Source organism: Streptomyces sp. NPDC036822, from assembly GCF_055609145.1.
The window spans coordinates 505,550-561,569 of the sequence record NZ_JBVJPY010000001.1; the positions used below are offsets into that span (position 1 = coordinate 505,550).

General features: G+C 73.6%; 49 protein-coding genes, 1 other RNA gene and 2 pseudogenes (2 of these 52 cut by a window edge). 23 read left to right on the plus strand and 29 right to left on the minus strand.

The window, feature by feature from the left end; genetic code table 11:
• Nucleotides 1–391: the 3' portion of a DUF305 domain-containing protein gene (locus ACZ68P_RS02340; RefSeq protein ID WP_471001311.1), read on the plus strand. Its footprint begins 266 nt before the window's first position; only the last 391 of its 657 coding nucleotides appear in the window; its start codon lies off the left edge, out of view; the stop codon is at nt 389–391.
• Between the two features lie 127 nt (nt 392–518).
• Nucleotides 519–938 carry a CBS domain-containing protein gene (locus ACZ68P_RS02345; protein WP_471001315.1) on the plus strand — a complete coding sequence of 140 codons (420 nt, stop codon included), beginning with the start codon at nt 519–521 and terminating at the stop codon, nt 936–938.
• Here the strand turns inward: ACZ68P_RS02345 and ACZ68P_RS02350 are convergent.
• Nucleotides 923–1,744 (minus strand): alpha/beta fold hydrolase, encoded by an 822-nt coding sequence (locus ACZ68P_RS02350; RefSeq protein WP_471002397.1) that lies wholly within the window; start codon nt 1,742–1,744, stop codon nt 923–925. The genes ACZ68P_RS02345 and ACZ68P_RS02350 overlap by 16 nt on opposite strands.
• A 180-nt stretch (nt 1,745–1,924) precedes the next feature.
• Here ACZ68P_RS02350 and ACZ68P_RS02355 point away from each other — a divergent pair, with 180 nt between their 5' ends.
• Nucleotides 1,925–3,685 carry an NAD+ synthase gene (locus ACZ68P_RS02355; RefSeq protein WP_471001319.1) on the plus strand — a complete coding sequence of 587 codons (1,761 nt, stop codon included), beginning with the start codon at nt 1,925–1,927 and terminating at the stop codon, nt 3,683–3,685.
• Here the strand turns inward: ACZ68P_RS02355 and ACZ68P_RS02360 are convergent.
• From ACZ68P_RS02360 to ACZ68P_RS02375, 4 genes are all read right to left on the minus strand, one after another.
• Nucleotides 3,651–4,892, minus strand: a complete 1,242-nt coding sequence (locus tag ACZ68P_RS02360) for an MFS transporter (RefSeq protein ID WP_471001322.1) — start codon at nt 4,890–4,892, stop codon at nt 3,651–3,653. The genes ACZ68P_RS02355 and ACZ68P_RS02360 overlap by 35 nt on opposite strands.
• Before the next feature lie 159 nt (nt 4,893–5,051).
• The gene (locus tag ACZ68P_RS02365; RefSeq protein WP_471001325.1) at nt 5,052–6,074 is read right to left on the minus strand and encodes an endonuclease/exonuclease/phosphatase family protein; all 1,023 of its coding nucleotides are present in this window, start codon (nt 6,072–6,074) and stop codon (nt 5,052–5,054) included.
• A gap of 204 nt (nt 6,075–6,278) precedes the next feature.
• A complete protein-coding gene (locus ACZ68P_RS02370; protein WP_471002400.1) occupies nt 6,279–6,863 on the minus strand; it encodes a TetR/AcrR family transcriptional regulator in 585 nt (194 codons plus the stop codon).
• Between the two features lie 245 nt (nt 6,864–7,108).
• Nucleotides 7,109–8,851: an MFS transporter gene (locus ACZ68P_RS02375; RefSeq protein ID WP_471001328.1), complete on the minus strand. Its 1,743-nt coding sequence runs from the start codon at nt 8,849–8,851 to the stop codon at nt 7,109–7,111.
• Nucleotides 8,852–9,045: 194 nt separating this feature from the next.
• On the opposite strand from ACZ68P_RS02375, the gene panB reads away from it, so the two are divergent.
• The 3 genes from panB (at nt 9,046) to ACZ68P_RS02390 (ending at nt 11,860) form a co-directional block, all read left to right on the plus strand.
• Nucleotides 9,046–9,909, plus strand: a complete 864-nt coding sequence (gene panB, locus ACZ68P_RS02380; RefSeq protein ID WP_471001331.1) for a 3-methyl-2-oxobutanoate hydroxymethyltransferase — start codon at nt 9,046–9,048, stop codon at nt 9,907–9,909.
• A 98-nt stretch (nt 9,910–10,007) separates the two neighbouring features.
• Complete coding sequence (locus tag ACZ68P_RS02385) at nt 10,008–11,000, plus strand: ATP-binding cassette domain-containing protein (protein WP_471001334.1); 993 nt, start codon at nt 10,008–10,010, stop codon at nt 10,998–11,000.
• A complete protein-coding gene (locus ACZ68P_RS02390; protein ID WP_471001337.1) occupies nt 10,997–11,860 on the plus strand; it encodes an ABC transporter permease in 864 nt (287 codons plus the stop codon). Before ACZ68P_RS02385 ends, ACZ68P_RS02390 begins: the two co-directional genes overlap by 4 nt.
• 13 nt (nt 11,861–11,873) lie before the next feature.
• On the opposite strand, the gene ACZ68P_RS02395 is transcribed toward ACZ68P_RS02390, so the two are convergent.
• Nucleotides 11,874–15,578, minus strand: a complete 3,705-nt coding sequence (locus tag ACZ68P_RS02395) for an AfsR/SARP family transcriptional regulator (RefSeq protein ID WP_471001340.1) — start codon at nt 15,576–15,578, stop codon at nt 11,874–11,876.
• Between the two features lie 98 nt (nt 15,579–15,676).
• Here ACZ68P_RS02395 and ACZ68P_RS02400 point away from each other — a divergent pair, with 98 nt between their 5' ends.
• Nucleotides 15,677–16,471 carry a site-2 protease family protein gene (locus ACZ68P_RS02400; protein ID WP_471001343.1) on the plus strand — a complete coding sequence of 265 codons (795 nt, stop codon included), beginning with the start codon at nt 15,677–15,679 and terminating at the stop codon, nt 16,469–16,471.
• Nucleotides 16,472–16,477: 6 nt separating this feature from the next.
• On the opposite strand, the gene ACZ68P_RS02405 is transcribed toward ACZ68P_RS02400, so the two are convergent.
• Nucleotides 16,478–16,702, minus strand: a complete 225-nt coding sequence (locus ACZ68P_RS02405) for a hypothetical protein (RefSeq protein ID WP_471001346.1) — start codon at nt 16,700–16,702, stop codon at nt 16,478–16,480.
• 12 nt (nt 16,703–16,714) lie between these two features.
• The gene (npdG, locus tag ACZ68P_RS02410; RefSeq protein ID WP_471001349.1) at nt 16,715–17,413 is read right to left on the minus strand and encodes an NADPH-dependent F420 reductase; all 699 of its coding nucleotides are present in this window, start codon (nt 17,411–17,413) and stop codon (nt 16,715–16,717) included.
• 157 nt (nt 17,414–17,570) lie between these two features.
• Between npdG and ACZ68P_RS02415 the strand changes: the two genes are divergently transcribed.
• Together ACZ68P_RS02415 and ACZ68P_RS02420 are read left to right on the plus strand one after the other, a co-directional pair.
• The gene (locus tag ACZ68P_RS02415) at nt 17,571–18,173 is read left to right on the plus strand and encodes a hypothetical protein (protein WP_471001352.1); all 603 of its coding nucleotides are present in this window, start codon (nt 17,571–17,573) and stop codon (nt 18,171–18,173) included.
• 158 nt (nt 18,174–18,331) lie between these two features.
• On the plus strand, nt 18,332–19,642 hold the full coding sequence (locus ACZ68P_RS02420) for an MFS transporter (RefSeq protein ID WP_471001355.1): 1,311 nt from the start codon (nt 18,332–18,334) through the stop codon (nt 19,640–19,642).
• Nucleotides 19,643–19,827: 185 nt separating this feature from the next.
• Here ACZ68P_RS02420 and ACZ68P_RS02425 read toward each other — a convergent pair whose 3' ends face one another.
• A complete protein-coding gene (locus ACZ68P_RS02425) occupies nt 19,828–20,058 on the minus strand; it encodes a hypothetical protein (protein ID WP_471001358.1) in 231 nt (76 codons plus the stop codon).
• A gap of 58 nt (nt 20,059–20,116) precedes the next feature.
• On the opposite strand from ACZ68P_RS02425, the gene map reads away from it, so the two are divergent.
• Nucleotides 20,117–20,974, plus strand: coding sequence for a type I methionyl aminopeptidase (gene map / locus ACZ68P_RS02430; protein WP_471001361.1), 858 nt, complete (start codon nt 20,117–20,119; stop codon nt 20,972–20,974).
• A 114-nt stretch (nt 20,975–21,088) separates the two neighbouring features.
• The gene (locus tag ACZ68P_RS02435) at nt 21,089–21,739 is read left to right on the plus strand and encodes a biliverdin-producing heme oxygenase (RefSeq protein WP_471001364.1); all 651 of its coding nucleotides are present in this window, start codon (nt 21,089–21,091) and stop codon (nt 21,737–21,739) included.
• A 29-nt stretch (nt 21,740–21,768) separates the two neighbouring features.
• Here the strand turns inward: ACZ68P_RS02435 and ACZ68P_RS02440 are convergent, their stop codons facing one another.
• Together ACZ68P_RS02440 and ACZ68P_RS02445 are read right to left on the minus strand one after the other, a co-directional pair.
• Nucleotides 21,769–22,455: a PhzF family phenazine biosynthesis protein gene (locus ACZ68P_RS02440; RefSeq protein WP_471001367.1), complete on the minus strand. Its 687-nt coding sequence runs from the start codon at nt 22,453–22,455 to the stop codon at nt 21,769–21,771.
• Nucleotides 22,433–22,735 (minus strand): hypothetical protein, encoded by a 303-nt coding sequence (locus tag ACZ68P_RS02445; RefSeq protein WP_471001370.1) that lies wholly within the window; start codon nt 22,733–22,735, stop codon nt 22,433–22,435. The genes ACZ68P_RS02440 and ACZ68P_RS02445 overlap by 23 nt, the downstream gene beginning before the upstream one ends.
• Before the next feature lie 675 nt (nt 22,736–23,410).
• Here ACZ68P_RS02445 and efeO point away from each other — a divergent pair.
• The 4 genes from efeO to ACZ68P_RS02465 are packed head-to-tail and all read left to right on the plus strand — an operon-like array spanning nt 23,411 to nt 27,761.
• A complete protein-coding gene (gene efeO, locus ACZ68P_RS02450) occupies nt 23,411–24,565 on the plus strand; it encodes an iron uptake system protein EfeO (protein WP_471001372.1) in 1,155 nt (384 codons plus the stop codon).
• 29 nt (nt 24,566–24,594) lie between these two features.
• Complete coding sequence (gene efeB, locus ACZ68P_RS02455) at nt 24,595–25,893, plus strand: iron uptake transporter deferrochelatase/peroxidase subunit (RefSeq protein WP_471001375.1); 1,299 nt, start codon at nt 24,595–24,597, stop codon at nt 25,891–25,893.
• Between the two features lie 34 nt (nt 25,894–25,927).
• A complete protein-coding gene (efeU, locus tag ACZ68P_RS02460) occupies nt 25,928–26,896 on the plus strand; it encodes an iron uptake transporter permease EfeU (protein ID WP_471001378.1) in 969 nt (322 codons plus the stop codon).
• Nucleotides 26,784–27,761, plus strand: coding sequence for an SCO2278 family lipoprotein (locus ACZ68P_RS02465; protein ID WP_471002403.1), 978 nt, complete (start codon nt 26,784–26,786; stop codon nt 27,759–27,761). Before efeU ends, ACZ68P_RS02465 begins: the two co-directional genes overlap by 113 nt.
• 22 nt (nt 27,762–27,783) lie before the next feature.
• On the opposite strand, the gene ACZ68P_RS02470 is transcribed toward ACZ68P_RS02465, so the two are convergent.
• Together ACZ68P_RS02470 and ACZ68P_RS02475 are read right to left on the minus strand one after the other, a co-directional pair.
• Nucleotides 27,784–28,560: a bifunctional DNA primase/polymerase gene (locus ACZ68P_RS02470; protein WP_471001381.1), complete on the minus strand. Its 777-nt coding sequence runs from the start codon at nt 28,558–28,560 to the stop codon at nt 27,784–27,786.
• 92 nt (nt 28,561–28,652) lie between these two features.
• Complete coding sequence (locus ACZ68P_RS02475) at nt 28,653–29,288, minus strand: TetR/AcrR family transcriptional regulator (RefSeq protein ID WP_471001384.1); 636 nt, start codon at nt 29,286–29,288, stop codon at nt 28,653–28,655.
• A 176-nt stretch (nt 29,289–29,464) separates the two neighbouring features.
• Between ACZ68P_RS02475 and ddaH the strand changes: the two genes are divergently transcribed.
• Nucleotides 29,465–30,289 carry a dimethylargininase gene (ddaH, locus tag ACZ68P_RS02480; RefSeq protein ID WP_471001387.1) on the plus strand — a complete coding sequence of 275 codons (825 nt, stop codon included), beginning with the start codon at nt 29,465–29,467 and terminating at the stop codon, nt 30,287–30,289.
• Between the two features lie 30 nt (nt 30,290–30,319).
• On the opposite strand, the gene ACZ68P_RS02485 is transcribed toward ddaH, so the two are convergent.
• The 3 genes from ACZ68P_RS02485 to ACZ68P_RS02495 all read right to left on the minus strand — a co-directional run bounded on the left by ACZ68P_RS02485 (nt 30,320) and on the right by ACZ68P_RS02495 (nt 34,398).
• Nucleotides 30,320–31,300: a small ribosomal subunit Rsm22 family protein gene (locus ACZ68P_RS02485; RefSeq protein ID WP_471001389.1), complete on the minus strand. Its 981-nt coding sequence runs from the start codon at nt 31,298–31,300 to the stop codon at nt 30,320–30,322.
• 9 nt (nt 31,301–31,309) lie between these two features.
• On the minus strand, nt 31,310–32,575 hold the full coding sequence (locus ACZ68P_RS02490) for a multidrug effflux MFS transporter (RefSeq protein WP_471001392.1): 1,266 nt from the start codon (nt 32,573–32,575) through the stop codon (nt 31,310–31,312).
• A 191-nt stretch (nt 32,576–32,766) separates the two neighbouring features.
• Nucleotides 32,767–34,398: an alkaline phosphatase D family protein gene (locus ACZ68P_RS02495; RefSeq protein WP_471001395.1), complete on the minus strand. Its 1,632-nt coding sequence runs from the start codon at nt 34,396–34,398 to the stop codon at nt 32,767–32,769.
• A 135-nt stretch (nt 34,399–34,533) separates the two neighbouring features.
• Here ACZ68P_RS02495 and ACZ68P_RS02500 point away from each other — a divergent pair, with 135 nt between their 5' ends.
• On the plus strand, nt 34,534–35,277 hold the full coding sequence (locus ACZ68P_RS02500) for an SDR family oxidoreductase (RefSeq protein ID WP_471001398.1): 744 nt from the start codon (nt 34,534–34,536) through the stop codon (nt 35,275–35,277).
• A gap of 192 nt (nt 35,278–35,469) precedes the next feature.
• Here ACZ68P_RS02500 and ACZ68P_RS02505 read toward each other — a convergent pair whose 3' ends face one another.
• Complete coding sequence (locus ACZ68P_RS02505) at nt 35,470–35,793, minus strand: nuclear transport factor 2 family protein (RefSeq protein WP_471001401.1); 324 nt, start codon at nt 35,791–35,793, stop codon at nt 35,470–35,472.
• 148 nt (nt 35,794–35,941) lie between these two features.
• Nucleotides 35,942–36,342, minus strand: an RNA gene (gene rnpB, locus ACZ68P_RS02510) — RNase P RNA component class A.
• 77 nt (nt 36,343–36,419) lie between these two features.
• Here rnpB and ACZ68P_RS02515 point away from each other — a divergent pair.
• Nucleotides 36,420–36,506: pseudogene (locus tag ACZ68P_RS02515) on the plus strand (MerR family DNA-binding transcriptional regulator); the annotation flags it as partial.
• 145 nt (nt 36,507–36,651) lie between these two features.
• Here ACZ68P_RS02515 and ACZ68P_RS02520 read toward each other — a convergent pair.
• Entirely contained in the window at nt 36,652–38,094 is a 1,443-nt protein-coding gene (locus ACZ68P_RS02520; protein WP_471001404.1) for an RNB domain-containing ribonuclease, read from the minus strand.
• A gap of 183 nt (nt 38,095–38,277) precedes the next feature.
• Between ACZ68P_RS02520 and yaaA the strand changes: the two genes are divergently transcribed.
• Nucleotides 38,278–39,042, plus strand: a complete 765-nt coding sequence (gene yaaA / locus ACZ68P_RS02525; protein WP_471001407.1) for a peroxide stress protein YaaA — start codon at nt 38,278–38,280, stop codon at nt 39,040–39,042.
• An 86-nt stretch (nt 39,043–39,128) separates the two neighbouring features.
• Nucleotides 39,129–39,776, plus strand: a complete 648-nt coding sequence (eda, locus tag ACZ68P_RS02530) for a bifunctional 4-hydroxy-2-oxoglutarate aldolase/2-dehydro-3-deoxy-phosphogluconate aldolase (protein WP_471001410.1) — start codon at nt 39,129–39,131, stop codon at nt 39,774–39,776.
• 218 nt (nt 39,777–39,994) lie between these two features.
• On the opposite strand, the gene ACZ68P_RS02535 is transcribed toward eda, so the two are convergent.
• Genes ACZ68P_RS02535 through ACZ68P_RS02545 form a run of 3 tightly spaced genes read right to left on the minus strand, consistent with a single transcriptional unit; the run spans nt 39,995 to nt 43,034 of the window.
• Nucleotides 39,995–41,470: a bifunctional RNase H/acid phosphatase gene (locus ACZ68P_RS02535; protein WP_471002406.1), complete on the minus strand. Its 1,476-nt coding sequence runs from the start codon at nt 41,468–41,470 to the stop codon at nt 39,995–39,997.
• A 5-nt stretch (nt 41,471–41,475) separates the two neighbouring features.
• Nucleotides 41,476–42,219 (minus strand): zinc ribbon domain-containing protein, encoded by a 744-nt coding sequence (locus tag ACZ68P_RS02540; protein ID WP_471002409.1) that lies wholly within the window; start codon nt 42,217–42,219, stop codon nt 41,476–41,478.
• Complete coding sequence (locus ACZ68P_RS02545) at nt 42,216–43,034, minus strand: Nif3-like dinuclear metal center hexameric protein (RefSeq protein ID WP_471001412.1); 819 nt, start codon at nt 43,032–43,034, stop codon at nt 42,216–42,218. Before ACZ68P_RS02545 ends, ACZ68P_RS02540 begins: the two co-directional genes overlap by 4 nt.
• 256 nt (nt 43,035–43,290) lie before the next feature.
• On the opposite strand from ACZ68P_RS02545, the gene ACZ68P_RS02550 reads away from it, so the two are divergent.
• Entirely contained in the window at nt 43,291–44,394 is a 1,104-nt protein-coding gene (locus tag ACZ68P_RS02550) for a hypothetical protein (protein ID WP_471001415.1), read from the plus strand.
• Nucleotides 44,395–44,787: 393 nt separating this feature from the next.
• On the opposite strand, the gene ACZ68P_RS02555 is transcribed toward ACZ68P_RS02550, so the two are convergent.
• The 3 genes from ACZ68P_RS02555 to ACZ68P_RS02565 are packed head-to-tail and all read right to left on the minus strand — an operon-like array spanning nt 44,788 to nt 47,718.
• On the minus strand, nt 44,788–45,729 hold the full coding sequence (locus ACZ68P_RS02555; protein ID WP_471001418.1) for a 3-oxoacyl-ACP reductase: 942 nt from the start codon (nt 45,727–45,729) through the stop codon (nt 44,788–44,790).
• A gap of 15 nt (nt 45,730–45,744) precedes the next feature.
• Nucleotides 45,745–46,821 carry a Zn-dependent alcohol dehydrogenase gene (locus ACZ68P_RS02560; RefSeq protein ID WP_471001421.1) on the minus strand — a complete coding sequence of 359 codons (1,077 nt, stop codon included), beginning with the start codon at nt 46,819–46,821 and terminating at the stop codon, nt 45,745–45,747.
• Between the two features lie 24 nt (nt 46,822–46,845).
• Nucleotides 46,846–47,718 carry a MaoC/PaaZ C-terminal domain-containing protein gene (locus ACZ68P_RS02565; RefSeq protein WP_471001424.1) on the minus strand — a complete coding sequence of 291 codons (873 nt, stop codon included), beginning with the start codon at nt 47,716–47,718 and terminating at the stop codon, nt 46,846–46,848.
• Nucleotides 47,719–48,094: 376 nt separating this feature from the next.
• On the opposite strand from ACZ68P_RS02565, the pseudogene ACZ68P_RS02570 reads away from it, so the two are divergent.
• Nucleotides 48,095–48,547, plus strand: a pseudogene (locus ACZ68P_RS02570) (response regulator); the annotation flags it as partial.
• A 122-nt stretch (nt 48,548–48,669) separates the two neighbouring features.
• Here the strand turns inward: ACZ68P_RS02570 and ACZ68P_RS02575 are convergent.
• From ACZ68P_RS02575 to ACZ68P_RS02590, 4 genes are all read right to left on the minus strand, one after another.
• Nucleotides 48,670–50,130: an MFS transporter gene (locus tag ACZ68P_RS02575; protein ID WP_471001427.1), complete on the minus strand. Its 1,461-nt coding sequence runs from the start codon at nt 50,128–50,130 to the stop codon at nt 48,670–48,672.
• Nucleotides 50,131–50,390: 260 nt separating this feature from the next.
• On the minus strand, nt 50,391–51,584 hold the full coding sequence (locus ACZ68P_RS02580) for a lipid-transfer protein (protein ID WP_471001430.1): 1,194 nt from the start codon (nt 51,582–51,584) through the stop codon (nt 50,391–50,393).
• An 18-nt stretch (nt 51,585–51,602) separates the two neighbouring features.
• Nucleotides 51,603–53,771, minus strand: a complete 2,169-nt coding sequence (locus ACZ68P_RS02585; RefSeq protein WP_471001433.1) for an acyl-CoA dehydrogenase — start codon at nt 53,769–53,771, stop codon at nt 51,603–51,605.
• A 98-nt stretch (nt 53,772–53,869) separates the two neighbouring features.
• The gene (locus tag ACZ68P_RS02590) at nt 53,870–55,189 is read right to left on the minus strand and encodes a phytase (RefSeq protein ID WP_471001436.1); all 1,320 of its coding nucleotides are present in this window, start codon (nt 55,187–55,189) and stop codon (nt 53,870–53,872) included.
• Nucleotides 55,190–55,410: 221 nt separating this feature from the next.
• Here ACZ68P_RS02590 and ACZ68P_RS02595 point away from each other — a divergent pair, with 221 nt between their 5' ends.
• Nucleotides 55,411–56,020, plus strand: the 5' portion of a protein-coding gene (locus ACZ68P_RS02595) for a class I SAM-dependent methyltransferase (protein ID WP_471001439.1). It continues 23 nt past the right edge of the window; the window shows 610 of its 633 coding nt (coding positions 1–610); the start codon lies at nt 55,411–55,413; its stop codon lies beyond the right edge, outside the window.

Genomic DNA, 56,020 nt, shown 5'->3' on the forward strand with positions numbered 1-56,020 from the left:
GGCCAACCAGCGCGGCATGATGCTGGGCTGGCTGGACCTGTGGGCCCTGCCGAAGGTCGAGTCGGGCACCGAGCCGATGGCCTGGATGGGCATGGGCATGGGCGGGCACGGCCACGCCGCTCCGGCCGACGGTGCGCTGATGCCGGGCATGGCGACCCGGACCGAGCTGGACCGGCTGCGGAAGGCGGACGGCAAGGAGGCCGAGATCCTCTACCTCCAGCTGATGACCGACCACCACGTGGGCGGTGTCCACATGGCCCGGGGCTGCGTGGAGAAGTGCTCGGTGGAGGTCGAGCGGAGCCTCGCGCAGGGCATGGTCGACGCCCAGGAGTCGGAGATCTCCCTCATGGCGCACCTGCTGGCGAAGCGGGGCGCGAAGCCGCGCGCCTGACGCCCGCGGCCCGCACGGCACGACGGCCCCCACGACCCTCACCGGTCGCGGGGGTCGTCGCGTACGCGGAGAATGGTGGGGGCTCGGGGACGTAGGTACGACGACGTTCTACGGAGGTACGCACCCCATGACCACGGCGAAGGACATCATGCATTCCGGGGCCACCTGGATCCCCCGGCACGAGACGCTCGACCGCGCGGCGCAGATGATGCGGGACCTCAACGTCGGCGCGCTGCCGATCGCCGACCAGGACGAGCGGCTCTGCGGCATCATCACGGACCGTGACATCGTCGTCGGCTGTGTGGCCGCGGGCCACGACCCGTCGAAGGTCACCTGTGGCGAGATGGCGCACGGCACCCCGCGCTGGATCGACGCCGGCTCGGACGTGAGCGAGGTCCTCGACGAGATGACGGGCCACCAGATCAAGCGGCTCCCCGTCATCGAGAACAAGCGCCTGGTCGGGATGATCAGCGAGGCCGATCTGGCGCAGCACCTCGACGACGAGCAGATCAAGGAGTTCTGTACGCGCGTCTACGCCACATCCTGACCGAGCGTCAGCACCGCCCGCGCGACGGCGTCGGGGCGGTCCAGCATCATCAGATGGCCCGACGGTTCGACCGCCTCGTAGCGGGCGCCGAGCCGCCGGGCCAGTGCGCGCTGGCGGCCTGCCCAGCGGGCCGAGCCGTCGGGGGCGGCGAGGACGGCGACGGGGACGCCGTCGGGCATCGGGAAGCGCTCGCGCAGGGCGAGGAGTTCGGCGGCGACGGCGCGGTAGTGGGTGTTCTCCAGGAGCGCTCCCCGAAGGACGCGCGAGGTGCCGTAGACACGGCGCAGGAGCGCTGCGGGCGCCGGGTCGCCGCCCGAGGCGCGGGAGAGGCGGACGGCGGCGCGGCGGACGGCGGGCCCCGCGGCTGCCGGGGCGCCGACGGCGCCGACCAGGGCTCCGAGCCCGCGCGCGGCGGCGGTGCGCAGGGCGGGGGCCGCGGGCGTACGGGTGTGCTCCTCGACGGACGAGTCGACCAGGACGATTCCGGCGGCGCGGTCGGGGCACAGCCGGGCGAAGGCCTCCGCGTGGAATCCGGCGATGGAGTGCCCGACGACGACGGCCGGGCCCGGCAGGCCCAGGGCGTCCAGGAGGGCCGCGATCCGGTGGGCCTCCCCCGCGGCGTCGGGCGCCACGGTGGCCGGAGCGGAGAGGCCGTGTCCCGGCCGGTCGAAGCGGACCACCGTGCGGTGCGGGGTGAGCAGCGGGACGACCGGGTCCCAGTCGAACCAGCTCATGGCGAGGCCGGCGCTGAGGACGCAGACGGGCCCGGAGCCCTCGACGACGACGTGATGGGCCACGCCTCCGATCCGTACGAACACCCGCAAGAACGCCCCCTGCCACGAGTCGGCGAGTAGTCCCGCCAGCCTGCCATGCGGCGGCCCGGCGGCCGCCGCCGGGCCTTCCGAGGGCGTGCGGGGGTGGCCGCCGAGGGGTCCTGAGGGCCGTACCCCAGGACATCGCGTCGCTTTGACGATTACACTGGGCGGGTGCCTCAACTACGCCTCGCTCTGAATCAGATCGACTCGACCGTCGGCGATCTCGCCGCGAACGCCGAGGCGATCGTCCACTGGACCCGGCACTCCGCCGCGCAGGGCGCGCATCTGGTCGCGTTCCCCGAGATGGTGCTGACCGGCTACCCCGTCGAGGACCTCGCGCTGCGGTCGTCCTTCGTCGAGGCGTCACGGGCCGCCCTGCGGGCGCTCGCCCGGCGGCTCGACGACGAGGGCTTCGGGGACCTTCCCGTGATCGTCGGCTATCTCGACCGCTCCGAGCGGGCGCAGCCGAGGTACGGCCAGCCCGCCGGGGCCCCGCAGAACGCCGCCGCGGTCCTGCACCGGGGCGAGGTGGTGCTGTCCTTCGCCAAGCACCACCTGCCCAACTACGGCGTCTTCGACGAGTTCCGCTACTTCGTGCCCGGCGACACGATGCCCGTCCTGCGCGTCCACGGGATCGACGTGGCGCTCGCGATCTGCGAGGACCTGTGGCAGGAGGGCGGCCGGGTCCCGGCGGCCCGCAGTGCGCGCGCCGGCCTCCTGGTGTCTGTCAACGCCTCGCCGTACGAGCGGAACAAGGACGACACCCGGCTCGAACTGGTCCGCAAGCGCGCCCAGGAGGCGGGCTGCGTCACGGCGTATCTCGCGATGATGGGCGGCCAGGACGACCTCGTCTTCGACGGTGACTCGATCGTCGTCGACGCGAGCGGCGAAGTCGTCGCCCGTGCCCCGCAGTTCTCCGAGGGCAGCGTGATCCTCGACCTCGACCTGCCGGCCGCGGCGGCGGACGCGCCGACCGGTGTGGTGGACGACGGGCTGCGGATCGACCGCGTGGTCCTCTCCGAGGACCCGCTGCCGGCGTACGAGCCGGAGCTGACGGGCGGTTACGCCCACCGGCTCGACGACGACGAGGAGATCTATTCGGCGCTGGTCGTCGGCCTGCGGGCGTACGTCGCGAAGAACGGCTTCCGTTCCGTCCTGATCGGCCTGTCGGGCGGAATCGACTCGGCGCTCGTCGCCGCCATCGCCTGCGACGCGGTCGGGGCCGCGAACGTCCACGGCGTCTCCATGCCGTCGAAGTACTCCTCGGACCATTCCCGGAGCGACGCGGCCGAGCTGGCACGCCGCACCGGGCTCGACTTCCGCACGGTGCCGATCGAGCCGATGTTCGACGCGTACATGGGATCGCTCGGCCTCACCGGCCTCGCGGAGGAGAACCTCCAGTCCCGGCTGCGCGGCACGATGCTGATGGCCCTCTCCAACCAGGAGGGTCACATCGTCCTCGCGCCGGGCAACAAGTCGGAGCTGGCGGTGGGCTATTCGACGCTGTACGGCGACTCGGTGGGCGCGTACGGCCCCATCAAGGACGTCTACAAGTCGACCGTGTTCCGGCTGGCGCGCTGGCGCAACCGGGCGGCCGAGGAGCGCGGTCTGACGCCGCCGATCCCGGAGAGTTCGATCTCCAAGCCGCCGAGCGCCGAGCTGCGGCCGGGGCAGGTCGACACGGACTCGCTGCCGGACTACGACGTCCTGGACCGGCTCCTCGAACTGTACGTCGACCGTGACCAGGGCAAGGACGCGATCGTCGCCGCGGGCTTCGACGAGGAGCTGGTGGCGCGGACGCTGCGGATGGTGGACGCCGCGGAGTACAAGCGGCGCCAGTACCCGCCGGGCACGAAGATCTCGGCGAAGGGCTTCGGCAAGGACCGCCGCCTGCCGATCACGAACCGCTGGCGGGAGTCGACGGCCCGCTGACCCGCTCGGGCGCGGCCACCGAGGGGCTTCCCGCGACGACGCGGGAGGCCCTTTCGGCCGTACGGCCCGTCCGGTCCACGGCGCCCGCCACCGCGGCGATCGCGAGGCCCAGCACGGCCAGGCCCGCGCCCACGAGGGTCGGCGAGGTCCAGCCCCAGCCCGCGGCGACGGCCGCGCCGCCGGCCCAGGCGCCGCCCGCGTTGGCGAGGTTGAACGCGGAGTGGTTGGAGGCGGAGGCCAGGGTGGGCGCGTCCTTCGCCTTGTTCATGACCAGCATCTGGAGCGGGGTGGTGGTCATGAATCCGACGGCGCCGAGGACGACGACGGTCACGAGCGCCAGCCACGGCACGTGGATCGTGAAGCGGAAGGCGACCAGGACGACGGCGAGGGCGCCGAGGGAGCCGTACAGGGTCGGCCGCAGCGCCCGGTCCGTCAGCGGGCCCGCGGCGAGCGCCCCGGCGGTCATGCCGATGCCGAAGAGGGCGAGGACGAGCGTGACGGAGGACTCGCCGAAGCCCATCACCTCGGTGGTCATCGAGGCGAGGTAGGAGTAGACGGCGAAGACGCCCGCGAAGCCGAAGACGGCGGTCAGCAGTCCGAGCAGCACCTGCGGGCGGCGGAGCGCGCGCATCTCACGGCCGAGGCTCTGGTGGGACTCGACGGGGACGTACGGAACGAGCCGGGCGAGCGCCGCCATGGCCAGCAGGCCGATGACGGTCACGACGAGGAAGGTGGCACGCCAGCCGAGGTGCTGGCCGAGCAGGGTCGCCGCCGGCACGCCGAGGATGTTGGCGACCGTCAGGCCGAGGAACATCGTGGCGACCGCGCGCGCCTGCCGGTCCTCGGGGACCAGGCGGGCGGCCACGACCGCGCCGACGCCGAAGAACGCGCCGTGCGGCAGGCCGGCGAGGACCCGGCCCGCGATCAGCCAGCCGAAGCCGGGCGCGAGCGCCGAGGCCAGGTTGCCGACGACGAACAGGGCCATCAGCAGGACCAGCATCCGCTTGCGCGGGACGCGGGAGCCGAGGGCGGTGAGCAGCGGGGCGCCGATGACGACCCCGATGGCGTACGCGGAGACGAGGTGGCCGGCCGTGGGGACGGAGGTGCCGAGATCGCCGGCGACGTTGGGCAGCAGGCCCATCATCACGAACTCGGTGGTGCCGATGCCGAAGGCGGAGACGGCGAGCGCGAGCAGCGCCAGGGGCATGAGGAGAGCCTTTCCGGACGTTAGTTCTTCGTCGGAACAAATACTCTCAGGTGGAATGTTCCCGTCGGCTTCGACCGGGCGAGGTTTCGGGCGGGCGGCCGCCCGTGCCGCCCGGCCACGCGGCCGGCGGCGGAGATGCCGGGGGCCGCCCGGTGTCAGTCAGAGCCGGACGCGGGCGGCGATCGGGAGGTGGTCGCTCTTCGTCTGCGGGAGCGACCAGGAGGACACCGGTTCGAGGCCCTTCACCATGATCTGGTCGATCCGCGCCATCGGGAAGGACGCCGGCCAGCTGAAGCCGAAGCCGTCGCCGGAGGCGCCCTGGGTGGAGCGCATCTGGGACGTCACGGCGTTGAGCGAGCGGTCGTTCATGGTGCCGTTGAGGTCGCCGAGCAGCACGATGCGCTCGTTCGGGTCCCCGGCGATGGCCTCGCCCAGCGCGTCGGCGCTGTCGTCCCGCTGGTTGGCGGTGAACCCGGCGTTCAGCTTGACCCGTACCGACGGGAGGTGGGCGACGTACACCGCGACCTCGCCCTTGGGGGTGTCGACGGTGGAGCGCATGGCGCGGGTCCAGCCCATCTTGATGTCGACCTCGCGCGTGTCCGTCAGCGGATACGTGCTCCACAGCCCGACGGTGCCCTGCACGGAGTGGTACGGATACGCGTCGGCCAGGCCCCGTTCGTACACCGGGACCATCTCGCCCTTGAGCTCCTCGAGGGCCACCACGTCGGCGCCGGACGCGGCGATCTGGCGGGCCGTGCCCTCGGGGTCGGGGTTGTCGGCGTTCACGTTGTGGGTGGCGACGGTGAGGTCGCCGCCGGCGGCGGACTTGTCGGTGACCAGCCCGCCGAAGAGATTGAGCCAGACCACGGCCGGGAGCAGCAGGGCGATCAGCGCGGTCGCCGAGCGCCGCAGCAGGGCCAGGACGAGCAGGACGGGCACGAGGAGGCCGAGCCAGGGGAGGAAGGTCTCGGTGAGGCTGCCGAGGTTGCCGATCCGGTTGGGAATCTCGGCGTGGAAGATCATCAGGAACGTGAGCACGGCCGCGCAGACGGCGAGGAGGATGCCGCGGCGCCAGATGCCCCGGTCGCCCCGCCAGCGGTCGAACGCCGATCGGACCCGGGAGGCGGAGCGCTCGTCCCGTGCGCCGCCGTTCTCGGTCTCCGCCATGTCCACCCGCGCCATGTCCGCTGTCCTCACTGCCTTGCTGCCGTGCTGCCTTGCCGTCGTGCGTGGTGCGTCGTGCCACCTTCTCGGACCCGACGTCGACCCTAGGTGATGACGGGCCGGTCGCACTGCCCCGAGGGACGACGGAAGGCGCGCGGCGGGTTCCTGCGCGGGGCGCGTGCGCCGGGGCTGTGACAGAACGCGCACATTCGTACGGGCCGGTCAGGCCGGGGGGCGGACGCCCGCGAGGACGGCGTCGACGACCTGTTCCGGCAGGCCGGGGTCGAGCGTGGCACCCGGCCGGATGATCGTGCGCAGCAGCAGCGGTCCGACGAAGAGGTCGTTGACCAGTTCGATGTCGAGGTCGGCGCGGATCTCCCCGGTCTCCACCCCGCGTCGCAGCACGTCCAGGCCCATGCGGCGGCGCGGCTCGATGACCGTGTGGTGGTAGGCGTCCCAGAGCCGGGGATAGGACCGCATCTGCGAGAAGACGTTGTGCAGGAGGGCGGAGGTCCGCTTGGCCAGGCCGCGCCGCCGCAGCGACTCGAGCAGGGTGACGAGGTCGTCGCGGACGGAGGCGCCGGGCAGCACGGGGTCCGGGGGTTCGACGGAGCGCAGGAGGTCGACGAAGAGTTCCTCCTTGCCGGGCCAGCGGCGGTAGATGGTCGCCTTGCCGACGCCGGCGCCACGGGCGATCTTCTCGATGGAGAGATCGGCCAGCGGGATGCCGTCCTCGAGGAGGGTGATCGCCGCCGCGAAGACGGCCTGCTCGACCCCCTCGGTCCGCGGCCGCCCCCGGCGCGGCACGGCCCCGGCGTCGGACGCCGCGGCGGGGCCGGGCGGCGCGGGCGGGTCCGGGCGCGGGGCGGGTCCGGCGCCCGAGGCGGGGCCGGGGGCAGCGGGCCCGTCCTCGGGCGGGGTGCGCGCGGGGGCCGTAGGCACGTCCTCGCGCGGGGCGGGCTCGTGGCCGTCGCGTGGGTCTGCGGGGACGCCGCCGTCATCCAGGGACACGTTCCGCTCCATCTCTCGCCGTCACCGCAGGTCACCTCGGTCTATCGCCGAGCCGATTCTCCCGTCCCGGCGGAGGGTCCCGGCACGGAGGGCCGCGCGGTGTCGCCGTCCCCGCCGGCCGGACCGCCCGCCCCGGAGGCGGAGCCCCTCACCGCCGCGTCGCCCGGCCCGCCGGCACCGCCCGCCGCCTCCGCCCCCTCGTCGCCGCCGGCACCGTCCGCCGGCGCGCGCCCCGGGAGGAACGCCGCCACCACGACCGCGCCGATCAGGGCGACCGCCGCCGAGCCGGTCGCCGTCACGTGCATCGCGTCGAGGAAGGCGTCGTAGGCGGGCGCCACCAGAGCCTTCCCGGGCGGGCCCAGCTTCTCGGCGACGCCGAGGGTGGCCTCGATCGACTCGCCCGCCGCCGCCCGCAGCGCCGGCGGCAGGCCGGTCAGATGGCCCTCGATCCCGCCCCGGTACGTCGTGGAGAGCACCGACCCGAGGACGGCGACGCCCAGCGCCCCGCCCACCTGCCGGAAGGTGTTGTTGATCGCCGAGCCGGACCCGGCCCTCTCCCTCGGCAGGGTCTGCATCACCGAGACCGTCACCGGCGGCATGATGTGGGCCATTCCGGCGCCCTGGAGGAAGAAGACGATCTCCAGGACCCAGACGGGCGTCGACGCGTCGAAGAAGGCGAAGGCGGCCAGTCCCGCGGCGACGGCCACCATGCCCGCCGTGCACACCGCCTTCGCGCCGAAGCGTTCGACCACCAGCCGGGCGCGCGGCGCGAAGATCATCTGGGCGACGGCCAGCGGCAGGATGAGCAGACCGGACTGGAGCGCGCTGTAGCCGCGCACGCTCTGGAGGTAGAAGGCCGAGAAGAAGGTCACGCCCATGAGGGCGAAGAAGACCAGGGCGATCGCGGCGACGGCGGCGGAGAACGCGGGCTTGCGGAAGTACCCCATGTCGATCGCCGGGTGGTCGCTGCGCCGCTCGTACAGGACGAAGCCGACGAGGACCGCCAGGCCCGCGAGGAGCGGGGCGAGGACGGTGCCATCCGTGAAGTTCGCCAGCTCGCCGCCGCGGATGATCCCGTACACGAGCAGGACGAGGCCGACCACCGAGAGCAGCACGCCCGGGACGTCGATCCGGCCCGGCTTCGGGTCCTTGGAGTCCGGAACCAGCCACATCATCAGCGCCAGGGCGAGGACCACGACCGGGACGTTGACGAGGAAGATCGAGCCCCACCAGAAGTGTTCGAGCAGGACGCCGCCGGTGATCGGGCCGATCGCGATCGCCAGGCCGACGCTGCCGGCCCAGATGCCGATCGCCTTGGGCTGCTCGTCGCGCTCGAAGACGTTCATCAGGATCGCGAGCGTCGCGGGCATGACGAAGGCGGCGCCGAAGCCCATGACCGCCCGGTAACCGATGAGCTCGGCGGGCGATCCGGAGACCGCGGCGAGCGCGGAGCCGATGCCGAAGACGGTGATCCCGAAGAGCAGGACCTTCTTGCGGCCGAGCCGGTCACCGAGGAGGCCGGAGGTGAAGAGGAGACCGGCGAAGACCAGCGTGTAGGAGTTGATCGCCCACTCCAGCTCGCTCTGGGTGGCGCCGATGCCGGTGGGCGCGGGGGCCGCGATCGTCTTCACCGCGACGTTCAGGATCGAGTTGTCGAGGACGACGATCAGCAGGCTGAGCATCAGCACGCCGAGGACGGCCCACCGGCGGCGGTGGACCGCGTCGGGCACGCGGGGCGGCGACGGGCGGGACGGCGGTGCGGTGGAGTGGGGCGGCTGGGGCATGCGACCAGCGTAACGAGATTTCGATACGAGACCGTCTCGTATAGGAATCCTTTGCTCTGCTTTGCGCCATCGTTGCGGTCGTGTGAACAGCGCCACTCCGGCCCACTTCCACCCACTCCCGCGCGAAGTGCCACCATGGACGTGGTCCGGGGACGCCGTCAGGGCGCCTCGAGATGACGAAGGAGCCGTTCACCATGACGCTTCAGGCTGCCTCCAAGAACTCCCCCGACAGCAGCAAGGCGCTGTACGGCGGGACGGGCACGCGCCGCATCACCGTCCACGACATCGCCGCCGCCAAGACCCGCGGCGAGAAGTGGCCCATGCTCACCGCCTACGACGCGATGACCGCGTCCGTCTTCGACGAGGCCGGCATCCCGGTCGTCCTGGTCGGCGACTCCATGGGCAACTGCCATCTCGGCTACGACACCACCGTGCCCGTCACGATGGACGAGATGACGCTGCTCTCCGCCGCCGTCGTGCGGGGCACCAAGCGTGCCCTCGTCGTCGGCGACCTGCCCTTCGGCTCGTACCAGGAAGGGCCCGTCCAGGCCCTGCGCAACGCCACGCGGCTCGTCAAGGACGCCGGCGTCGGGGCGGTCAAGCTGGAGGGCGGCGAGCGTTCGCTGCCGCAGACCGAGCTGCTCGTCCAGGCCGGCATCCCGGTCATGTCCCACCTCGGCCTGACCCCGCAGTCGGTGAACACCATGGGCTACCGCGTGCAGGGCCGCTCCGACGAGGCCGCGCACAAGCTCCTCCGCGACGCCAAGGCGGCCCAGGACGCGGGCGCGTTCGCGGTCGTCCTCGAGCTCGTACCGGCCGAGCTGGCCGCCGAGGTCACCCGCTCCCTGCACATCCCGACCATCGGCATCGGCGCCGGACCCGAGACCGACGCCCAGGTCCTCGTCTGGACCGACATGGCGGGGCTGACCGGCGGCAAGGTGCCGCGGTTCACCAAGCAGTACGCCGACCTGCGCCGCACGCTGGGCGACGCCGCGCGCGCCTTCGCGGACGACGTGGCCGGCGGGGCGTTCCCCGCCGAGGAGCACACCTTCCACTAGCCACCGCGGCACCAACGACAGCCCGCCGACTTCCCCCATCGGCGGGCTGTCGGTCGTCTGTCGGCGGTTTGTCAGTGGTGCCTGGTCTAGTGGGGGCCATGACGCGATCCGCACGCAACGCCGTCGAGGTACGAGGCCTCGTGAAGCACTACGGCGAGACGAAGGCCCTCGACGGGGTCGACCTCGATGTCCGGGAGGGCACGGTCCTCGGGGTCCTCGGCCCCAACGGCGCCGGCAAGACCACGCTCGTCCGCTGTCTCTCCACCCTGATCGTCCCGGACTCCGGGACCGCCGTCGTGGCCGGCTACGACGTGGTGAGGCAGCCCCGCCAGCTCCGCCGGACCATCGGCCTCACCGGTCAGTACGCCTCGGTCGACGAGAAGCTCTCCGGCTGGGAGAACCTCTACATGATCGGGCGGCTGCTCGATCTCTCACGGGGTGACGCCCGGCGCCGCGCCGACGACCTCCTCGAGCGCTTCTCGCTCACCGAGGCCGCCAAGCGGCCCGTGATGAACTACTCCGGCGGCATGCGCCGCCGGCTCGACCTGGCCGCCTCGATGATCGGGCAGCCGGCCGTCCTCTATCTGGACGAGCCCACCACGGGCCTCGACCCGCGCACCCGCAACGAGGTGTGGGACGAGGTGCAGCGGATGGTCTCCGAGGGTGTGACCGTCCTGCTCACCACCCAGTACATGGAAGAGGCCGAGCAGCTCGCGAGCGAGCTGACCGTCATCGACCGCGGTCGCGTCATCGCCAACGGCAAGGTCGACGAGCTCAAGGCGCGGGTCGGCGGCCGCACCCTCAAGCTCCGCCCGGTCGACCCGTCCGACCTGCCCGCCATGGCCGACGCCCTGCGCGAGACCGGCCTCGACGGCATCGCCGGCTCGACCGTCGTCCCCGACGAGGGCGCGCTGTACGTGCCGATCCTCAGCGACGAGCAGCTGACAGCGGTCGTGGGCCTGCTCGGCGCGCGCGGCTTCGCCATCGCCCACATCGGAACCCATCTGCCCAGTCTGGACGAGGTGTTCCTGGCCATCACCGGCCAGAAGACGTCCCTGTCCGACGCGATTCCCGAGGAGGTCGCCGCGTGAGCGCCACCACGACCACACAGCCCGCCACGTCCCCCGTCGACACGTCGGGCCCCGCCCCGGCGCGCGACGGGCGGGGCGGCGAGGGCCGGATCGGCCTGCGGGCCAACCTCCGCCACATCGGTGCCCTGGTCCGGCGCAACGCCCTGCAGATCAAGCAGGACCCCGAGTCGATGTTCGACGTCGTCCTGATGCCGATCATCTTCGTCCTGCTCTTCGTGTACGTCTTCGGTGGCGCGATCTCCGGCAAGGGCAACAACCAGGAGTACGTGAACTACGTGGTTCCCGGTCTGATGGCGATGATGGGCATGAACATCGCCATGGCCGTCGGCACGGGGATCAACGACGACTTCAAGAAGGGGGTCATGGACCGCTTCCGGACGATGCCGATCGCCCGGTCCTCGGTCCTCATCGCGAAGATCGTCGTCGAGATCGGCCGGATGCTGGTCGCCGTCGCCATCCTGCTCGCCATGGGCTTCCTGCTCGGCCTGGAGATCAGGACCTCGATCCTGGACCTCTTCGCCGCCATCGGCCTGTCCATGGTGTTCGGCGCCTCGCTGATGTGGATCTTCATCCTGCTCGGGCTCACCATGAAGACGGCGCAGGCCGTCCAGGGGATGGCCATGATCGTGCTGATGCCGCTCCAGTTCGGTTCCTCGATCTTCGCCCCGCCGACCTCGATGCCCGGCTGGCTGGAGACCTTCACCGACTACAACCCGCTCTCCAACCTCGCCGACGCGGCGCGGAACCTGATCAACGGCGGCCCGGTCGCCGAGTCGGTGTGGATGACCCTCGGCTGGGCGCTGCTCATCACGGTCGTCACGGCACCGCTCGCGGTCGCCAAGTTCCGCAAGAAGACCTGAGCCGTACGGGGGTTCAGGACTCGGCGCGCCTGGTGATCGCGTCGGCGGCGCGGTCGAGCAGGGCGGTGGCCTCCCCGAGGGAGAGGCCGCCGCCCGCGGCGTACGCCGTGTCGTAGGCGGCGTCGCCGAGGGCGGACCGGGCCAGCCGGGTGGCCGCCTCCAGGCTCTCCCGCTCGGGGGGCGAGAGCAGATGGCCCTGCGGGAGGAGCCCGGCGCGGGCTCCGAGCAGCCGGGCCCCGATCTCGGCGCAGGCGCCGCCGAGGCCGGCCAGCGACCAGGCGGCGGTGACCAGGTGGACCGCCGGCATCTGGGGCGCGACCACCATCGACAGCGGGCCGACGGAGCGTTCCATGGCCTGCCGGGCGAGCGGGAACGCGGACTCGTAGCGCCCGTCCAGGTTGTCCAGCCAGGCCAGGCTGCCGAGGGTGAAGCCGCCGAAGATCGACAGGGTCTCCGAGCTGAACTCCTCCAGGACCGCCTGGAGATGCTCGCGGGCCTCGGCGGTCCGACCGGTGCGGCCGAGGTACAGCGCCAGGAAGAGCCGGGCGGCGATCATCGGCTCGTGGCCGCGGGCGGTGCCGGCCTCCAGGACCTCGCGCAGGATCGCCTCGCCCTCCTCGGTCCGTCCGGTGACGTTGAGCATGTCCGCGTAGCGGGCCCGCAGCAGGGCCTTCTGGGACTGGGCACCGATCCGTTCCGCGTAGCCGATGGCGGCCGCGTAGTCCTCGGCGGCGTCCTCGTACTCGCAGCGCTTCTCCCGTGCCTCGCCCCGCGAGGAGAGCGCCTCGGCCGCTCCCCAGGCGTCGTCGAGGCGGACGAAGATCTTCAGACTCTCGTCGGCGTCGGCGCTCGCCTCGCCGGCCCATTCGCTGCGGTTGGCGGAGACGTTGGCGCGCAGCTGGAGGGCGTTGGCCAGTTCCCAGTCGTAGCCGTAGGCGCGGCATGCCTCGACGGTGGTGTCGAGCATCTCCCGCAGCCGGCCCACCTCGCCGGTCAGCAGGACGGCGAAGACGGCGAAGGAGCCGGGCAGTCGGCAGGTCTGCGGCAGCCCGGGGCGGTACCTGGCGGTGATCCGGCGCAGCCGCTCCCCGCCCTCGGGGGTGATCCAGGTGCCGTTCTGGTGGTCCATGTTGAGCAGCTCGACCAGCCGCACCCCGCGTCGGGCCTCCCACAACCGGTCCTCGTCGAGCGGGGGCGGAGCGGCGGTGACGGGTTCGTGGAGCGGTACGACGGGCGGCGCCGAGGGCTCGAAGGGGTCGGGGCCGAGGGCGGCGACGGCCTCGGCCCAGTGCAGGGCGTCGGCGCGCAGGTCGCGCATCTGCCAGTACCAGAGCAGGGAGTGGACGAGGCTGAGGGCCTCGTGCTCGTCGCGGGCGGAGACGGCGCGGCGCAGGGCGGTGCGCAGGTTCTCGTACTCGCGGGTCAGGCGGGCGATGGCCGCGACCTGCCCGCCGCCGCGCAGCTCGGGGTCGGTGGTGCGGGCGACCTCGCGGTAGTGGACGAGGTGCCGTCGCTCGACCGCCGCCCGCTCCCCCGCCTCGTCGAGCCGCTCGGCCGCGTACTCGGCGACGGTCTCCAGGAGGCGGTAGCGCATGTCACCGCCGTCGACGGGCGCGGCGATGACGAGCGACTTGTCGACAAGGGAGCCGAGCGCGTCGAGGACCTGCCCGGCGGCGGGTCCGGCGTGAGCGCCGGCCGTACGGGACGCCCCGGCCGGCCCGGCGGCGGCGGGGGCTCCGGTCCCGGGGGCTCCGGTCCCGGGGGCTCCGGTCCCGGGGGCGGAGCCGGCCGGGGCCTGGGGCCCGGCCTGGTCCGGGGTGGCGCACACCGCCTCGGCCGCCTCCAGGTCGCTGCCGCCGCTGAAGACCGACAGACGGCGCAGGACCGCCCGTTCGGATTCGTCCAGCAGCTCCCAGGACCAGTCGACGACGGCGCGGAGGGTCTGCTGGCGGGGCAGCACCGTACGGGCGCCCGAGGTGAGCAGGCGGAAGCGGTCGTCCAGGCGGTCCGCGATCTGGCGCGGGGTGAGCATCCGCAGCCGTGCGGCGGCCAGTTCGATGGCCAGGGGAAGGCCGTCCAGGCGCCGGCAGATCTCCTCGGCGGCCCGCGGATCGTCCTCGATCCGGAAGCCGGTCCCCGCGGCCGCCCCCCGGTCGGCGAAGAGCCGGAGCGCGGTGTCCTGGGGCAGCGGGCCGACCGGGCGGACCGACTCCCCCGGCACCCCGAGCGGTTCGCGGCTGGTCGCGAGCACGGTCACGCCCGGGCAGCGCGCCAGCAGGGTCTCCGCGAGCTCCGCCGCCGCGCCGACGACGTGTTCGCAGTTGTCGAGCAGCAGGAGCATCCGCCGGGCGGCGCAGTGCTCGACGAGCCGCCCCACCGGGTCGTCGGTTCCGCGCAGCTCCTCCGCGCCCGCGCCGCGCAGCACGGTCTCGCGCGCGCCGACGGCGCCGAGCGTCGCCTCCGGCACCGCCTCCGGATCGGTGACGGGCGCGAGTTCGACCAGCCAGACCCCGTCCGGCCACTCTCCGGCGCCGGCCGCGCGTTCGGCGGCCTCCTGCGAGAGCCGAGTCTTGCCGGCCCCGCCGGGGCCGAGGAGGGTGACCAGGCGGGCGCGCGTCAGGTCGTCCCGTACGGCGGCGATGTCGTCCTCGCGGCCGACGAAACTGGTCAGCCGGGCCCGGAGGTTGCCGACGACGGCCAGGGGCGGCGGCGGGGCACCGGTCGTCCGGACGGCGGACCGGCCGGAGCCGGATACGGAATCGGCATCGGATGTGGCTGTGAAGGAGGAACCTCCGGCGGTGCTCCGCCGGGACGCGGCTCCGGAACCGGCGGTACCGGAACCGACGGCACCGACGGTCCCACCCGAGCCGGCCACCGGCGCGTCGGCGGCGGGGCCCGCCCGCCCGCCTTCGGACGCCCTGGCCCGTGGGGTCCCGGCGGACGGGCCGGGGCCGCCCGGCCGTTTCACGCCCCGGGGCTCCGGAGGCGCCGTCGGGGTCTCCTGGCAGAGCAGGTCCGCGTGGAGGGCGCGCAGCGCCGGGGAGGGGTCGGTGCCCAGGCGGTTGGCGAGCGCTCGGCGGAGCGTCTCGTAGGCGAGCAGCGCCTCCGCCGTCCGCCCCGTGTCGCGCAGGGCCCGGATCCGCAGGGCCTGGAGCGGCTCGTCGAGGGGGTGGGCCTCGCAGAGTGCGATCAGCTCGGGAAGGGCCGAGGCCGCGTCGCCGAGGGTCAGGGCCGCCCCGAAGCGGGCGCGCCGGGCGTCCAGTCGGCGGGCTTCCCAGCGCGTGGCCTCCGCGGCCCGGTCGGGCAGGTCGGCGAGGGCAGGTCCCCGCCACAGGCCGAGCGCCTCGTCGAGGAGGGCCGCGGCCCGGGCGGGGTCGCCCGCCGCCAGTTCCCGCGCCCCTTCCGCCGCCAGCCGCTCGAAGCGGTGCGCGTCGACGTCCTCGGGGCCCGCGGCCAGGGCGTAGCCGCCGTCCGCCGAGATCACGGCCTCGCGCCCGAGTGCCCGCCGTACCCGGCCCACCAGGGCCTGGAGCGCGGCGGCGGCGTCGGCGGGCGGTTCCCCGCCCCACACCTCCTCGACGAGGAGGGCGACCGGCACGGTCCGTCCCGCTCGCAGCGCCAGGACGGTCAGCAGGGCGCGCAGCCGCGGCCCGCCGACCGCGACGGGGATCCCGTGAGCGGTGTGGACCTGGGTGGGGCCGAGGACGGAATAGCGCACAGGCCCTATTCTCCGTGAGCCGGGGATCACCGCAGGAACTCACCCCCGCCCCGGCACGTTCCTCGCACACACCCGCCGCTTCCCAGGGAGTCCCACCGATGTCCACGGCCACCACCCGCAGCCACGAGCGCAGGATCAGCCCGGTCTTCCTGGCGATCCTCGCCGTCATGGGCGTCACCGGCTGGGCCGTGTGGACCGGCTTCGCGGCCTCCCCGGGGCTCGCGGTCTTCCTCTTCGTGACCTCGGCGTGGGTCGTCTCGCTCTGTCTCCACGAGTACGCGCACGCCCGCACCGCCCTGCACGGCGGGGACATCACGGTCGGCGCGAAGGGCTACCTCACGCTGAATCCGCTCGCCTACACCCATGCCGTCCTGAGCATCATCCTGCCGGTGCTCTTCGTGATCATGGGCGGTATCGGTCTGCCGGGCGGCGCGGTCTTCATCGAGCAGGGCCGGGTCAAGGGCCGCTGGAAGCACAGCCTGATCTCGGCCGCGGGCCCGCTCACCAACGTCCTGTTCGCGATCGTGTGCACGGCGCCGTTCTGGCTGGACGCGCTGGACGGCGTCCCGCTCGCCTTCCGGTACGCGCTGGCGTTCCTGGCGTTCCTCCAGGTGACGGCCGCGCTGTTGAACTTCCTGCCGGTGCCGGGCCTCGACGGTTACGGGGTGGTCGAGCCCTGGCTCTCGTACAAGGTGAAGCGCCAGATCGAGCCGTACGCCCCGTACGGCTTCTTCGTCGTGATCGCGCTGCTCTTCGTCCCGGCGGTCAACGGCGCGTTCTTCGACGCGATCGACGCGCTGATGCGGGCGCTCGGTGTGCCGGAGATCTCCCGCTACTGCGGATCGAACCTCTACCGCTTCTGGCAGGAGACGCCCGAGCTCTGCCGGATCTGAGGGGGGTCAGGACCCCTGGATCCGGGCGCGTCGGAGGTAATACCAGGCCATGTTGGAGGAGAGGCCGGCGAGAAGCACCCAGATCACGCCGAGCCAGCTGCCCGAGACGAAGGAGACGACCGCCGCCACGACGGCGAGGACGCAGACGGCGAGGGCGTAGAGAGCGAGGCGGGGCATGGGGGTCGGCTCCTGTCCGGGTACGGCTGATGGTGCCCGTCCAGTGTCCCCCATGCCCGGAGGCGCTCAGACGTCGGTGACGCGCAGGCCCGCGTGCGCCTTGTACCGGCGGTTGACGGAGATCAGGTTGGCGACGAGCGACTCGACCTGGTGGGCGTTGCGCAGCCGGCCCGCGAAGACGCCGCGCATGCCGGGGATCCGGCCGGCGAGCGCCTGGACGATCTCGACGTCGGCACGCTCCTCCCCGAGGACCATCACGTCCGTGTCGATCTCGGCGATGGAGGCGTCCTGGAGCAGGACGGCGGAGAGGTGGTGGAAGGCGGCGGCCACGCGGGAGTCCGGCAGCAGCGCGGCGGCCTGCTCGGCGGCCGAGCCCTCCTCGGGCTTGAGGGCGTAGGCGCCCTTCTTGTCGAAACCGAGGGGGTTGACGCAGTCGACGACGAGCTTGCCGGCGAGCTGCTCCCGCAGGGACTTCAGGGTGTCGGCGTGCCCGTCCCACGGGACGGCGACGATCACGATGTCGCTGCGCCGGGCGCACTCGGCGTTGTCCGCGCCCTCGACGCCGAGGCCGAGCTCGTCGGCCGCGGCGCGGGCGCGGTCGGCGGCGCGGGATCCGATGATCACCTTCTGGCCGGCCTGGGCGAGCCGGTAGGCGAGGCCGCGCCCCTGGTCGCCGGTGCCGCCGAGGACGCCGACGACCAGTCCGGACACGTCGGGCAGGTCCCAGGGGTCCTTGGGCGCGGGGGTGGGGTTCGTGGAAGTCATGGCCCCGACATTACTGGCCGGTCGCTCCGGCCCCCATCCCCTTCGGGCCGGGAACCGTCGGGCGTCCCGTACGACCGGAAGGGCCCGGAGTCCCGTACGGGTGGAACCCCGGGCAACCGGCCGCGCGCGGGGGCCGGCTGAGGCAGGATGCGGCCCCATGGATGCCGTACGCGTCGCGTTGCTGCGGGACGTGCTCGCCGGGACCGAGTGGCCGCGCGCCGCCCGGCGGTTCGCGGGCACCCTCCGGTCGTCCGTGGTGCCGCACCGGGGCGGTCTGCTGCTGGTGGGGACGGCGGAGTACGAGCCGTGGCATCTGGCGGCGCATCTGGTGGACGAGGCGGCCTGGTCGGGTCTGCCGGAGCTGGCGCCCACGCTGGTACGGCACCGGGCGCGGCCGGGCGACCCGGCCCATCTGGCGGTGGGGCTCGGCCGTCTGGAGTCGGCGGGGCGCGGGGCGACGCTGCTGATGGTGGCGCCGGAGCGGCCGGACGCCGGGCTCCTGGAACGCGTCCACGACGCCCGGCGGGCGGGGGCGACGGTCATGGCCCTGGACCGCGGGGATCCGGAGGTGCGCGGACTGGCCCACGAGGCGCTGACCGTGGACCCGGCGGCCGATGTCGACCTGGACCTGGTCCAGCACCTGGTCAGCGCCGCGGCCGGCGAGAACAGCCTGCCGTCGCCGCGCGGCCGGCGCCGCTTCCGTGACCGCCTCTCCCGGCTGGCGGACCATCTGACGGCTCCCCCGCCTCCGCGCTGGTAGCGGGAGCGCTTCGGCCGGAGAGCGGACGGCGGGGGCGCGGGCCGGAGAAGGGACGGTGCGGCGCGAGCGGAGGCGGGCCGTGGCGGGACGGCCCTCGGCCCCGCGGCCGGTAAATCGGTTGCCCTCGGTGACGGGCCGACGGAGCATGTCCGCTCGTGATGGCGAAGCTCTCCTCCCTGCTCCCCGATCCCGCTCCGTGGCGGGCCTCGGCCGACTTCCGGCTGTTGTGGATCCAGGGCCTGGTCACGTATTTCAGCAGCTTCATGGCGATGATCGCCCTGCCGTTGCAGATCAAGGACCTGACCGGCTCGCCGCTGGCCGTGGGCGCGATGGGTCTCGTCGAGCTGGTGCCGCTCGTCGTGTTCGGGCTCTACGGCGGCGCGCTCGCAGACGCCGTCGACCGGCGGAAGGTGATCGTCGCGACCGAGGCGGGGCTCGGGCTGCTCGCCCTGATCCTGCTGGTCAACGCCGTACTCCCGTCCCCCGTGCTGTGGCCGCTGTACGTCGTCGCCGCCGGGGTCTCGGCGCTGGCCGGGCTCCAGCGGCCCGCCCTCGACTCCCTCATGGCGAGGATCGTGCCGCACGAGCACCAGACGGCCGCGGCGGCGCTGAACTCCCTGCGCTGGCAGATGGGCGCGATCGCGGGACCGGCGCTCGCGGGCCTGGTGGTGGCGTACGCGGGGCACGCCACGGCCTACGGCGTGACGGTCCTCGGCTTCGCCCTCTCCGTCCTGCTCTGCCGCCGGCTGTCCCCCGCACCGCCCGCGCACGACGCCGAGAAGCCGTCCCTGCGCGGTATCGCGGAGGGCGCGCGGTACGCGTGGTCGCGGCCGGTGCTCCTCGGCACGTACGCGATCGACCTCGCGGCGATGTTCTTCGCGTTCCCGAACACGATCTTCCCGTTCCTCGCGGACGACCTGGACGCCGAATGGTCGCTCGGTCTGATGTACGCGGCGGGATCGGTCGGCTCGCTCGTGCTCGGCCTGACCAGCGGCTGGACCTCGCGTATCCGCCGGCACGGGCTGCTCGTGGTGTGCGGGGCGGCGGGGTGGGGCCTGGCGATCGCAGCCGCGGGCTGGTTCTCGAACGTGTGGCTCGTGTTGCTCTGTCTGGGTTTCGCGGGCGCCGGCGACATGCTGAGCGGCCTGGGCCGCTCCACGATCTGGAACCAGACGATCCCCGAGGAGCTGCGCGGCCGCCTGGCCGGCATCGAGGTCCTGTCGTACAGCGTGGGCCCCCAGCTGGGCCAGGTCCGGGCGGGCGCGATGGCCGGCTGGACCGGCACGCGGGCGGCGGTGTGGACCGGCGGTGTCGCCTGCGTCGCCTCCGTGGGCCTGCTCTGCCTCGCCCTGCCCAGGCTGCTCACCTACGACGCGACGACGGACGCGGACGCGGCGCGTCACAAGGCGCGGCAGGAGCGGGAGCGCGAGCGGGATACGGAGGAGGCCGGGACCGAGGCCCCGGCCTGACCGATGGCGGAAACCGACCGAGCAGCCGCCTGACCGACCGCCCGGCCGATCGCGGACCGGGCCGTCCGACCGAGCAGCCGCCTGACCGACCGCCCGGCCGATCGCGCACCAAGCTGTCCGACCGACCGCGGACCCGGCCGCCCGCGCGGCCGGCGGTCCGCCGGGCCCGGCCGTCCCCGGGGGCGCTATTCCCCGCGGCCGTCCGGCTTCGGGGCGTCGTGCCACTTCGGGTCGTTCTCCCACTCCAGATTGCGTTCCCGCGCGGTCTCCATCGCGTGGGACGCCTCCTCACGGCTGGTGTACGGACCGAAGCGGTTCTTGGAGGGGCACTCCGGGCCCTCCTCGACCTTCTTGTGCTCCAGGCAGTAGTACCACTCGCCCGGTTTGCCCGCCGTGCGCTTCTTGAACAGGGCCATCGTCGGCTCCTTCCTCTGTCGCCATGCTGCCCCAGACGCGGTCGTTAGACTCGCTGGTATGTCTGGCCAGTCGCTTCTCGTACCGGGGGAGCTCTCCCCCCACCGCTCCGTTCCCGGAGCCATCCGCCGTCCCGAGTACGTCGGCAAACCCGCTCCTACCCCGTATACGGGACCCGAGGTGCAGGATTCCGAGACCATCGAGCGGATGCGGATCGCAGGCCGCATCGCCGCGCAGGCGATGGAGGAGGCCGCCAAGCACATCTCCCCGGGCGTGACCACGGACGAACTGGACCGGGTCGCGCACGAGTTCATGTGCGACCACGGGGCCTACCCGTCCACGCTCGGCTACCGCGGCTTCCCGAAGTCGCTGTGTTCCTCGGTCAACGAGGTCATCTGCCACGGCATCCCGGACTCGACCGTGCTGCGCGACGGCGACATCGTGAACCTCGACGTCACGGCGTACATCCACGGCGTCCACGGCGACAACAACGCCACCTACCTCTGCGGCGACGTGGACGAGGAGTCGCGGCTGCTGGTGGAGCGGACCCGGGAGTCGCTGAACCGCGCGATCAAGGCCGTGAAGCCGGGCCGGCAGATCAACATCATCGGACGGGTCATCGAGTCGTACGCCAAGCGCTTCGGCTACGGCGTCGTGCGCGACTTCACCGGGCACGGCATCAACTCGTCCTTCCACTCCGGCCTGATCATCCCGCACTACGACTCCCCGCACGCGACGACCGTCATCCAGCCCGGCATGACGTTCACGATCGAGCCGATGCTGACGCTGGGCACGCACGAGTACGACATGTGGGACGACGGCTGGACCGTGGTCACGAAGGACCGGAAGCGGACGGCGCAGTTCGAGCACACGCTGGTCGTGACGGAGACCGGAACCGAGATTCTGACGTTGCCCTGACGTCCCGGCGGGGTAGCGTTTTTACCGACAGGCAGTCGGGAACCAATTGACTTAGGTAAGCCTAAGCAGCAGGATCTTCTCAGGTTCCCGTCCCATCGGTCCCGGAGGCTCGCCTTGGATACGCCCTTCTCGACGCTCATCCGCACCGCCTCGCACCAGCAGCACACCGAGGCCGAGACGTCGACCTTCATGAGCGACCTCCTCGGCGGGCGGCTGGCCGTGGACGCGTACGCGCGCTACACGGAGCAGCTCTGGTTCGTCTACCGCGCCCTGGAGGACGGGGCCGAGACGCTGAAGGACGACCCGGTCGCCGGGCCCTTCATACAGCCGGAGCTGTTCCGCACGGCCGCCCTGGAGCAGGACCTCGCCCACCTCCGGGGCCCGGACTGGCGCACCGCGCTCTCCCCGCTGCCCGCGACCGCCGCCTACGCCGAACGGGTGGCGCAGTGCGCGCGGGAGTGGCCGGCCGGATACGTGGCGCACCACTACACCCGCTATCTCGGCGACCTCTCCGGAGGCCAGATCATCCGGGACAAGGCGGAGCGGACCTGGGGCTTCGCGCGCAAGGGCGACGGCGTGCGGTTCTACGTCTTCGAGGAGATCGCCAACCCGGCGGCCTTCAAGCGCGGCTACCGCGAGCTGCTCGACGCCGTGAACGCCGACGACCTGGAGAAGCAGCGGATCGTCGACGAGTGCAAGCGCGCCTTCGACTTCAACGGCGCGGTCTTCCGGGAGCTGGGCAGCGAGTTCCCGCTCAGCGCATGAGCGGGAACGTCGTCGCGTGAGGGCGGGCTTCAGCGCGCGAGGGTGAGGGTCCGCTCCAGGCGGACCCGTCCGCCCAGCTCGATCAGGCCGTCGGGGCCGGGGGCCGTCAGGATCTGCGACCCCCGGCCCTGCGTGATGTTCAGGGCCCGGCCCAGTTCGGCCGTGAGCAGCAGGGCAGCGGCGCCCGTCGCCTCGTCCTCGTCGATGCCATCCCCGCGACCCGGGAAGGCGCGCGCCCGGATCCGGCCGGCCGCCTCGTCCTCCCAGGCCCAGGCATAGATCCACTCCCCCGGCTCGGGCACCTCCAGTGCGTCGACCTCAGCGGCCGATCCGTGCCGCCGCAGAGTGCGCGGCGGAGCCCACTCGGCCCGCGCCTCGATCCAGGTGAACTCCCCGTCCCCCCGCGTCCAGACCTCGCCGGCCGGCGGCTGGACGACCTCCAGATCGAGCAGCCAGGCCGCGCCGACGAGCGGATGACCGGCGAACGGCAGCCGCACACCGGGCGTGTAGATGTCGACGTCCCCGCGCTCCGGGTCGTCGACGAACACGGTCTCGCTGAAGCCGAGTTCCTTGGCGAGCGCCTGCCGGGACGCCTCGTCGGGATACGTACGCCCCTCGCGTACGACCCCCAGGGCGTTGCCGTACCGGCCGTCGCCCGCACAGAAGACGCGCAGCACGTCGATGTCGGTGGCGCTACTCGTCACGGTCGTGTTCATGGCGGAATTCAAGCATCCACGCGTCCCACTCGGCGGCAGCACCCGGAATCGGCCAGGCGAACGTGCGGGCTTCCTCGTACGGAAGGTCCGCGACCGTCCAGCCGTACCGCTCCGCCACGTCGGCCCGCTGCCGCTCGGGGTCGGGCCCGCGGAAGCCGCGTTCCAGCATCCCCTGGACGTACGTGCCGACCGAGGCGGTCGACTCGGTCAGCCACTGCTCGTCGTGTCCGGCGGCCAGCACGATCGCGCGCGGGTCCCGCCCCTCGGCGAGCGCGGCCACCGCGCGGTCGTGGCCGTCCAGCAGCAGCCAGCCGTCGAACGCCGCCCTCCCGGGCCCTCAGCACCCAACGCCCTGCGTGCAGCGGGCCCTCCTCCGCCGCCTCCAGCCGACCCGCGTACCGGTGCGACCAGTCGGGCCCCCGCCGGGCCTCGTCCGCGCGCATCGGCGGCAGCGGCGAGCGGTAGCCCTCGCGGCGGTGGACCCGCACCCCGCCCCGGTCCTCGTCCACCCGCGCGAGCAGCACCGGGCGGTCGCCCTGGCGCAGGAGCATCCGACGGCCGTCCGTCATCTCCATGCGCAGGGGCGGGGGTTCGAGCGGGCCACCTTCGACGTGCAGGACGAGGGCCCCGGGAAGGTTCTCTCGGCGCAGGCGCTGGGACATGTCCCGCACGCTAGCCGGGAAGGCGGCGGGGCCGCACCGCCGTTTCCGGTGCGCGTCGGTCACGGGGTCGATCGCGGTGGCCGGCTGGTGGAACGCTCCGCGCCAGAACGGACAAATCCGGCCCCTTGACCCGTACTTGACCTCCCTATGGGGCACCGATGAGAGCACTGTGACCTTGCCGTGCCCGGAAGGCGAACGTGAGAGCCGTATCACTGGACGCCCCGGTTTGCGTGAGGTAAGCCTCGGTTAAGTTAGGCCCGCCTCACCGTGTCCCCGCCCTTCCTGGAGCCCCTATGCGACCCGTCCGTCTCTCCGTCGTCACCGCCGCCGCCACCGTGGCCGCTCTGACCGCCGTCACCGGCTGCACGGAGAAGAGCGACGCCAAGGGCGGCGACGGCTCCGTCCGCGTCGTCGCCACGGACGACTCCTGCGAGGTCTCCGCGAAGGAGTTCCCCGCGGGCCATGTGAAGCTCGCGGTGGAGAACCGGGGCACGAAGGTCACCGAGGTGTACGTCCTCTACCCGGACGACCGGATCGTGACCGAGCGGGAGAACATCGGCCCCGGCACCAAGGCCACCATCACCGCCGAGGTCAAGGCCGGCGCGTACGAGATCGCCTGCAAGCCCGGCATGACGGGCGACGGCATCCGCCAGAAGGTCACCGTCACCGGCGGCGCCGCGGCCGCGAAGCGGTCCCCCGAGATGGACGCCGCCGTCGCCGCGTACCGCCAGTACGTGCAGGCGCAGGCCGACGGCACCCTGCCGAAGGTGAAGGTCTTCACCGACGCCGTCCGGGCCGGTGACATCGAGGGCGCGAAGAAGGCGTACGCCGACTCGCGCATCGGCTGGGAGCGCACCGAGCCGGTCGCGGAGTCCTTCGGCGACATCGACCCGAAGGTCGACGTCCGCGAGGACGGCCTCGAGGAGGGTCAGGACCCGGCGAAGGACTGGACCGGCTGGCACCGCCTGGAGAAGGCGCTCTGGCAGGACAAGAAGATCGGCGACGCGGAGAAGAAGCTCGCCGACACCCTCGACAAGGACCTCGCGGACTGGGTGAAGCGCGTCGGCAAGGCCGACATCACCCCCACCTCGATGGCCAACGGCGCCAAGGAGCTCCTGGACGAGGTCGCCACCGGCAAGGTCACCGGTGAGGAGGAGCGCTACTCCCACACCGACCTTGTCGACTTCAAGGCGAACGTCGAGGGCGCGCAGAAGTCCTTCGAGCTGCTCAAGCCGGTCGCCTCGAAGAACGACCCGAAGCTGGTCGCCGAACTGGACAAGCAGTTCGCCGCGCTGAACACGCTGCTCGACAAGTACCGCGCGGACAAGGCGAGCTACGTCTTCACCTCGTACGACAAGGTCGGCAAGGCCGAGCGCAAGGAGCTGTCGGACGGCGTCAACGCGCTGGCGGAGCCGCTCTCCAAGCTCGCCGCCGCGGTCGTGAAGTAGAAGCGGAAGCGGAAGCAGGGGACGGGGACATGTCCGAAGAGAACACAGACTGGGCCCGGGCGGGCGACGCCCTCCCGGCCGAGGAGACGGGCGGCGGGACGGCCACCCGCCGGACGGTTCTCGGCTGGGGCGGTGCCGGGCTCGCGCTCGGCGCCGTCGCGGCCGGCGGCGCCGTCGCCGTGACCCGCGCCGGTGACCCCACCGTGCCGGCCGCCGACAGCGGCGCGGCCGTCCCCTTCCACGGCCCCCACCAGGCGGGGATCGCGACCGCCGTCCAGGACCGGCTGCACTTCGCCGCCTTCGACGTGAGGACGACCGACCGCGCCGAGCTGGTCAGGCTCCTGCAGGACTGGACGCGGGCGGCCGAGCGCATGACGGAGGGCCGCGAGGTCGGCGAGGGCGCGTACGGCGGTCTGCCGGAAGCGCCGCCGGACGACACAGGCGAGGCCCTCGGCCTCAAGCCGTCCCGGCTCACCCTCACCATCGGCTTCGGGCCGTCCCTCTTCGACGGCCGGTTCGGGCTGAAGGACCGGCGGCCGGGCGCCCTGGTCGACCTGCCCCGGTTCCCCGGGGACAATCTGGACCCGGCCCGGGGCGGCGGCGACCTGTGCGTCCAGGCGTGCGCGGACGACCCGCAGGTCGCGGTGCACGCGATCCGCAACCTGGCGAGGATCGGCTTCGGCAAGGTCGCGGTGCGCTGGTCGCAGCTGGGCTTCGGGAAGACGTCGTCGACGACCCCGGACGCCCAGACCCCGCGCAACCTCTTCGGCTTCAAGGACGGCACCCGCAACGTCGCGGGGACCGACACGGCCGCTCTGGACCGGCACGTGTGGGTCGCCGCCAAGGACGTCCCGGGCCGGGCCGCGTGGATGACCGGGGGCTCGTACCTCGTCGCCCGCCGGATCCGGATGAACGTCGAGACGTGGGACCGGACTCCGCTCCAGGAGCAGGAGGACATCTTCGGCCGCGACAAGCGCGAGGGCGCTCCGGTCGGCAAGGCCCGGGAGCACGACGAGCCGTTCCTGAAGGCGATGAAGCCCGAGGCGCACGTCCGGCTCGCGCACCCCGACTCCAACAACGGGGCGACGCTCCTGCGCCGGGGCTACTCCTTCACGGACGGCACGGACGGTCTGGGCCGGCTGGAGGCGGGGCTGTTCTTCCTCGCGTACCAGCGGGACGTGCGGACCGGCTTCATCCCCGTGCAGACGTCGCTGGCGCGCGCGGACGTCCTCAACGAGTACATCCAGCACGTGGGTTCCGCCCTGTTCGCGATCCCGCCCGGCGTCCGCGACAAGGACGACTGGTGGGGACGGGAACTGTTCGCGTGAGCGCCGTCATCCGCCGTTACCGAAGGGAGCCGGCGTGTTCGGCAACTACCTGATCGGCCTGCGCGAGGGGCTCGAGGCCTCCCTGGTCGTCTGCATCCTCGTCGCGTACCTCGTGCGGACGAAGCGCCGTGACGCCCTGGGGGCGATCTGGACCGGAATCGGGGTCGCCGTCGCGCTGGCCCTCGGCTGCGGCTTCGCGCTCGAGTTCGGCTCCCAGGAGCTGACGTTCGAGGCGCAGGAGCTGCTCGGCGGCTCGCTCTCCATCGTCGCGGTGTGCCTGGTGACGTGGATGGTCTTCTGGATGCGGCGGACGGCCCGGCATCTGTGGCGGGAGCTGCACGGCAGGCTGGACGAGGCGTTGCGGATGGGCACGGGCGCGCTCGTGGTCACCGCGTTCCTGGCCGTGGGCCGGGAGGGGCTGGAGACGGCGCTGTTCGTGTGGGCGTCGGTGCGCGCCTCGCAGGACGGCACGTCCGCCCCGCTGGCCGGGGTGCTGCTCGGCATCGGGACGGCGGTCCTGCTCGGCTGGCTGTTCTACCGCGGCGCCCTCAAGATCGACCTGGCGCGGTTCTTCACCTGGACCGGCGGCATGCTGGTCGTGGTGGCGGCCGGGGTGCTGGCGTACGGGGTGCACGACCTCCAGGAGGCGCGCTTCCTCGGAGGTCTGGCGGACAAGGCGTTCGACATCTCGGCCACGATCCCGCCGGACAGCTGGTACGGCACGCTCCTGAAGGGTGTCTTCAACTTCCAGCCCGACCCGACGGTTCTTCAGGTCACGGTGTGGGCGCTCTACCTGATCCCGACGCTCGCGCTCTTCCTGGCCCCGGTAGGGTCGGGTCCGTCCGAGAGGGACGAGCGGGTCGAGGGGCAGAAGGCAACCGATGAGAAGGCTGGGGCGACCGCTGACGGCGGTCGTGACGACGACGGTGCTGGCGCTGACGGCGAGCGGCTGCGTGACGGTGCACGGCGAGCTGGAACTGCTGCCGGCGGCGACGAAGGCTGAGGCCGAACAGGCCCTCCAGGACTTCACGAACGCGTACAACAAGTCCGACAAGGCGAACGACCCGGCCTTCTCCGCCGGCCGGGTCACCGGGCCGCTCGGCGAGATCAACCAGGCGGGCCTGAAGTCCCGTTCGGTCACCAGCCCGGGGAACAACGCGAACCACCGGCCGCTGGAACTGGCGGACGCGACGTTCGTGGTGCCGAAGAAGGCGGGCTGGCCGCGCTGGTTCGTGGCGGACACCGACTCCAACCGGGACACCGACCAGGGCGCCGGGGACACCCGCTGGCTGCTGGTCTTCGTCCGCAACGGCGCCGACCAGCTGTGGGAGGTCGCCTACCTGGCGGTCCTGACCCCGGACGAGGTGCCGGTGTTCGCGACGGAGGGCGGGTACGCCGTGCCGGTCGCCGCCGACTCGGGACGGCTCGCCGTCGCGCCGAAGGACCTGGGCGGGAAGTTCACCGCCTTCCTCCAGGGCGGGGAGCAGGCGCCGTTCGCCGCGGGTCCGCACACGACGGCCTGGCGCGAGCAGCGGCAGCGGTCGGCGAAGCGGGCGGGGCTCGCGACGCAGTACCTGGACCGGGCCGAGAACTCCGGGGACTTCGCGCCGCTGGCCCTGGCCACGGAGGACGGCGGGGCGCTGGTGTTCTTCGCGACCCGGTACTTCGAGCGCCAGACGGCCGCGCAGGGCTACCGGCCGAAGGTGGGCCCGGAGGTGAAGGCCCTGATGACCGGCGAGGTGAAGAACACGGTCACCAAGGAGTGGGTGACGAGCCAGGCGGTGCTGGCGAAGCCGGCGGGCACGGATCGCGACGGGGTCGTGGTCGTGAGCCGGCTCCAGGGCGTGACGGGGGCGGTCGGCTCCTAGGGAGCGCCGTCCCCGCCCGCCCTCAGCGGCCCAGGGGCCAGGCCGCCTCGCGGTCGGAGCGGCGCTCCTCCTCGGTCTGGACGGCGGCGTGCCGCGCGCAGGCCTCGGTGAGGGTCTCCAGCAGGTTCAGCGGGTCGGGCAGGGCGTGCTCCGGGCCGCGGACCCAGGCGACGGACGGCTGCGCGTCCTCGTCACCCAGCAGCCGCGCGGGCGGTACGAGCACATAGCTGCCGCGGCAGTGCCAGCGCAGCCCCGGGTGCTCGTCCATGGTCTCGGGGTGGCAGTCCAGCTCGCAGGGCCACCACTCGTCCTCGTCCTCGGGGGTGCCCCGGGTCGCGGTGAAGAAGAGCATCCGCCCACCGTCGCCGGCGCTCTCCCCCGCCTCGGCGACCGGCCCGACCTCGACGCCCTCGGCGAGCAGCCGCTCCAGGGCGTCGCGGCCGGCCCGCAGGGGGACGTCGAGGACGTCGTGGACCATGCCGGTGGCGGTGATGAAGTTCGCCTCGGGCTGGGCGAGGGCCCAGCGCTGGATCTGCGCGCGGTCGGTGGTCGACTGGGTCTGCCAGGCGAAGGAGACGGGATGCCGGGCCGGGGTGGGACAGCCGACGCGTTCACAGGAACAGCGGTATCCGACGGGGTACGCGGCGGGGGCGATGGGCATTCCGGCGGCGGCGGTGGCCAGGAGCAGGGTCTCGCGGTGGTTCTCGTCGTCGGCGGAGCCCGTGCGTTTGGGGCGCCTGCGGAGCCACTGTGCGAGTTTGCTCTCCGTGCCGCGGTAGCGGCCGATACCGTCGCCCATCTATCCCCTCACACCTCATGCTCGCCCGTTCGGCTCTCCCATGGTCCCACCATCCTGCGCTCCGGGTGACCGGACCGCTCAACCGGGGTGGGTCAACCTCGTGGCGCGAGCCCCCGCAGCGCGTACCGGACGAGGGTGTCGGCGTAGGCGTGGGTGAGCGGCAGCGTGCGGTGGAGCCAGCGGTGGTTCAGGGGGCCGACCAGGAGTTCGAGGGCGATGCGCGGGTCGACGTCCGGGTCGATGTCCCCGACGGCCTGGGCCCGCTCGATGCGGCGTACGTAGTACTGGAGCTGGGGTTCGAGGAGCGCCTCCACGAACCGGGCGCCGAGCTCGGGGTTGACGATGCCCTCCGCGGCCAGGGCCCGGGAGGGGGCGTCGTAGACGGGGTTGTTCAGCTCGTCGACGGTGGCCCGCAGCACGTACGAGAGGTCGGCGGCGAGGTCGCCGGTGTCGGGGATCTCACTGTCGGCGTCGCCTCCCAGCGCCTCGTTGGCCTGGGCGGCGAGGTCGAGGAAGGCGTCGAGGAGGACGGCGGCCTTGGAAGGCCACCAGCGGTAGATGGTCTGCTTGCCGACACCGGCGCGGGCGGCGATGCCCTCGATGGTGGTCTTGGCGTAGCCGGCCTCGGAGACGAGGGCGAGCGCGGCGTCGAAGATGGCGCGGCGGGAGCGCTCGCTGCGGCGGGAGGCGTCGGGCGCCTTGCCGTCGGGAAGCTTGGTGTCGGACATGCGGCCAATCTAACAGCGTACGAGACGCCACGTCTCGCGAGGGGGCGATACGGCGCTCGGGGGTCGTCCGCACAGGGCGCCGATATTCGGCCGAATCACCCGAACGGTTCACTGCGCGGACGCCGGAGAGGGCGGACCATGGGGTCCATCCCACCCACGTCCGTGAGGAGCCCTCATTGCGCCACACTCCGCGCGAGGCTTCGCCCCGCCGTTATCTGATGTGCCCACCCACGCACTTCCAGGTGACGTACTCCATCAACCCCTGGATGGACCCCACGAAGCCGGTCGACCTGCCGCTCGCCCACGCCCAGTGGGAGGACCTGGTGGACCGCTACCGCTCGCTCGGCCACACCGTCGAGCTGCTCGAGCCGCATCCCGACCTGCCGGACATGGTCTACGCCGCGAACGGCGCGACCGTGGTGGACGGCCGGGTGCTCGGCGCCCGGTTCGCCTACCCGGAGCGCGCGGGCGAGGCGGCGGCCCACCTCGACTGGTTCCGCGCCCACGGCTACACCGACGTGCGGGTGCCGGAGCACGTCAACGAAGGCGAAGGCGACTTCGCGGTCACCTCGTCGTGGATCCTGGCCGGCCGGGGCTTCCGCGCCAGTCCGCTGTCGCACGGCGAGGCGCAGGAGTTCTTCGGCCGTCCGGTGCTCGGCCTCGACCTGCTGGACCCGCGCTACTACCACCTGGACACGGCCCTGTGCGTCCTGGACGACACGCGCGACGAGATCATGTACTACCCCGGCGCCTTCTCCCCCGGCAGCCGGGCCGTCCTGGCCCGTCTCTTCCCCGACGCGCTGATCGCGACGGAGGAGGACGCCGCCGCCCTGGGTCTGAACGCGGTGAGTGACGGACTGAACGTCCTGCTCCCGCAGGCGGCGGTCGGCCTGTTCGCCCCGCTCCGGGAGCGCGGCTACACCCCGGTGGGCATGGACCTGATGGAGCTCCTCAAGGGCGGCGGCAGCGTCAAGTGCTGTACGCAGGAGCTGCGCGCCTGACCCGCCACCGTCCCGGGCGGCGCCCTGGCCTCACTCCGGGGGCCAGGGGTCGCCCCACTCCACGTCCCTCGCCGCCTTGTACAGCGTCCCGTGCCGCTTGGTGACCGTCTCCCGGGCGAGACCGTCCGGTCCGCAGAGGTCCAGCAGGACCTGGCCCTTGCGGATCTGGGGCCTGCGGGTGACCCGGGCGGCGGCCGGGGCCACCGGGAACCTCGTCGCGGCGACGTAGCTGAACTTCTCGTCCTCGTAGGGCAGCGAACCGCCCTTCACCTGCCGGTGGAGCGACGACCGGCTCACCCGCGCCGCGAAGTGGCACCAGTCCGTGCCGGGCTCGATCGGGCAGGCACCGCTGTGCGGGCAGGGCGCGGCCACGGTCATACCGGCCTCGACGAGGAGCGTGCGGGCCGCGATGATCCGTTCGTAGCCGTCGGGCGTGCCCGGCTCGACGATCACGACCGCCCGCGCCACCCGCGCCGCCTCGGCGACGACCGCCCGGCGGTCCGCCTCGGTCAGCTCCTTCAGGACGTACGAGACCGTGACCAGGTCCGTGTCGTCGAGCGTGAGGGAGCCGCTGATCCTGGCCCGTCGCCACTCCGCGTCGAACACGCCGTCCGCCAGCTCCCGGCCCAGGGCGAGCGCCGGCTCCGCCCAGTCGAGCACCGTCGTCCGCGCCCCGCCGTCCCAGGCCTCCGCGACCGCCCAGCTCGCCGCGCCCGTGCCCCCGCCGATGTCGGTGTGCGTGGCGGGCTGCCAGTCGGGCGCCGCGTCCCGGAAGGCGTCGAGCGCCGCCCGTACCGCCTCGAACGTGGCCGGCATCCGGTAGGCGGCGTACGCGGCGACGTCGGAGCGGTCGCGCAGGACGGGCGCGTCGGTCGGAGTGGTCCCGCGGTAGTTGGCGATCAGCCGCTCGACGGCCTGGGCGGCCTGCCGCGGCGGCAGGCCGCCGAGGAGTCCGGCGAGGGCGGCGCGCAGCGCGTCGGCGGTGGGAGGGGGCGGGGGTGCGGCGTTCACCCCCGTATTTTAGGCGGCCCGCGAGGCCCGCCAGGGACGGCACATCCCCAGGAAGCAGGCGAGGGCCGCGACCGCGCACACCAGCTGCGTCACCGCCATCGGCACGGCTGTCGCCTCGCCCGCGATGCCCACGAGCGGTGAGGCCACCGCCCCGATCAGGAAGGAGGAGGTGCCGAGCAGCGCGGCGGCGGAGCCCGCCGCGTTCGTGGTGCGCATCAGGGCCTGCGCGTTGGTGTTGGGCAGGGCGAGACCCATCGCCGACATCAGCACGAACAGGCCCGCGGCGATCGGCACGAGGCCCGGGTCGCCGAACACGCCGCTGGTCATCACGACCAGGGCCACCGCGGCCAGCAGGATCACGCCCAGGCCGAGGCCGAGCGTCTTGTCGAGGCTGACCCGTCCGACGAGCAGCTTGCCGTTGACCTGGCCGACGGCGACGAGCCCGATGGAGTTCAGCCCGAAGAGCAGGCTGAAGGTCTGCGGCGAGGCGCCGTAGATCTCCTGGACGACGAACGGCGAGGCCGAGATGTAGGCGAAGAGCGCGGCGAAGGCGAGCCCGCCGGCCAGCATGTACCCGGTGAACACGCGGTCGGCGAGCAGTCCGCGCATGGTCCGCAGCGCCTCGCCGACGCCGCCCGCGTGCCGCCGCTCGGGCGGCAGCGTCTCGTCGAGGAACCTCCACACCACGACGGTGAGCAGGACGCCGATGACGGCGAGGACGTGGAAGACGCCCCGCCAGTCCGTCACGCGCAGGATCTGTCCGCCGATGAGGGGCGCGACGATCGGGGCGGCGCCGGAGATCAGCATCAGGGTGGAGAAGAACCGGGCCATCTCGACGCCGTCGTACAGGTCGCGGACGACGGCGCGCGCGATCACGATGCCCGCCGCGCCCGCCAGGCCCTGGAGGAGACGGAAGGCGATGAGCAGTTCCGCCGTGGGCGCGAGGGCGCAGACGGCGGTGGCGGCGACGTACACGACCATGCCGACGAGCAGGGGGCGGCGGCGCCCCCACTTGTCGCTCATGGGGCCGACGACGAGCTGGCCGAGGGCCATGCCGGCGAGGCAGGCGGTGAGGGTGAGCTGGACGGTCGCGGCGGGTGAGCGCAGCGACTGTGTGACCTCCGGCAGCGCCGGCAGGTACATGTCCATGGAGAGCGGCGGAAGGGCGGTCAGACCGCCGAGGACGAGAGTGACGAGCAGCCCCGTGCGCCGGGCTGCGACGACGGGGGTGGTGGCTATGGGGCCTTGCGCGGTGGTCCGGCCGCTCTCCGGCATCGACTGCTCTCCACTTCGTTGAAACTTTCCCTATGCTCTCAGCTCGTCCGGAGTGGTCGAGACCTTTTTGGGGTGGGGCACGGGCGCCCCGCGGGCACCGCCGGCCTCCGCCGCTTCGTACGCGGCAGGTCGGTAGTGAACCGCGCCGCGATACCCCCCGTCGCCGGCACGCCCCACCGTACGGTGGCCGGTCACGCCTGCTTGAGGCCCGGGTCACCGGCCTCGGTGACGTAGGACGCGGCCGTGACGACCGGGGCGCCCGGGGTCGTCACGGCCGCGACCGTACGGAAGTCCGCGCGGGCGCTCTCCTCGCCGAGGGTGACCGTCACATAGCCGCGCCGCCCGTTGTAGAACCGCAGGTGCGGGTTGGCCGTGGTGAGGTCGTCGTAGTTGGCGGGCCGGTCGGCGCCGTCCTTGCCGCTGCTGATGGAGGTGGCGACGATCTCGGTGCCGACGGTCCGGGAGGCCGGGTCGCGGAAGTCGGCCTTGATGTCGAGGCCGTAGCCGACGTGGACGTCGCCGGTGAGGAACATCAGGTTCTCCACACCGGCCGCGGCCGCTCCGTCGAGGACGCGTCGGCGGGACGCCGGATAGCCGTCCCAGGAGTCCATGGACACCGTGTACCCGGCGGTCGGATTGCTGCGGCGCTCGGAGAGGACGACCTGCTGGGGGACGACGTTCCACCGCGCGTCGGAGGCGCGCCAGCCGTCGAGCAGCCACCGCTCCTGGGTCGCGCCGGTCATGGTGCGGGCGGGGTCCTCGGACTCCGGGCCCGGGACCCGCCAGCCGTCGCCGTACGCCTGGTCGGAGCGGTACTGGCGGGTGTCGAGGATGTCGAACTGGGCGAGCCGGCCGAAGCGCAGGCGGCGGTAGAGCCGCATGTCGGGGCCGTCGGGCCGCTGGGGCGCCCGCAGGGGCTGGTTCTCCCAGTAGGCGCGGTAGGCGGCGGCGCGGCGGAGCAGGAACTCCTCCGGCGGGACGTCGTTCTCGGGGGTCCCGTCCGCGTAGTTGTTCTCGGTCTCGTGGTCGTCCCAGGTGACGACGAAGGGGTGCGCGGCGTGAGCGGCCCGCAGGTCGGGGTCCGACTTGTAGAGGGCGTAGCGGAGCCGGTAGTCCTCCAGGGTGAGGGTCTCCCGGTTGAAGACGGCGGGCAGGCGCCGGTCGGTGTAGGCGCGGGCGCCGCCGGTGGCGTTCACGGCGTACTCGTAGAGGTAGTCGCCGAGGTGGAAGACGACGTCGACGTCCTCCTGGGCGAGGTGGTGGTAGGCGGTGAAGTAGCCGTCGTGGTACGCCTGGCAGGAGACGGCGGCGAGGGTGAGCGCGGAGACGCGGGCACCGGCGGCGGGCGCGGTGCGGGTGCGGCCGACGGGGCTGATCCAGTCACCGGCGCGGAAACGGTAGAAGTACACGCGGCCCGGGGCGAGGTGGTCGATCTCGACGTGGACGGTGTGGTCGAACTCCGGGTGGGCGGTGGCCTTGCCGCGTCTGACGACACGGGTGAAGCGTTCGTCGTGGGCGAGCTCCCAGCGCACGGCGACCCGCTCGCGGGGCAGTCCGGCGCCGCTCTCGAAGGGGCGGGGCGCGAGCCGGGTCCACAGCAGGACCGAACCGGGCAGCGGGTCGCCGGACGCCACCCCCAGGGTGAACGGGTCCTCGGTGATCCGGCGGCCGTCCGACTCGGCGGCGCTCGCCGCGCCGGCGGCCGGCAGGTTGACGGCGAAGGCGAGGGCCGCGGCGGCCCCGGTGACGGTGAGGAAACGCCGGCGGCCGAAGTGGCGTGCGGCGGCGCGGAGTTCGGCGGTGTGGGTGTGCGTGGTCGGCATGTGCCCCTCCCCAGACGGATGATGTCCGTCCGGTATTGGAGTGGCCCGGGACGACCCTGGGTTGTCGGGTACAGAACATCCGCGTGTCGGACGGATGAGTTCCCTGTGCACCGATCTCCCGTACGCTGCGCGCCCATGAGCATCGCAGTGGTGACGGGAGCGGGTTCGGGCATCGGCCGGAGCGTGGCACGGGCCCTGGCCGAGGCGGGCTGGTCGGTGGCGCTCGCGGGCCGTCGACGGGAGCCCCTGGAGGAGACGGCGGCGGCCGTGCCGGACGGGGCGGCACTGTGCGTCCCCACGGACGTGACGTCACCGACCGAGGTGGCGGCGCTCTTCGAGGCGGTACGCGACCGGTTCGGCCGGGTCGACCTGCTCTTCAACAACGCGGGCACGTTCGCCGGCGGCGGGGTCCCCGTCGAGGACCTGGAGTACGAGACCTGGCGCTCGGTCGTGGACGTGAACCTGACGGGGTCGTTCCTCTGCGCCCAGGCGGCGTTCCGCGCGATGAAGGCCCAGGACCCGCGGGGCGGCCGGATCATCAACAACGGCTCGATCTCGGCCCATGTCCCGCGTCCGCACTCGATCGCCTACACGGCGACGAAGCACGCCATGACGGGCCTGACGAAGTCGCTGTCGCTGGACGGGCGGCCGTACCGGATCGCCTGCGGGCAGATCGACATCGGCAACGCGGCGACGGAGATGACGGCCCGGATGCAGACCGGCATCCTGCAGGCCGACGGCGAGCTGGCGACGGAACCGGTGATGGACGCGGCGGACGTGGCGGCGACGGTGGTGCACATGGCGGGGCTGCCGCTGGAGGCGAACGTGCAATTCGCGACGGTGATGGCGACGACGATGCCGTACATCGGGCGGGGCTAGCCGAATCGACCCCCGGGCCGGGCGGGGCCGGGCCGGGCAGGGCTCCTCCGCCGGGGCCGGACCGGACACGACCCCTCCGCCGGGCCCCCGGCCGGGCACGGCTCCCGCGGCCGGGGATCCGCCCGGCGCCGGGCGGCGGGGCGCGTCAGGAGCGTCGCGCCCGCGCCCGCCGGGCGGACGCCGGCACGGCCCTCAGGCCTGGCCGGTCTCGAAGCGGATGATCTTCCCGTTCTCGACGACGAAGCGCCAGCGGGTGCGCATCTCGCCCCAGGAGTCGTTGCGGAACCGGGCGACGAGGGCGTGTCCGTCCTCCTTGACGGACTCGATCTCCATGTGTCCGCGCGAGGCGAAGATCTCCTTCTCCGTCCACTCGGCGAGGTCGCGGTCGGACCCGTCGTCGGACATGGTGGCGCCGGGCGCCAGAGCGGCCTGGAAGGCGGCCTGGTCGTTGGCGTTGAGCGCGCTCACGAAGGCGCGTACGGCGGGGTCACTGAGCTTGTCCACGGGGATGGTCATGGGCCTACCCGTACACCGCCCGGCCCCGGTAGCGGCGGATCCGGGCCGCGGACGCGGCGCGCGCGGTGGACGGACTGGGCCACCTGGGCCAGCGGAGGCACGGGAGCCTGATGCGTCGGAGGCTCTTGGGGCGGGCCCCCCGAAGGGGCAGACGAGTCGGGCTGTACGCCGGGTTCTGTACCCCGGGACCTCGCGGTCGTCGGGGTGACGGCCATCCATCTAGGACCGGCGTTGCCACCGGTCTCGTGCGGTCTACCCGCGAACTCGGGCGAGCAGCCCTCGATCGTCCGCGCAGGGCCGTCCGAGGACGACCCCTCTTGACCTTGCTCCGGGTGGGGTTTACCTAGCCGCCTGAGTCACCTCAGGCGCTGGTGGTCTCTTACACCACCGTTTCACCCTTACCGAGGACCGAGGTCCCCGGCGGTCTGTTTTCTGTGGCACTGTCCCGCGGGTCACCCCGGGTGGCCGTTAGCCACCACCCTGCCCTGTGGAGCCCGGACGTTCCTCGGGAGGATCCGAGGATCCCCACGCGGCCGCCCGCCCGGCTCGTCTGCCGTGCCGCCCATGCTACCCGCCGTGCCGGCCCGGCTTGACCTTGTCGCGGCGTCAGGGCTTGTACGGGGCTCGTGCGCATCGGCGAGATCGTCGCGCTCGTCGGGGTCACCCCACGGGCCGTGCGGCACCACCACCGGCTGGGGCTGCTGCCCGAGCCGGAGGGCTGCACCTCGCCGTCGGCTCGCGGACCTCCCGCACCCTCGAGCTGACCGCACCGGTGCACGCCCCGCCTCCTCGACGCGCCCCGGCCGGTGCGGGTCGTGCGCTGTCACGCGGACGATGCCCGCGCCTTTCTCCCCGCCGTCACGCGGGCGCGAACAGCACCTTCGCCCGCCCGGGATCCGCCTGGGTCAGCCTCACCCGGAGCCATTCGCCGAGCGGCAGCCGCGCCTCGCCGCCCTCGATCCTGGCGACGACCGCGGGGTCGTCCAGGTGGACGGTGCCGACGCCCGGTTCGCGCTCCTTCACGTCGATCACGTACGCGTCGAAGACCTCGCCGACGCGCCCGCTCATCAGCGCGGCCTCGACGATGTCGACGGTCTCGCGCTCGACGCCGTTGGCCCGCCGCGAGCCCTCCGCCATCTCCCCCGGCAGGGCGTCGAGCGCCGCCCGAACCCACTCCGGCGGCTCCTCGCCCGCCACCGCGGCGAGGCACAGCTCCCCCGCGTAGCGGTCGACGAGCCGCCGCAGGGGCGCGGTGCAGTGGGTGTACTCGTCGGCGACGGCGGCGTGGACGGCCGGGGACGGAAGGGCTCCGTCGGTGAAGACGGTGTAGCCGGCGCCGCGCAGCAGGGTGGTGCACTCCTGCAGGAAGGCGGCGTGCCGCGGGTTCGCGGGGTCGACGGAGCGGACGACGTCCGCGTACGAGACGTGGTGCGGCCAGTCGACCCCGAGGGCGTGCGCGGAGCGGCGCAGCCGGGCCACGGCACCGTCGGGGGCGGTCGGCAGCGTTCGCAGGATCCCGGTTCCGGCGGCCGTCATGAGGTCGGCGGCGGCCATGCCGGTGAGGAGGGAGATCTGGGCGTTCCACCCGTCGGCGGGGAGCGGGGCGCGGTACTCCAGGGAGTAGGTGTGGTCCCGCTCGACGACCTCCTGCTCGGGGACGTTGAGGGAGATCCCGCCGCGCTCGGTCTCCAGCGCCTCGCGGAGCCGGCCGATCTCGCGCAGCAGGGCGACGGGTTCCTCGGCCGTGCCGGCGTCGATCCGCGCCTGGACGCCCGCGTAGTCCAGCTTGGCGCGGCTGCGGACCAGGGCCCGGCGCACGTCGGTGGCGACGCGGCGGCCCTCGGCGTCGAGGTCGATGCGCCACAGCAGCGCCGGACGGGTCTCCCCGGGCAGGAGGCTGGCGGCGTCCTCGGAGAGGACGGTCGGATGGAGGGGCACCCTGCCGTCGGGGAGGTAGAGGGTGAGGACCCGGCGGTGCGCCTCTGTGTCGAGGGCCGATCCGGGGGTGACGAAGGCGGCGACGTCGGCGATGGCGTAGTGGACGCGGTAGCCGCCGTCGGCGCGGCGGGCCAGGTGCATGGCCTGGTCGAGATCGGTGGAGGTCCGCGGGTCGAGGGTGAAGAAGGGGAGGTCGGTGGCGTCGTGCCCGGGAAGTCTCGGGGCCTTCGCCGCGGCCTCGGCCTCGGCGAGGACGGCGGGCGGGAAGGCCTGCGGGATCGCCGGTTCGGTACGGAGTGCGCGCAGGGCGGCCCGCAAGGGAGCCTCGGCTGCGCCGGTCACGTGAATGGGGCGGCGGGGCATGGACCGAGCCTAGAGGCGGGGACCGGGCCCGGCATGTCGGATGGCCGGGCCTCGCCGCCCCGGGGGCGGGCGGCCACGCGCGGTCGGGGTCGGGGCGCGCACGGTCGGGGGCGGGGCGCCGGCTTTGTAGGCTGAACAGTCGGGGCCGCACCCCCACCCCCGTACGTACGAAGGAGAACCGCCGTGCTCGTGCTGTTGCCGCCCTCCGAAGGAAAGGCCTCCTCGGGCCGCGGTGCGCCGCTCAAGCCGGAGTCGCTCTCGCTGCCCGGCCTGGCCGGGGCGCGCGCGGCGGTCATGGACGAGCTGGTCGACCTGTGCGTCGCGGACGAGGAGAAGGCGCGCGAGGTGCTCGGTCTGAGCGAGGGGCTGCGCGGCGAGGTCGCCAAGAACGCCGGGCTGCGGACGGCGGGGGCCCGGCCGGCCGGGGAGATCTATACGGGCGTGCTGTACGACGCGCTCGGTCTGGCCTCGCTCGACGCGGCGGCCCGCAGGCGGGCGCGGGGGTCGCTGCTCGTCTTCTCCGGGTTGTGGGGCGCGGTCCGGGTGGACGACCGAATTCCGTCGTACCGCTGCTCGATGGGCGTGAAGCTGCCGGGCCTGGGCGCGCTGGGGGCCCACTGGCGCGGGGCGATGGCATCCGTCCTGCCGGAGGTGGCGGGGGACGGGCCGGTGCTTGACCTGCGCTCGTCGGCGTACGTGTCGGCGTGGAAGCCCAAGGGCGAGGTGGCGGCGCGGACGGCGACGGTACGGGTGCTGCATGCGCCGACCCGGAAGGTGGTCAGCCACTTCAACAAGGCGACCAAGGGCCGGATCGTGCGGAGCCTGCTGGAGGCGGGGGCGGAGCCGAAGGGGCGGGAGGAGCTGGTGGAGGCGCTGCGGGACCTCGGCCACGTCGTGGAGGAGGGCAGGGCCGGCGTCCTGGACGTGCTGGTGGACGAGGTCCACTGACCGCCGGTCTCCTCACACGAACCCGCCCATTGCACTGTGCGCAACGGTCGTTGCGTGGATCGCTCACCGTCGGCAGGATGGGCACCATGCCGAGCGTGCTTGACCTTGCCCCCGTCGTCCCCGTCGTCGTGATCGAGGACGCGGCCGACGCCGTGCCCCTCGCCCGCGCCCTGGTCGCGGGCGGGCTGCCCGCGATCGAGGTGACCCTGCGGACCCCCGCCGCACCGGCCGCCATCCGCGCGATCGCCACGGAGGTCCCGGAGGCGGTGGTCGGCGCGGGCACCGTCATCTCGGCGTCCGGTGTCGCGGACGCGGTGGCGGCCGGGGCGCGCTTCCTGGTGAGCCCGGGGTGGACGGACGGCCTCCTGGACGCGATGCGGGCGTCGGGAGTGCCGTTCCTGCCGGGCGTCTCGACCACCTCGGAGGTCGTCGCCCTGCTGGAGCGGGGGGTGACCGACATGAAGTTCTTCCCGGCCGAGGCGGCGGGCGGCGTCCCGTACCTGAAGTCGCTCGCCGGGCCGCTCCCCCGGGCCCGCTTCTGCCCCACCGGCGGGATCTCGCTCGCCTCGGCCCCGTCCTACCTCGCCCTGCCGAACGTCGGCTGTGTCGGCGGTTCGTGGATGCTGCCGGGCGACGCCCTCGCGGCCCGCGACTGGGCCCGGGTCGAGTCCCTGGCGCGGGAGGCGGCCGGTCTCGCGCCCACGGCGGGCGGAGCGGGCGTCACGACGGCCTGACCGCTCGCCCGTGGGCGGCGGCGTGGAACGCCTCGGCGTCCTCGGTGAGGTGCCGGGCCGTGGCGTCGACGGTGCCGGGGGTCGTCCGGGGGTGTCCGGCGCTCAGGCCGGACCAGGCCGCCGCGCCCTCGGCAGGATCGGCAAGACACCGCCTACGAGCGGCGCGAGGGGCGGGGCCACGGCTTGTCCGGGCCCCGCCCCTCACCGCTCGCGGTGGTTCACCTCAGGTGCGAGGTGTCGTTCAGGAGCCGTACGGAGGCGTTGCCGTCGGCGTAGTACGCGATCGCCGACAGCGAGGCGGCCGAGAGCTCCATGCGGAACAGCGACTCCTGCGGGGCGCCGAGCGCCAGCCGGATCAGGGTCTTGATCGGCGTGACGTGCGTGACCAGCAGCACCGTACGGCCCGCGTGGGCCGCGGTCAGCCGGTCGCGGGCGGCCGAGACGCGCCGGGCGACGGTCGCGAAGCTCTCGCCGCCGCCGGTGGGCTCGGCCTTCGGGGAGGCGAGCCAGGCGTCGAGGTCATCGGCGTACCGCTCCCGCACCTCGGCGAAGGTCAGCCCCTCCCAGGCGCCGAAGTCGGTCTCGCGCAGCCCGTCCTCGACACGGACGTCGAGCCCCAGGCGGGCGGCGACGGTCTCGGCGGTCTGCCGGCAGCGCTTGAGCGGCGAGCTGACGATCTCCTGGACGGTCCCGCGCGCGCCGAGCGCGGCGGCCACCGCCTCGGCCTGGCGCATCCCGGCGGCCGACAGCTCGGGGTCGGTCCCGCCGCTTCCGGAGAACCGTTTCTCGGGCGTCAGCGCGGTCTCGCCGTGCCGCAGCAGCACGAAGGTCGCGGGCGTCCCCATGTCGGGCGCCCCCCAGCCGGGCGCGGACGGCGCGGTCGTGGCGGCCCGTCCGGCGTCGCCCCGGCCGGTGTGCGCCAGGACGCCCGCCTCGGCCTCGAAGTCACCGCTCGCCACGGCGGAGGCGCCGCCGCTCGCGTCACGCTCGGCCGTGCCGGCCGCGGCCAGCGAGGCACGGGCCTGGACCGCGATGGCCTCGTCGGCGGCGAACAGCCCGTCGTCGGACGGTGCGGCCGCATCGCCGCCCGCGCCCCGGCCCGTGGCGGGACCGCTCGCCGTCCCGCCGCCCGCGCCGGAACCCGTGGCGCCCGACAGGGCCGCCCGGGCACGGGCCGCGCCCGCCGTGGCGTCTCCGGGCGGACCCGCCGGGGGCGAGGTCGCCGCGTTGCGCGCCGCGCGCGCGTCCAGGGCCGCCGCGGACGCCGAGGGCTGCCACTGCTGCCCCCGCTTGCCCGCGTCCATGGCCTCGTTCGCGAGGCGGTCGGCGTGCTTGTTCTCCGCGCGCGGGATCCATTCGTAGCGGACCCGGCCCGCCGGAAGGATCCGCGCCGCCTCGGCGGCGAGGGGCTTCATGTCGGGGTGCTTGATCTTCCAGCGGCCGGACATCTGCTCGACGACCAGCTTGGAATCCATCCGCACGTGCACCAGCGCGTCGGGGAACAGCTCGCGCGCCGCTTTCAGGCCGGCGATCAGGCCCTTGTACTCGGCGACGTTGTTGGTGGCCACGCCGATGTACTCGGCCGCCTCGGCGAGCGTCTCGCCCGTGACCGGGTCGAGGACCACCGCACCGTAACCGGCGGGCCCCGGGTTGCCCCGGGAGCCTCCGTCCGCCTCGACGATCAGTTCCCTCACCGTCATTACAAGCCGGACTCTGCCGTGCGGACGAGGATGCGGCGGCAGTTCTCGCAGCGCACCACCGTGTCGGCCGCGGCCGCGCGGACCTCGTTCAGCTCGGTGATGTTCAGCTCGATGTGGCAGCCCTCGCACTTGCGCTGGTACAGCCGCGCCGCACCGACGCCGCCCTGCTGCTGGCGCAGCTTCTCGTACAGCTTCAGCAGGTCGGCGGGGACCGAGCCGGCCACCAGCTCGCGCTCCTTGCCGACGGTCGCGGCCTCCGCGTCGAGCTCGCCCTGCGCGGCGTCGCGCCGGGCGGTGGCGTCGTCGGTCTTGGCCTGGACGGCGGAGGCGCGCTCGGTCAGCTCGGCGACCCGCTCCTGCGCGGACTCACGGCGCTCCATGACCTCCAGGACGATGTCCTCCAGGTCGCCCTGGCGCTTGGCGAGGGAGGCGATCTCCCGCTGGAGGCTCTCCAGGTCCTTCGGGGAGGAGACGGCTCCGGAGTCGAGGCGCTGCTGGTCGCGCACGGCGCGCTGGCGCACCTGGTCGACGTCCTGCTCCGCCTTGGTCTGCTCGCGTGCGCAGTCGCTCTCCTCCGTCTGCGCGGCGACGAGCAGGTCGCGCAGCTGGGTGAGGTCCTTGGTCAGCGACTCGATCTCGGCGTGCTCGGGCAGGGACCTGCGCTTGTGGGCGAGCTGCTGCAGGCGGACGTCCAGGGCCTGGACGTCGAGAAGTCGGATCTGGTCGGCGGGCGCGGCGTTCAGTTGGGGGCTCCAGGGGAGGTGTGGTGGGAAGACCAGGGGTCGGTGACCGTCGTCGAGACGTGGACCCTGAGGTCCCAGCCGTGACGGTCGGAGATGGCGTCGAGCTGGGCGGCGGCCTGCTCGCACCAAGGCCACTCGGTGGCCCAGTGGGCGGCGTCGACCAGCCCCAGCGGGGAGTGCTGGGTCGCCTCGGACACGGGGTGGTGGCGGAGGTCGGCGGTGAGGAAGGCGTCCACGCCGGCGGCCCGCACCGCGTCGAAGAGGCTGTCGCCGGACCCGCCGCTGACGGCGACCCTGCGCACGGTCATGGCGGGGTCACCGGCGACGCGGATGCCCTGCGCGGTGGCGGGCAGCCGCTTCGCGGCGCGGGCCGCGAACTCCCCGAGCGTCTCGGGGTGGTCCAGCTCACAGATCCGGCCGAGGTTGTTCTCGGGGACCAGGGGGCCGGTGACCCGCAGGTCGAGGGCTCCGGCGAGGGCGTCGGAGACGCCCGGGTCCGCGGTGTCGGCGTTGGTGTGCGCCACGTGCAGGGCGATGTCGTGCTTGATCAGGCGGTGCACGACCCGGCCCTTGAAGTGGGAGGCGGCGACCGTCGTCGTACCCCGCAGATAGAGCGGGTGGTGGGTGACGATCAGGTCGGCGCCAAGCTCGATCGCCTCGTCGGCGATCTCCTGGACGGGGTCGACGGCGAACAGGACGCGGCGGACGTCGGCGTCCGGGTCGCCGCAGACCGTGCCGACGGCGTCCCACTGCTCGGCCCGCTCGGGCGGCCAGAGGGCGTCGAGTGCGGCGATGACTTCAGACAGACGGGGCACGGGGGAAAGGCTACCTGCCTTGCGCGCCCTGCCGTCCTGCCTGTGGGCAGCGATGATTCCGCTTGCTCGCGGGCCGCTTCCCGAAGGGCGGGAGGCGGCCGGTCGCACCGGCCGCCTCCCGGCCCTCCGCAGCACAACGCCCTCGGCCCGCTCAGCCGAACCGGCACTTGGCCACCCTTATGTGTGAAGCGGGCGGGGTCGTGTTGTTCGGCTGGAAGTGCGAAAACTAGCGTCGGTGGCCGGAGGTGACGAGTCGATGACAGCCTGTGCCATCGAGACCGCGGCGGAGGACGACGGCGCGATGTGGCCGACGAGGTTCACGATCACGGCGAACGGCGCGTACGCGGCGCGGCTCGCGGGTGTGGGGGACGCCCTGTACGCGGAGCGGTGGACGCTCGACGGGCCGGAGCCGTACGCCGTACCGCTCCCCCTCGACCAGCCCGAGGAGCCGAGCGCGCGGCTGCTGCCGCTGGCGGACGGCCGGGTGCTGATCGAACGCCGGGTGGACGGCCACCGGCACACGTTCTCCCTGCTGTACCCGACCGGCCCGGGGACGGGTGAGCTGTCGCTTGGCGCGGTCGAGGCCGAGGAACTGACGCTGCTTCCGCCGTCGCCGGACGGCATCTGCGCGTACGCGATGTGCGTCGGCCGGGACACCACCACGCTGTGGCTGGTGGCGGGCGGGGCGTTCGGCCCCGAGCGGGTCGCGGAGGTCAGGGGCCGCTGCTCGGGCGGGGTCTGGCTGGACCGCACGGGGCGGATACTCGCCCTCGACCGGCGGCTCGACGGCGGCCCCGTGAAGGCGGTGACGGTCGACCTGGAGCGGGGCGGCGAGGTGACGCCGCTGCTCCAGATCACCGAGGAGAGCACCGACCGGCTGCTGATGGCGGATGCCGACAGCGGCCTGCTGCTGATCCGCTCCGACGCGCCGTCCCCGGGCCACGAGCGGCTGGGGTGGGGGGTGCTCGGGAGTCTGCTGCCGGTCCGCTTCCCCGACTGCCTGCGCCTGGACGACGCGGCGGTGACGCCGTTCGCGGTGCAGCCGGGGCAGGTGCTGATGCCGGAGAGCTGCGCGGTGGCGCTGCGGATCGACGCGGCGGCGGGGAGCTGGGTGGGCGTGTGGCGCCCGTCGAGCCGCCGGATGCACCACCTCGCGGCGCCGGCGGGGTGGCCGGCCGGATCCGGGTTCTGGACGCCGCAGGGCGTTCTCCGGCTGCCGTTCGCGACGGACGAGGTGCGGTGCGGGCTGGTCGATCTGGAGGTGCCGGCCGACCCGGAACCGGCGCCCCCGGAGCCGGTCGTGTGCCGCCCGGTCCCCTTGCAGCAGGCACCCCTCACCGACCGCAAAGCGGCTGGTTAGACTCACGGCCGCATGGCAACAGCGATCAGTACGGGGTGAGTTCCACCATGTCGGAAGCACGCGGGGACGGGATGGAGCCGCACGGCTCCGGTAGGCACCGTGGCGAGGCGGCGCCGTCGGAGGACTCGACGTCCTCCGCACACGGCCGCCACCGCCGCGACCCGGAAGAGCGGTGACGGCGAACGGGCCCCGGGGGCTCCCCCCGGGGCCCGTTCGCTTCCGCGGCCCGGTCCCTGACGCGGCCCGTGTCCTGCGTGACCCCGTTCGCTTCCGCGGCCCGCTTCCTGACGGGGCCCGCGTCCTGCCGGGGCCCGTTCGCTTCCGCGGCCCGGTCCCTTCCGGGCCTCCTGCCCTACGCGGGCCTTCCGGGCCCCCTGTCCCGCGCGGGCCGGCTCAGCCCTTCTTCAGGCCCAGGACCTCGGCCGCCGCGAACGTCTCACCCGCCGGGCGCCCCGCGTAGTACGGGGACAGCAGCCCGTCCAGCTCCTCGTAGGTGAAGGCGTCCTTCGACGTGTCGAACTTCGCCGCGACCCTCGGCCGGTCCACGACCGCGACCATGCCGCCGTGGACGACCAGGAGTTGCCCGTTCACCCCCGCCGCCGCCGGCGAGGCGAGGTACCCCACCAGCGGGGCCACGTGCTCGGGCGCCAGCGGGTCCGGCTCGCCCGCCGCCGGCTCCGCGAAGCCCGCGAAGACGTCCTCCGTCATCCTGGTCCGGGCCCGCGGGCAGATCACGTTCGCGGTGACGCCGTACTTCGCGAGCGCCAGGGCCGTGGACGTCGTCAGACCCACGATCCCGCCCTTCGCCGCCGCGTAGTTCGGCTGACCCGCCGAGCCGGCCAGGAACGCCTCCGAGGAGGTGTTGACGATCCGCCCGTACACCCCGGGCTCCCCCGCCTTCGCCCGCCCCCTCCAGTGCACCGCCGCGAAGTGCGTGGTGTTGAAGTGGCCCTTCAGATGGACCCGTATCACCGCGTCCCACTCGTCCTCGCTCATCGAGAAGACCATCCGGTCCCGCAGGATGCCCGCGTTGTTGACCAGGACGTCCAGCTTCCCGAACTCGCTCACCGCCAGGTCGACCAGACCCCGCGCCGTCTCGAAGTCGGCGACGTCGCCCAGGTGCGCGACGGCGCGGCCGCCCGCCGCGCGGATCTCGTCGGCGACCGCCTCGGCCGGCCCGGCCGAGGCGGCGCCGGAGCCGTCGCGACCCGGCCGGCCGTAGTCGTTGACGACGACGGCCGCGCCCAGCCGGGCGAGTTCCCGTGCCTCGGCCCGGCCGAGGCCGCGTCCGGCGCCGGTGACGATCGCGGACAGGCCCGCAAGGGGGAGTGACATCTCGTGGAAGTCCTCTCAGATCTCGATGCAGGTGCGCAGGGCCACACCCGTGCGCATCTGTTCCAGCGCCTCGTTGATCCCGGACAGCGGCACCCGGTGGGTGATCAGCGACTCGAGGTCGATCCGGCCGGCCCGCCAGAGCGCGATGGCCCGTTCGTACGAGCGCAGCACGTCCCCGCCCCCGTACATCGACGGCAGGATCCGCTTCTCGTCGAAGAACAGCTCGAACATGTTGAGCTGGAGGAAGTCGTCCAGCGCGCCCGCCCCGACCACGCACAGGGTGCCGCCGCGCCGGGTCGTCTCGTACGCCGTGCGCGCGGTGGCGGACTTGCCGACGACCTCGAAGACGTAGTCGAAGCCCTCGCCCGCCGTGATCCGCTGCTTCGCGTCGGCGAGCGCGTCGGGAGCGACCGCCTCCGTCGCTCCGAACCGCAGGGCCGCCTCGCGGCGGGACGCGACCGGGTCCACGGCGACGATCTGGGCGGCCCCCCGCAGGCGGGCGCCCTGGATCGCGGAGATGCCGACGCCGCCGCAGCCGATGACGGCGACCGAGGAACCGGTCTCCACCCTGGCCGTGTTGACCGCCGCTCCGAGGCCCGTGGTCACTCCGCAGCCGATGAGGGCGGCGATGTCGAAGGGCACGTCGTCGGGGATCGGTACGGCGCAGCCCGCGTCGACGACGACCTCCTCGGCGAAGGTGCCGGTGCCCGCGAAGCCGAAGACGTCCCCGCCGGGGCGCCTGAAGTTGGGGGTGCCGGCGTTCATGAAGCCCGCCAGGCACAGCTGGGTCTGGCCGCGCTTGCAGGCCGCGCAGCCGCCGCAGGCGGGGAGCCAGCAGATCAGCACGCGGTCGCCGGGGGCGAGGCCGGTGACGCCGTCGCCGACGTCGAGGATCTCTCCCGCGCCCTCGTGGCCGGGGACGAAGGGGGCGGGCTGGGGAAGGATGCCGCTCATGGCGGAGACGTCGGAGTGGCACAGACCGGTGGCCCTGACCCGGATGCGCACCTTCCCGGGCCCGAAGCCCACCGCCTCGACGTCGTCGACGACCTCGAGTTTGTCCTGGCCGATCTCGTGCAGCACGGCTGCGCGCATGGTGCGGCTCCCTTCGGGGTGGGTCTACGAGTGTTCGACGAGCGTGTCGGCGAGCACGGGAGCGTCGTCCCGCTCCACGGCCGTCACCGACACCTGGACGCGGCCGTCCCCGGTCCACATCCGGATGCGCAGCGTCTCGCCGGGGAAGACGACTCCCGCGAAGCGCGTGCGGTACGAGCGGACACGGGCGACGTCCCCGCCGAGGACCGTGTCGACCACCGCCTTGAGGGTCATGCCGTACGAGCAGAGCCCGTGCAGGATCGGCCGGTCGAAGCCGGCCAGCTTGGCGAACTCGGGGTCGGCGTGGAGGGGGTTCCAGTCGCCCGAGAGGCGGTAGAGCAGCGCCTGGTCCTCCCGTACGGCGCGCTCGACGGTCCTGTCCGGTGCGCGGTCGGGGAGTTCGACGCGCTCCGAGGGACCCCGGTCGCCGCCCCAGCCGCCTTCTCCCCGGACGAAGATCCGGGCGTCGCTGGTCCACAGCGGTCCGTCGTCGTCGGCCGTCTCGGAGCGCAGGACGAGGACGGCGGCCTTGCCCTTGTCGTAGACGGCGGCCACGCGCGAGGTGGTGACGGCCCGGCCCTGGACGGGGAGGGGTCGGTGGAGCGTGATCGTCTGGCCGCCGTGCAGGACGGCGGCGAGGTTCACGTCGATGCCGGGGGCGGACAGGCCTCCGACGACGCCCATGCCGCCGCCGGCGACGGTGGCGAAACTGGGCAGGACGTGGAGCTTCGACTCCAGGGTGTAGCGGAGCTCGTCGGGGTCGGTGGCGGGGTGCGGCTTGCCCTGGAAGGAGCCCGCGCCGAGGCCGAGGTGGTAGAGCTGGACGTCCTTGTGGTCCCAGGCGATCTCGGCGCTGCGGGGTTCGGCGGCGACGGCCTGTGCGGCGTCAATGGGCATCGGGATGCTGCTCCTTGGTGATCCGGTGGCGATCCGTGCGGACCGGTGGGACCGGCGGGCCGTGCGTGTCCGGCGAGGACCGTGCGTGTCCGGGGATCGGAGGGTGGGATCGGTGAGGGGAAAAGACCTCGGCGCGACCGTCCGCACCGTCGGCCGCACCGAGGCCGTGCGGGGACCGTCCCGTACGCGCCCGCCGTTCTAGAACGCGTTCTAGGTCGGTGATCCTCATGTATAGCCGAGCCCGTGGGAGTTGTGAACCCTCCTGACGGCGCGTCAGATGAACTGGTGAGGACGCGGCCCTCGGGCGGTCGCGCGGGGCGGGAACGCGCGGGCCGGGGTCCCGGCGGCGGGCGGGGCGGGCCCCTACGCTGGCACGGTGAACGAGATGCCCCGGGACATCCGCCCGGCCACGTCCATCCGCGTCCTGCTCGCCGAGGACCGGGGCACGACGCACGGCGGGCTCGGACTGCTGCTCGGCATGCGGCCCGACATGGAGGTGGTCGCCCAGGTCGGCCGCGGCGACGAGGTGGTGGCCACGGCCCTGGTCCGCCGCCCGGACGTGGCACTGCTCGACCTCGACCTCCCGGCCCGGACGGGCCTCGAAGCGGCCGCCGACCTGCGCGACGAGGTCCCGGACTGCCGGGTCCTGATCCTGACGACCTCGGCCCGTCCCGGCCTGCTGCGCCGCGCGAGGGAGACGGGCGCGGCCGGGTTGCTGCTCAGGGACGGCCCCGTCGAGGACCTCGCGGAGGCGGTCCGCCGGGCGCTCCGCGGCGAGACGGTGATCGACCCGGCCCTGGCGGCGGCCGACCCCGCGCCGGACACGGCCCCGTAGGGCCGGGGCGCCTCACCGACCCCGTGGCGTCCGACGCATTCGTCTCTCGGCGCGAGGCCCGGCCCCGCGGCCCCCGGAGGCGAGCTGAGGCAGAGAGGCCGCGCTCCGGGCCCTCCCTACGGCGTCCCGACCGCTCCCTGGAGCGCGTCCTCGCCCTTCCGGCGCTCCGGCCTCGGGAGCCACAGCAGCATGAGGACCGCGGCCGCCACCAGGACGCCGGCCGCCGTGCGGAACGCGGAGGCGTACCCCTCCGTCAGGGCCTCCGGGGTGGTGCCGCCCGCCGTCCGCGCCGCCGCGACGGTGGACAGGACGGCCAGGCCCAGCGCGCCGCCCATGGTGCGGGAGGTGTTGACGAGGCCGGAGACGAGGCCCGCGTCGCCGGGCTCGGCGCCGGAGGTGGCGAGGGTGGCAAGCGGCGGCATCAGCAGGCCCATGCCGGCCATCATCAGGATGCCGGGACCGAGGATGATCGACAGGAAGGTCCCGTCGGTGGTCATGGTCGACTGCCAGCCGAAGCCGGTCGCGGCGACGAGGGCGCCGATGACGGCGAGGTTGCGGGCGCCGGCCACGGGCATCAGACGGGGCGCCAGCTTGGAGCCCACGATCACGCTGATCGAGCTGGGGACCAGGGCGAGACCGGCCTGGAGCGGGGTGAAGCCGAGGACGTTCTGGGCGTAGACGGTCATGAAGAACCACATGCCGAACGAGGTCGAGGCGCACAGCAGCAGCGTGACGTTGGCGGAGGTGACCGCCCGCGAGCGGAAGACCTTCAGCGGCATCAGCGGGGCCACCGTGCGGGCCTCGACGGCGACGAAGAGGCCGAGGAGCGCGAGGCCGCCGAGCAGGGGGGCCAGGGTGACCGGGTCGCCCCAGCCCGCCTCCTCCGTCTGCACGATGCCGTACGCCACGGACGCCAGGCCGCCGGTGACGAGGACCGCGCCCGGCAGGTCGAGCCGGCGGCCGCCCGTGGCCCGGCTCTCGCTCAGCCACACCAGGGCGCCCGCGAGGACCAGGACGCCGACGGGGACGTTGATGAGGAGCACCCAGCGCCAGGAGAGCAGGTCCACCAGGACACCGCCGACGAACCCGCCCGCCGCGCCGCCGGCCGCGCCGACCGCCGTCCAGGTGCCGATGGCCCGGGTCCGCGCGGGTCCCTCGGGGACGGCCGCGGTGACGAGCGTGAGCGTCGCGGGCGCCAGGACGGCGGCGCCGAGGCCCTGGACGGCGCGGGCGGCGACCAGCTGCCACCCCTCCTGCGCGAGGCCGCCGGCTATGGAGGCGGCGGTGAAGAGACCGAGCCCCAGGAGGAACATCCGCTTCCGGCCGAAGAGGTCGGCCGCTCGCCCGCCGAGCAGCATGAAGCCGGCGAAGGCGATCGAGTACGCGTTGAGGACCCACTGCAGACCGATGGAGGAGAGCCCGAGGTCGGCCCGCATCGACGGCAGGGCCACGTTCACCACCGACACGTCGAGGACGACGAGGAACTGGCCCGCGCACGCGGCCAGCACGACGAGCCAGGCGCGGCGGTCGGATCGTAGGGACGCGGACTGTTCGGCGGCCGACTCGGTGTGAACCATGCGTGTCATGGTCGCAGAGCCGGAGTGGGCCGTACATGCTGCGAGGGATGTACGGGCTCCCGGACCCGGGTCCTACGACCTGCCGCCCGACCGCCGCCCGACCTGCCGCCCGACCACCCTCCCACCGCCGTCCGACGGCCAGCCGACCGCACACCGTCCGACCGCCACCCCACCGCCTTCCGACGGCCGTTCGGGGCCGGGGCGACGGCGCGGTCCCGCACCCGGCCCGCGCCCGGCCTCCGCGCTCGCGGTCGTGGTGCTCATGGCCTCCGCAGCATCGTCACGACGGCCGCGCCGCCCAGACCGATGTTGTGCGCGAGGCCGACCCGCGCGCCCGCCACCTGCCGGGGCCCGGCCTCGCCCCGCAACTGCCAGACCAGTTCGGCGGCCTGGGCGAGGCCGGTGGCGCCCAGCGGGTGCCCCTTCGAGATCAGACCGCCCGAGGGGTTCACGACCCACCGGCCGCCGTAGGTCGTCGCCCCCGACTCGACGAGCTTCCCGCTCGCGCCCTCCTCGCACATGCCGAGGGCCTCGTACGTCAGCAGTTCGTTGACGGAGAAGCAGTCGTGCAGCTCGACGACGTCCACGTCCTCGATGCCGAGACCGGAGCGCTCGTACGCCTGCCGGGCCGCCGCCCGGGACATGGGCAGGCCCACCGCGTCGATGCAGGAGCCGGAGGCGAAGGAGTCCTCCGTGTCGGTCGTCATCGCCTGCCCGGCGATCTCCACGGCCTTGCCGTGCAGCCCGTGTTCGACCAGAAACCGCTCCGAGACGACCACGGCGGCCGCCGAGCCGTCGGAGGTGGGCGAACACTGGAGCCGGGTCAGCGGCCGGTGGACGGTCTTGGCGGCGAGGATCTCCTCGACCGAGTACACGTCCCGGAACTGGGCGTGCGGGTTGTCGGCCGAGTGCCGGTGGTTCTTGGCGGCGACGGCCGCGAGCTGCGCCTCCGTCGTGCCGTGGCGCTCCATGTGCTCGCGGGCCGCGTTGCCGAAGATCTGCGCGGTGGGCGGGGACATCTCGAAGCCGTGGGCGGCTGCCATGACGCCGTAGTGCCGGGCCACCGGGGAGGTGCTGAAGTCGGCCGCCCCGGAGCCGCCGCCCAGCGCGCCGCGCGCCATCTTCTCGAAGCCGAGCGCGAGGACGCAGTCGGACACCCCGCCCTCCACGAACTGGCGGGCCATCATCAGGGCCGTCGAGGCCGTGGCGCAGTTGTTGTTGACGTTGTAGACGGGCACGCCCGTCAGGCCGAGTTCGTAGGCGGCGCGCTGTCCGGCCGTCGACGGCTGGAAGCAGTAGCCGACGGACACCTGCTCCACCCGCCCGTAGGGGATCCCGGCGTCGGCGAGGGCGGCCGTCCCCGCCTCCCTCGCCATGTCCCAGTACTGCCAGTCACGCGTCTCCGGCTTCTCGAACCTCGTCATCCCGACGCCGACGATGTACGCCTTCCCCATGGTCACGTTCCCCTCGGTTCAGTCCCGCGGCAGGCCGAGCAGGCGCTCGGCGACGACATTGAGCTGGACCTGTGTGGTGCCTCCGGCGATGGTCAGGCAGCGGGACATCAGCAGCCCGTGCACGGCCCGCTCCCCCGCCCCCTCCCGTACCGCGCCCGCCGGACCGAGCAGTTCGAGGGTCAGCTCCGCGACCTTCTGCTGGTGGACGGTCTGCACGAGCTTGCGGACGCTGGCTCCCGCGCCCGGTTCGAGCCCCGAGACCTGGAGCATCGTGGTCCGCAGGCCGATGCAGGCCAGTGCGTGGGCCTCGGCGGCGAGCGCCCCGATCCGGACCCGTACGTCACTGTCGGCGTCGGCCGCCCGCGCGATCAGCGCTTCGAGGCCGCTGTCAAAGGCGACCTGGTCGGCCATGTGCACCCGTTCGTTGCCGAGGGTGTTGCGGGCGACCCGCCAGCCGTCGTTCACTTCGCCGACGACGGCGTCGGCGGGCAGCGGCACGCCGTCGAGGTAGACCTCGTTGAAGAGCGAGTCGCCGGTGATCTCCCGCAGTGGCCGGATGTCGATCCCCGGGGTGTTCTTCATGTCGACGACGAAGTACGTCAGCCCCTGGTGCTTGGGGGCGTCGGGGTCCGTGCGGGCGAGGAGGATGCCGAAGTCGGCCCACTGGGCGGCGCTCGTCCACACCTTCTGTCCGTCGATCCGCCAGCCGCCGTCGCCGGTGCGCTCGGCCCGGGTCCGCAGGGAGGCGAGGTCGGAGCCGGCGTCCGGCTCGGAGAACAGCTGGCACCACAGCAGGTCCCCGCGCAGGGTGGGGCCGAGGAACCGGGCCTGCTGCTCGGGGGTTCCGTACGCGAGCAGGGACGGGACGACCCAGGTGGCGATGCCGAGTCCGGAGAGCCGCACGCCCGCGTCGGCGGTCTCCCGCTGGACGGCGAGCTGGTGGAGCGGCCCGGCACCGAGTCCGTAGGGCGGCGGGAGGTGCGGGGCGGCGTAGCCGGTGGGGGCCAGCAGGCGGCGGGCGGCGGCGGGGTCGAGCCCGGCGGCGGGGGCGACGGCCTCGCGGGCCCGGGCTCGGTGGGCGTCCGCCTCCGGGGGCAGTTTGAGGCGGATTTCGCGCCGGGTGCCGCCGACGGCGAGCCGGACGGCGCGGGCCCGGTGGTGGTCGCCGGGGCCGAGGAGCTGGCGGGCGACGAGGGCGCGGCGCAGCCACAGGTGGGCGTCGTGCTCCCAGGTGAAGCCGATGCCGCCGAGGATCTGGACGCAGTCCTTGGCGCAGCCGTAGGCCGCGTCGAGGGCGGTGGCGGCGGCGAGCGCGGCGGCCAGGGACCGCACGTCGCCGGGTTCGCCGGCCGTCACGCGGGCGGCGTCCCAGGTGAGGGCGCCGGCCTGCTCGACGCGTACGAGCATGTCGGCGCAGAGGTGCTTGACCCCCTGGAACCGTCCGATGGGCCGCCCGAACTGTTCGCGGGTCCTGCCGTGTTCGGCGGCGGCCTCCAGGGCGCGGGCGGCGGTGCCGCAGGCGTCGGCGGCGAAGAGCACGGCGGCGAGGTCGTGGACGAGCGCGGATTCGACGCCGAGGACCCGGTCGGTGGGGACCCGGGCCCCGGCGGCGGTGACCTCGGCGGTCGGGCGGGTGGGGTCGGCGCTCTCGTGGAGCCGGACGGACAGGGCCTCGGCGTCGACGGCCGCCCAGACGGTGCCGCGGGCGGTGGTGGCCGCCAGGATCAGCAGATCCGCCTGGGCGCCGCCGAGCACGGGCGGGGCGCTGCCGTCGAGGACGAGCCCGTCGGGGGTCTCGACGCCGGTGAGCCCGCCGGGCGCGAGGGCGACGGCCGCGACACGGCGTCCCGCGGCGAGCTCGCCGGCGAGCGGGAGCCGCCCCGCGCGGACCAGCAGTTCCGCGGCGAGGACGGTCGGCAGGTACGGCCCCGGCAGCGACGCCCGCGCGGCCTCCTCCAGCACGACGGCGAGATCGACGAGGTCACCGCCTCCGCCGCCGCACTCCTCGGGCAGATGCACGCCGAGGAGGCCCTGTCCGGCGGCGGCGTCCCAGTAGCCCGGGCGCGCGGCGGCGGTACCGGGGACGTCGAGGTGCTTGCGGACCTCCTGGGGCGGGACGGCACGTGCGAGCCAGCCACGGACGGATCGGGCGAGCTCCCGCTGTTCTTGCGTGATGGCGATGCCCATGGCAGGGCAGACTAGAACACGTTACAATCTGACGGAAGGTCAGATGAGGGTCGAATGCGATCGGGGGCGGGGTCGGGCGGAGAACGCGGCCGGAACGGTCAGTCCGTGTCGCGCGGGTCGAACGACCGCGTGTCGACCGTGAGCGGCTCAGGGAACGCGGTGGCCACCGCCTCCCACGGCGTCAGCTTGAAGCCGGTGCCCTCGCGCTCCCCGTCCGCAGGGGTCGCCTCGCCGTCGTGGGTGATCAGCAGGCCCTGCGGGAAGGCCCGCCCCAGGGGGACGTTGACCACGGTGGAACCGTCGGAGTGCTGCACGCCGTCGACGGCGGGGCCGTCGACGATGGCGAAGGAGCCGATGTAGTCGTTGTCGCCCTTGCGCCCGTACACCGCGAAGGCGTCGTCCCCCTGGCTGGAGGCGAGCACATAGCCGGCGCCGTCCGCCGCGTGGTAGACCGTGACGCCCTCGGCGTCGGCGCTCAGGTGCTCACCGCCGAAGCCGGGATCGGCGGCGGTGTCGAGGACGCACTCCTCCTCGACGGGGTCGTACGTCCACGGCGTGCCGTACTCGCGGACGCGGTCGATCGACTCGGGCCGCCCGAACTCCTCGTCGTCGAGGTCGACGCGCCACAGCCCCACGGCCTCCTGGGCCGCGTAGAGGACGTGCTCCTCCTGGTCCACGGCCATGCCCTCGACCTGCGGGCGCTCCCCGGGATCGGCGCACGGCGACCAGGTCGTCCCGTCGGGCAGCGCGAAGCTCCCGGGCAGGTCGAGGGTGTCCTTGGTCCGGTACCCCACCCTCCCGCCCCGGTCCTCGAGTTCGAGCAGCCTCAGACGGGTCTCCTCCCGCTGGGACACCACGACGTACGCCTCGTCGTCGTCGCTGAACGCGGCGAGCCCGTACGCCGTGCGCTGGTCGTCCACCTCGCCCTCGTCGGCGGCGAAGACCGGCCTGACGTCGGGCGCCGTCACGTCCGTGAGGGGCGGCCTTCCGGCCGCGACGGCGGCGGGGTCGATCGCGAAGGCGCGGACCCGGTCGCGGCCCCGGTCGCTGACGAGCGCCAGGTCCGTCTTCCTGCCCCTCAGTTCGAAGCCGTAGACGACGTCGACGTTGTTGAAGCGGCCCGGGGCGGCCTCCTCACCGGGCGCCGCCGGCGCGGCTATGTGCTGGAGGCGCCGGCCGTCGAGGCCGTAGACGTCGAGGCCGGCCTCCTTCAGCGTGCCGATCACGATGCTGCGCCCCGGGCGCGTGGGGTCGACCCACACGGCCGGGTCGTCGGCGTCGGCGTTGCCGCCCGCCTCGTCGTCGTACACGGCGGGTGTCTCGACGGACGCGGTGACGGTCACCGGCCCGGGCTGGGCGGGGGCGCCGGACACCAGCAGGAACGCGGCGGCCAGGGCCGACACGGCGGATGCGCTCACGGTTCTCCTCGGTCAGGGAAGCGGACCCGCGCGACGTTAGGCCCCGGGGGTGAGCGGGGACGGACACCGCCGTGAACATCGGATGACCCGTCAGCTGAACAGGTTCAGCGACCGGTGCGGTCCGGCGGACCGTGCGGCCGGGCGGACGGTGTGGTTCCGGCGGGGTGCGTAGGGCACGATGGCGCTCGCACGAACGTACCCGCCAGTAGGAGGACCCGCCCATGGCCGCCGCGCCCGCCCCCGAGATCCTTGCCGCCTTCGAGGCCGCCAAGGGCTTCATGCCCGTCGAGGAAGGGCTCGCGCTGTACGAGGCCGCCGCCGGGGCCGCCGGGCTCGGGCTGCCCCTCCTGGAGGTCGGCACGTACTGCGGGCGCTCCACGATCCTGCTGGCGGACGCGGCCCGGGCGGCCGGGACCGTCGCCGTGACCGTGGACCATCACCGGGGCAGCGAGGAGCAGCAGCCGGGGTGGGAGTACCACGACCCGTCGGTCGTCGACCCGGAGGTCGGCCGGATGGACACGCTGCCGACGTTCCGCCGGACCCTGCACGCCGCCGGTCTGGAGGAGCACGTCGTCGCGGTGGTCGGGCGCTCCCCCCAGGTCGCGAAGGTGTGGGCGGGTCCGCTCGGCCTCGTCTTCATCGACGGCGGTCACACCGACGAGCACGCGACGGCGGACTTCGAGGGCTGGGCCCCGAAGGTCGCCGCCGGCGGCGTCCTCGTGATCCACGACGTCTTCCCGAACCCGGAGGACGGCGGCCAGGCTCCGTACCGCATCTACCTCCGGGCCCTGGAGTCCGGCGACTTCGAGGAGATCTCCGTCACCGACTCCC

Bases quoted from the DNA above. Each gene is read 5' to 3' on its own strand.
- ACZ68P_RS02440 (WP_471001367.1), bottom strand. From the start codon at position 22,455: ATGAACACGACCGTGACGAGTAGCGCCACCGACATCGACGTGCTGCGC.
- ACZ68P_RS02470 (WP_471001381.1), bottom strand. From the start codon at position 28,560: ATGGGCGACGGTATCGGCCGCTACCGCGGCACGGAGAGCAAACTCGCA.
- eda (WP_471001410.1), top strand. From the start codon at position 39,129: ATGCCGAGCGTGCTTGACCTTGCCCCCGTCGTCCCCGTCGTCGTGATC.
- ACZ68P_RS02375 (WP_471001328.1), bottom strand. From the start codon at position 8,851: ATGCCCCAGCCGCCCCACTCCACCGCACCGCCGTCCCGCCCGTCGCCG.
- ACZ68P_RS02495 (WP_471001395.1), bottom strand. From the start codon at position 34,398: ATGCCGACCACGCACACCCACACCGCCGAACTCCGCGCCGCCGCACGC.
- ACZ68P_RS02420 (WP_471001355.1), top strand. From the start codon at position 18,332: ATGGCGAAGCTCTCCTCCCTGCTCCCCGATCCCGCTCCGTGGCGGGCC.
- ACZ68P_RS02365 (WP_471001325.1), bottom strand. From the start codon at position 6,074: ATGGCGCGGGTGGACATGGCGGAGACCGAGAACGGCGGCGCACGGGAC.
- ACZ68P_RS02490 (WP_471001392.1), bottom strand. From the start codon at position 32,575: ATGCCGGAGAGCGGCCGGACCACCGCGCAAGGCCCCATAGCCACCACC.
- ACZ68P_RS02500 (WP_471001398.1), top strand. From the start codon at position 34,534: ATGAGCATCGCAGTGGTGACGGGAGCGGGTTCGGGCATCGGCCGGAGC.
- ACZ68P_RS02565 (WP_471001424.1), bottom strand. From the start codon at position 47,718: ATGCCCATTGACGCCGCACAGGCCGTCGCCGCCGAACCCCGCAGCGCC.
- ACZ68P_RS02550 (WP_471001415.1), top strand. From the start codon at position 43,291: ATGACAGCCTGTGCCATCGAGACCGCGGCGGAGGACGACGGCGCGATG.
- ACZ68P_RS02580 (WP_471001430.1), bottom strand. From the start codon at position 51,584: ATGGGGAAGGCGTACATCGTCGGCGTCGGGATGACGAGGTTCGAGAAG.
- ACZ68P_RS02385 (WP_471001334.1), top strand. From the start codon at position 10,008: ATGACGCGATCCGCACGCAACGCCGTCGAGGTACGAGGCCTCGTGAAG.
- ACZ68P_RS02585 (WP_471001433.1), bottom strand. From the start codon at position 53,771: ATGGGCATCGCCATCACGCAAGAACAGCGGGAGCTCGCCCGATCCGTC.
- ACZ68P_RS02400 (WP_471001343.1), top strand. From the start codon at position 15,677: ATGTCCACGGCCACCACCCGCAGCCACGAGCGCAGGATCAGCCCGGTC.
- ACZ68P_RS02405 (WP_471001346.1), bottom strand. From the start codon at position 16,702: ATGGGGGACACTGGACGGGCACCATCAGCCGTACCCGGACAGGAGCCG.
- ACZ68P_RS02555 (WP_471001418.1), bottom strand. From the start codon at position 45,729: ATGTCACTCCCCCTTGCGGGCCTGTCCGCGATCGTCACCGGCGCCGGA.
- efeB (WP_471001375.1), top strand. From the start codon at position 24,595: ATGTCCGAAGAGAACACAGACTGGGCCCGGGCGGGCGACGCCCTCCCG.
- map (WP_471001361.1), top strand. From the start codon at position 20,117: ATGTCTGGCCAGTCGCTTCTCGTACCGGGGGAGCTCTCCCCCCACCGC.
- efeO (WP_471001372.1), top strand. From the start codon at position 23,411: ATGCGACCCGTCCGTCTCTCCGTCGTCACCGCCGCCGCCACCGTGGCC.
- ACZ68P_RS02575 (WP_471001427.1), bottom strand. From the start codon at position 50,130: ATGGTTCACACCGAGTCGGCCGCCGAACAGTCCGCGTCCCTACGATCC.
- ACZ68P_RS02520 (WP_471001404.1), bottom strand. From the start codon at position 38,094: ATGCCCCGCCGCCCCATTCACGTGACCGGCGCAGCCGAGGCTCCCTTG.
- ACZ68P_RS02415 (WP_471001352.1), top strand. From the start codon at position 17,571: ATGGATGCCGTACGCGTCGCGTTGCTGCGGGACGTGCTCGCCGGGACC.
- ACZ68P_RS02475 (WP_471001384.1), bottom strand. From the start codon at position 29,288: ATGTCCGACACCAAGCTTCCCGACGGCAAGGCGCCCGACGCCTCCCGC.
- ACZ68P_RS02505 (WP_471001401.1), bottom strand. From the start codon at position 35,793: ATGACCATCCCCGTGGACAAGCTCAGTGACCCCGCCGTACGCGCCTTC.
- npdG (WP_471001349.1), bottom strand. From the start codon at position 17,413: ATGACTTCCACGAACCCCACCCCCGCGCCCAAGGACCCCTGGGACCTG.
- ACZ68P_RS02425 (WP_471001358.1), bottom strand. From the start codon at position 20,058: ATGGCCCTGTTCAAGAAGCGCACGGCGGGCAAACCGGGCGAGTGGTAC.
- ACZ68P_RS02360 (WP_471001322.1), bottom strand. From the start codon at position 4,892: ATGCCCCTGGCGCTGCTCGCGCTCGCCGTCTCCGCCTTCGGCATCGGC.
- panB (WP_471001331.1), top strand. From the start codon at position 9,046: ATGACGCTTCAGGCTGCCTCCAAGAACTCCCCCGACAGCAGCAAGGCG.
- ACZ68P_RS02345 (WP_471001315.1), top strand. From the start codon at position 519: ATGACCACGGCGAAGGACATCATGCATTCCGGGGCCACCTGGATCCCC.
- ACZ68P_RS02560 (WP_471001421.1), bottom strand. From the start codon at position 46,821: ATGCGCGCAGCCGTGCTGCACGAGATCGGCCAGGACAAACTCGAGGTC.